The organism is Streptomyces sp. NBC_00483, assembly GCF_036013745.1.
GTDB lineage: Bacteria > Actinomycetota > Actinomycetes > Streptomycetales > Streptomycetaceae > Streptomyces.
Map to the genome: position 1 here is coordinate 7,920,271 of NZ_CP107880.1, position 57,018 is coordinate 7,977,288.

Sequence of the window (57,018 nt, forward strand, 5' to 3'; positions counted from 1 at the left end):
GCTTCTGCATGGCGAAGTAGGCGATGAGTACGGGAATCACGCCGATGATCAGGCCGGCGAAGACCATCGGCCACTGCGAGACGTACTGGCCGATGAACCCGAACAAGGCCACGGGGATGGTCTGGCGGCCCGATCCGCTGAGGTAGAGCAGCGGGGTGAGGAAGTCGTTCCACACGAAGATGACATTGAGGATGACCACGGTGCCGGTGATGGGGCGCATCAGCGGGAAGACCACGCTGAAGAAGGCACGAACCGGGCCGGCGCCGTCCATGCGGGCCGCTTCCTCGTAGCCGGGGTCCAGCGAGCGCAGGAAGCCGGTGTACATGAAGACGGAGAACGGCAGTTGGAGACCCGTGTAGAAGACGATCAGGGCCAGCGGATTGCCGAGGATGCCGAGGTCGCGCATGGTCTGGTAGAGCGGAATGAGGGCGAGCTGGAAAGGCAGCAGCAGACCTAGCATGAACACCGCGAACACTGACTTCGACCAGCGCCGAGTGGAGCGGGCGAGCGGATACGCCGCCATGGCCGCGAGCGCGACGATCAGGACGACACTCCCCGCGGTGACCATCAGGCTGTTGCCGATTGCCGGGCCCAGGCCCGCTCGCTGCCAGGCGTCTCCGAAGTTGGCAAAGGTGGGGCTGTTGGGCAGGGCGATGGGTGAGGAGTCGTCCCCTTCGGCGCGCAGGGCCATGGAGACGAGGACGTAGACCGGGAAGGCGAAGACCAACGCGACGGCGATCATGACCGCTTCGAGGCCGGCAGTGCGCCATGTATAGCGGTTCATGCGCTGTTCCTCTCCTGACGGCTGAGGTAGCGGTACTGCACCGAGCTGATGACGATCACGAAGACGGTGAGGATCACGGCGATAGCGGTGCTGTACGCGTATTGGTTGAACTGGAATGCCTGCTTGTAGATGACGGTGGACAGCGTGTCCGTAGCCCCGCCGGGTCCGCCCTGCGTCATCACCCAGACCTGGTCGAACAGCTTCAGGCCGCCGATGACCGACAGCATCAGATTGATGGTGATCGCCGGTGCGAGCATCGGGCGGACGACGTACCAGAAGCGGCGCACAGGACCGGCGCCGTCGATGGCGGCGGCCTCGTAGATCTCGCCGGGAATGCTCTGCAGGCCGGCCAGGAAGATCACCATCGAGTATCCGGAGAACTGCCAGATCACGACAGCGACCACCGACCACAGGGCGAGGTCGGGGTCGCCGAGCCAGTCCTGCTTCCAACCGTCCAGACCCACGGCACCCAGCAGGGAGTTGAGGGCGCCGTCGGGGGCGTAGAGGTACTTCCACAGGTAGGCGGTGACCACCGGCGTGATCACCGCGGGAGCGAAGAAGAACACTCGCAGGACGTTGCGCGATTTGATGCGGGAGTTCACGCCGAGCGCCAGCAGGAGACCGATCGTGTTCTGCACGATGGTGATCGCCACCGCGGCCAGCAGCGTGGTGACGACGGCGTCCCTGGCCGCGGTGTCGTCCAGCAGCTTGCGGAACTGGTCCAGGCCGACGAAGTGCTTGACCGGGCTGATGCCGTCCCAGTCGGTGAAGGCGAACCAGCCACCCTGCACGCTCGGCACGAGCACGGTGAAAGCGAAGAAGGCCAATGCAGGCAGCACGAACCACCAGGGCGCTCCTGACCGTGCGCGCGGGCCGCGGCCGCGTGGCGGCGGCTGCGGTGGCCGGTCGTGTTTCTGAGGGGAAGGTGTGGTCGCCACTGTGGCCATCTCGGCTCTCCATCAACTGGTCTCGCGGTCTGAACCGCCCGCAGCGCCGGAAGTTAACTCGTCTGAAACGCTTCAACGCTCGGCGAAAAAATAGGTTCGCCACCAGGGTGTGTCAAGGGGTGGAGAGCCTCTGGCCATGTCGGGCAGGGGGGAGCTGGCCCTTGGTGTGTGTACGGGTGGGCCCAGGGAGTTGGGGCCTGACCTGCTCGGTCGGCTCTTTCTTCGATGTGCCGGGTTCAATGAATTGAACCGTTTTATTGCAGCATTGAAACGCTGTTCCGCTTCATCGCGGCTCGAAGTACCGCTCAGGAGAGGCATCCTGGCCTGGGCCACGCGTTCGGTCCAGGGAGTCGCGCCCACGAGGGGCGCGGTCCGCGTCAGCTGGAATTGCGCTCGATCAGGCTCGGCGGGAAGACCAGGCGGCGGTGTTCGTGATCGGGCCGGTCCTCGTCGAGCAGCAAACGCGCCGCGGAGCTGCCCAGTTCGTAACCTCCGACGTGCACCGAGGTGAGAGGGATCCCAGAGGTGGCGGCCGAGTGGATGTCGTCGTAGCCCACGACGGCGAGCTCGTCCGGGACCCCGAGTTTGGCGCGGAAGGCGGTCTGCATGACACCGAGCGCGAGGAGGTCGTTGGCGCAGAAGACGGCGGAGACCTGCTTTCCCGCCGCGAGCAACTGCTCGCCCGCCCGGCGTCCGTTGTCGACGGTGAACGCGGCTGTCTCCACGACCTGCAGGGTGTCGGCGGGGCGGTCCGCGCGGGCCAGGGCCTGCCGGGATCCGGCGAGCCGGTCCTGTGACTGGCGCATGTGCAGTGGCCCGGTGACGAAGGCGATGCGTTCATGCCCACGGGCCAGGAGATGGGTGACGGCCGAGTCGGCTCCCGCGACGTCGTCGACGGCGACCGAGCACACATCGGGGTAGTTGTCCGAGCTGTCCAGAAGAACCACCCGGAGCCCACGGGCCCGCAGTTGGTCGACCCATTCCCGGCTGAGATCGGCAGGGGTGACCAGGACGCCCACCGCGTTGTTCTGGGCCAGGAGATTGAGGTAGCGCTCCTCCTTGTCGGGCAGGACGTCCGTGTTGCACAGGGTGACCGTGAGCCCCGCGGCGTGCAGGAAGTCCTCGGCGCCGCGGGCGATGTCGGTCAGGAACGGGTTGCGAACGTCGAACAGGACCAGTCCTACAGTGGTGCCCCGGGTGCCGGACAGCTGCCGGGCAGCCGCGTTCGGCACGTAGCCGAGGAGGGTGATCGCCTCCTCGACCCGTGTACGCGTAGGTGGGCTGACCTTCTCGGGTCGGTTGAGGACGTTGGAGACCGTGGCGATCGAGACGCCCGCCCGCAGCGCTACGTCCTTGATGCCGATGGTCGTCATGTCCTCTGCCCTTTCGTGTCGCCACCTGTCTGGGGCCTAAGAATTGTAACGCTTCAATTCAGTGCTGCAGAAGGCCGACCCCGGTGGCGTGGACCGGCTTGGCGAGTGGTTGCCCGGGTTGCCAGGTGCAGGTGAAACGGTGGCTGCCACTGCCGACCACCTGGAGCGGCAGTCCGGGTATGTCCACATGGGCTGTGGTGTTGGCGGGCACGAGGGCGTCGACGGTGAGGACATTGTCGGTCAGTTGCCAGGCGACCTCCGCCTCTCCGCAGGGCGTCAGGTGACGGGCCCGGGCGTGCGTCAGACCGCCGCCGGGACGCGGGGCGATGCGCAGTTCCCGGTAACCGGGGGCAGCAGGAGCGAGTCCCGCGACGGTGCGGTGCAGGAAGTCGGCGACGGCACCGAGCGCGTAGTGGTTGAAGGAGGTCATTTCCCCGGGGTTGACGCGGCCATCCGGGAGCATGCTGTCCCATCGTTCCCAGATGGTTGTCGCGCCTTGGGTGACCGGGTAGAGCCAGGAAGGGCAGGCCTGTTGCAACAGCAACGCGAAGGCGGTGTCGTGGTGTCCCGTATCGGCCAGCGCGTCGCACACCTCCGGGGTGCCGGCGAACCCGGTGGCGATTCGATACCCCTCCTCCGCCACGAGTTCGGCCAGCCGGTGACCGGCCGCGGTCGCCTCGTCCGCGTCGGGCAGCAGAGCGAACCGCAGGGCGAGAGCGTAGGCCGTCTGTGTGTCGGACGACAGCCGACCGCCAGGCTTCCCATAGGTGCGCCGGAAAGCGGCGCGGGCCCGGTCGGCGATACCCACGTAGTGCTCGTGATCGCCGCTCTCTCCCAACTCCGCCGCCATGTAGGCCAGTACACGCGCGGAGTGCGCGAAGTATGCCTGGGCGACGAGGTGTGGATCGGTGCGCGCCTGCCAGGGGCCCTCCGGCGGCGTGGCCGGATCGAGCCAGTCGCCGAGCTGCCGGCCCTGTCGCCACACCCCCTCTGCATCGCACTGCGAGGCCACCAGGTCGACCCAGGCGCGCGCGCTGGCGTACTGGGCGCGCAGCACGCCCCGGTCGCGGTACCGCTGGAAGAGGGTCCAGGGCACCAGCACGGCGGCGTCGCCCCATACGGCGGCCGCCCATGCCGGGGTCCAGAAGGGGGCCGGGATGGCTGGCACGATGAACGGGACGGTTCCGTCCTCGTACTGGTCGGCGGCCAGGTCGGCGAGCCAGGAGGTGAGCATGCCCGCGCAGTCGTACAGGAAGGACGCGGTAGGAGCGAAGACCTGGATGTCGCCGGTCCAGCCGAGCCGTTCGTCGCGCTGCGGGCAGTCGGTGGGCACGTCCACGAAGTTGCCGCGCATGCTCCACAGCACATTGTCGTGCAACCGGTCGAGCAGGGCGTCGCTGGAATTGAACCAACCGGTGCGGCGCATGTCGGTGTGCAGTACCTGGGCGGTGAGGTCCGCTTTGGTCAACTCGCCTGGCCACCCGGTGACTTCGACATAGCGGAAGCCATGGATGGTGAAGCGTGGCTCCCACTCCTCGACGCCGTCCCCCTTCAGGATGTAGGTGTCCGTGGCCTCCGCGTAACGCAGTGGGCGTGTGTAGAGCTCACCGTCCTGGACCACTTCGGCGTGGCGCAGGGTGACGACGGTCCCGGTGGCCCCGCTGACGCGGATGCGGACCCGGCCCGCGATGTTCTGTCCGAAGTCCACGATGGTGCGTCCGGACGGCGACGTGACGATGCTCTCCGGTGCGAGCGACTCCACTCGACGCACGGGCGGGCCGGGGGGAGCGACCAGGACGGCGGGGTCGAAGGGGACCGCGGTCACCGACTGCCAGGCCGAGTCGTCGAACCCGGGCTGCGACCAGCCGTGCCATTCGGCGCGGGCGTCGTAGCGTTCGCCGTCGTACAGGCTGGAGGACAGGATCGGGCCGTGGGCGCAGAGCCACGTCTCGTCGGTGCCAACAGTGAGCCGACTGCCGTCGGCGCACTCGATCTCGAGCTGAAGAACGAGCCCGGTGGCATCGCCGTAGATGTTCGTGCGGCCGCCGTGGATCCCGAAGCGACCGGCGAACCATCCCTCGCCCAGCCAGGCGCCGAGCGCGTTGGCGCCTATGGTCAGCAGGTGCGTGACGTCGTGCGTGGCGTAGCGCAGACGGTGGTGGTAACTGCTCCAGCCCGGCGCGAGCACCTCGTCGCCCACCCGCTCGCCGTTCACCTCCACCTCGTACAGGCCGTGGGCCGTGACATACAGGCGAGCCCGGACAGCCGCCGCGGGCAGGACGAACGACGTGCGCACTGCCGCAGGGCGCTGCAATTCGGGCGTCATCGGCCCGACCATGCGGGCCGTGACATCGGCAGGCGACAACAGGCCTGCCTCCACGGTCAGTTCGGGGCTCCACTCGGAGCTGCTTCCGTCCTCGCCCCAGACTCGAACCCGCACCGAACAGCGCTCGCGGGATGCCAATGGGGGCGCTTCGTCGGGCCAGGGCACGAGCACCGACTCGGCGCCGAGAGTACGGCCCGTGGTCCAGGTGGTCCCCAATTCCGGTTGCACCTGAATCTCGTAGGCGGCCTGGATCCAGTTTCCGGGGGCGGCGCTCACTGTCCAGGACAGCCGTGGTCTCGACGTTCCGATCCCCAGAGCCGGCGTTCGATGCTCACAGGTGGGAACGGCCAAGGTCACGGTGGAAGCGGCCGGGGACACGTCGAGCATGGGGCGACTCCTGTTGTCTGTTCACGATGGGCTGGGCGGCGACACGGCAGTGACCCGGTATGTGGCGCTGAACGGAAACCGCCCACATCTGCGGGGGGTAAAACGCTTCAATTCTTGGCGGAGTCACCGTAGGAACCTGCCTGTTGCTCCGTCAAGCGACGGCCTGGCCCGATCGTGATCGATGTGGCCTGTATGCCTGCACACCAAGCGCGCTCCCCATCTGCGCAGTTGTGTCTCTGTTGCGGTGCTCGCCATGCCGGTGCTCACGCCGATGGCGCTGCGGCTCCGGTGCGATCCTCGCGATGCCGTGTGCGAGAACTCTTGACACGGCTCGTATTGGTACCTAGCTTCTGCGATGCGCTTGAAGCGTTTCATTTCTGTTAACCGTCATACGGGCCTTGCAAGGCGCTGGGGCGTGCAGTCGGGGAGACCTGGGCTTGGCGTCCGACGAGCGGCGCGCTTGAGCCCTCCACGGCGGCGGCCTCACCCGCCACCGACGACGTCCACGCCCTCGATCCCGCCAGGGACCGGGCGGGCACGAGGACACCGCATACGCACCTCGGATCCAGCGGAAGGACAGCACATGGTTGCGCGCAGGTGGCTTGGGCCGACCCGCAGTTCGACACGGAGACTGAAGGGGATCGGAGCCTTGGCGGGTGGGCTGCTGCTCGTGGCAGCGCACCCGCAGCCCGCTCAGGTCCAGATTGCCAGGGATGCCGGGCCGACCGCGGCCGTGCAGATTGACACGGCGGTCACCGAGGCGGGCAAGAAGCCGCTGATGGGGTGGAGCAGCTGGAGCCTGGAGGCCTACGGCCCCTACAACCCTGACGGCGTGGCCAGTTGGCTGACGGAGAGCAACCTGCTCGCCCAGGCTGACGCCATGGCCGACAAGCTCAAGCCATACGGCTACGAATACGTCAACATGGACGGCGGCTGGTACACCTCGTTCGACGAACACGGCCGCCCGGTCCCCGACTCAGCGAAGTTCCCGCACGGGCTGAAGTACGTTGCTGACCACATCCACGCCAAGGGCCTGAAGTTCGGCATCTACTCCGAGATCGGCCTGCTCAAGGCGGCCTACGGAGACGGCACCGCGACCGTGGCCGGCGCTCCCGACTGTCACCTGAGCGACGTCGCCTATCCCGACTTGCGGCCCACGAGTGGGTTCACCGGACATGCCTACAAGATCAACTTTGGTACGCCGTGCGGTCAGGCCTACATCGACTCGATCGTGGCCCAGTACGCCGAGTGGGGTGTGGACTTCCTCAAGCTGGATGCCGTGGGCCCTGGTAGCTACAGGAGCGGTGACAACTACGACAACCGGCAGGACGTCGCCGCATGGTCGAAGGCTCTGACGGAGTCCGGACGGTCCATCCGGTTCGTGGTGTCCTGGTCGCTGAGCCCCCGCCACGTGGAGACGTGGCAGAAGTACACCAACGGCTGGCGCATCGACAACGATGTGGAATGTCACTGCAGCACGTTGGTGAAGTGGAACACGCGGCTGAAGGACCGGTGGAACGACGTCGTGCAGTGGATTCCGCACGCGGGTCCCGGGCACTGGAACGACCTGGATTCCATGAACGTGGGCAACGGCGCCATGGACGGTCTCAATGACGCGGAACGCCAGAGCGTGGCCACTCTATGGGCGATCGAGTCGGCGAACTTCTATATGGGCGACGACCTGACCAAGCTGGACGACCTCGGGTTGAAGCTGCTGACCAACAAGGAGGTCATCGCGGTCAACCAGGCGGGCAACCCTGCCAAACCGCTCAGCCAGACCACCCCGCAGCAGGTGTGGTACGCGCGCAACGCGGATGGCAGTTACACCGTGGCCCTGTTCAACCTCGGCGACAGCAGCGCTCCGGTCACCGCTCACTGGGACGACCTAGGCGTCTCCGGTGCCGCCTCGGTCCGCGATCTGTGGAGCCGCAAGGACATCGGCAAGTCCGCCGACAGCTTCAGTGCCACCCTGCCCGCCCATGGGTCGCGGCTGCTGCGCGTCACCCCTGATCTCCCGAAGGGCGTCACGCCCACCATGCCGGGCCATCTGCGCGCCACCGCCGCGAGTGACACGAGTGTCTCCCTGGCCTGGGATCCGTCCTGGCGGCGCGGCCATGGCGCAACGCCCCGCTACAGCGTCTATGTTGACGGTGCCAAGGCCGCCACTGTCACCGAGCCCGCTGCCACGGTCAAGGACCTCCGGCCCGGCGCCGCCCACCGCTTCACCGTGGTCGCCGAGGGGCCCGGACACGGACCCCGTTCGGCGCCGAGCAAGACTCTGACGCTCGTCACCCCGGGCGCGGGCGGCCCGACGACGTACGAGGCCGAGTCCCCCGGCAACACCCTCGCCGGGGGTGCGGCCGCCGTCTCCTGCGCGGGTTGCTCGGGTGGCAAGCGGGTCGGCAAGCTCGGCACCGGCGGAACGGTGACCTTCACCGGTGTCACCGCGCCGCGCGACGGCACGTACCTGATGAAGGTCGCCTTCCTCGACGGTGACTCCGGCCGGAAGGCCCTCGTCAAGGTCAACGGCTCCTCCTTCGAACTCCCCGTCGGCGGCAACAACGAGAGCGACTGGAACACCCCGAACACCATCACGGTCCCGGTCGAACTGCAGGCCGGCCAGAACACCGTCGAGTTCGGCAACCCCGGCGCGGCCGCCTACGACATCGACAACATCACCCTGTGAGCCCCGAGCTGCGGCGGGCGGTCCGCGCCCCGCGCCAGGGAGCCCGTCTGCGGCCGTGGTCCTGTGTCGAACGACGAACCGTCGGCCTGCGCCCTCGATTGCCCGCAACAGAAGAGCCCCCGCCACCATGCCTTGCCACTGCTCGTGGCAGCCAGTTCACTCGAAGTCGTGGCCAAGGTCTGGGCGACGGCCTCGCAGTGGCAGATCCCGTGCCTGGTCATCCACGGAACCGCCGACACCTCGACCCACCTCAGGTGCAGCCGCCGACTGGCGGAGCTCTTGCGCAGCGAAGGCAGCACCCATCTGCCGATCAAGGACGGACGGCACGAACTCCTTCACGACGACGATGCCGCCCTCGTCCTCCGGCACGTATTCACCTTTGTGGACCGGTGCCTGGACACCTGAAGTCGTCGCGAGCTGTGCAGTGATCAGCCGGCGGGCGTGGGCCCAAGGCCAGGTAGCTGCTTGGCTACCCGGCCTTGAGCCCACGCCCGCCGGTATCTGTACGGGCCTGTTCGTCGGCTACGCAGACACCTTGGTGGCGGTGGTCGGGTCGGCCGGGTCGGTGAGGTCGCGGTCGACCGTCTCGGGAGAAAGGCGTACGGCGATCAGGCTGATCAGACCCATGACCATCATGTAGACGGCGACCGGGACCCAGGAGCCGGAGAACGCGGAGATGAGTCCCGTGCAGATGAGGGGTGCGACGCCGCCGCCGAGGACGGAGGAGAATTCGCGGCCCAGGGTGACCCCGGCGTAGCGGTAGCGGGCGCCGAACATTTCGGGGAAGTAGCTCATCTGGACGCCGACGGCTCCGTGTGCGGCGAACACGAACCCGAGGATGATCACGACGGTGATGGCGACGGTGGAGCCGGTGTTGAGGGCGATGAAGCTGGGCGCGGGCAGGACGACCAGGGCGCTCATGATGGCGGTGCTGACCGGTCGGCGGCCGAACCGGTCGGAGAGCCGGCCCGTGCAGAGGGCGGCGACGCCACCGCACAGTGCGCCGATGAGTAGTACTTGCGGTACGAGTTCGGAGTCCACGCCGACGGCGGTGATCAGGTAGGAGGCCATGAACACCTGGTAGGTGTACGACTGGGCGCTGACGCCGAGGCTCATGAACATCACCAGGAGCAGTGGACGGCGGCCGCCCCGCAGTACCTCGCCAACGGGGGAGACGGGCTTGGCCTGCTGCGCCTTGAGTTCCTGGAAGACGGGGCTCTCGTTCAGCCCGCGGCGGATGAGGAGCGCGCCGACGGTGACGAAGATGCTGCTCGCGAAGACCAGCCGCCAGCCCCATGTCATGAGGTCGTCGTGGGGCAGGAGTTGGACCAGGGCCCAGGCCCCTGCTCCGAGCGCGGTGCCGAGGGCGGCGCCGGTCATCACCATGGCGGCGAGGGTGCCGCGTCGGCCCGTGCGTGCTGTTTCGGTGAGCAGGGTGGAGCCGCCGGACTGTTCCGCGCCGGCGCCGAAGCCCTGGGCCATCCTGCACAGCACCAGCAGGGCGGGCGCGAGGATGCCGGCCTGGGAGTAGGTGGGCAGCAGGCCGATGGCGAGGGTGGATCCGCCCATCAGCAACAGGGTGGCGACCAGGACCCACTTGCGGCCGAGGCGGTCGCCGTAGCGGGAGAAGAACAGGCCGCCGAGCGGGCGGGCCGCGAAGCCGACGGCGTAGGTGCCGAAGCTCGCGAGGATGCCGACGGCCGGGGACGCTCCGGCGAAGAACAGGTCGCTGAAGACCAGCGCCGAGGCGGTGCCGTAGATGACGAAGTCGTACTGTTCCAGGGCCGTTCCGACCAGGCCGGCGAGGGCGGCCCGGCGCACGGTGCGGGGGTCCGCGGGCGGCTGCCCGGTCGTGGGCACGGCGGTTGCGGTGGACTCCATCGTCCATGCCTCCTTGGATGGGTCGGGCTTCGGTGGAGTTACGCGGTACGGGGTGGGCCTGCGGTCAGTGAGCAGCCGCCGTGTCGCCGGGGCGGATGACGACCTTCAGGTGGGTGGGGTCGGTGGCCGGTGCGCGCAGCGCGTCGGCGGCGCGGTCCAGGGGGAAGCGGCCGGTGAGGACGGCGGCCAGGTCGACGCGGCCCTCTGCGGCGAGTGCGATCGCGGCCGGGAAGGCGTGTGCGTAGCGGAAGGCGCAGCTCAGGTCGATCTCGTTGCGCTGGAGCTGGGCGAGGGGGAGTCCGTCGACCGTGGGGGCTGCCTGGCCGACGACGGTGGCGCGGGCCCCGGGGCGCAGGGTGTGCAGGCCCTGCCAGAGCGCGGCCGGGTGGGCCGAGCACTCCAACAGTCGGTCCACGTCCGTGAGTTCGAGCTTCTCGCGGGCGGTGTTGACGGTGTGGGTGGCGCCCAGTTTGCGAGCCTGGGCGAGGCGGGCGTCGTTGACGTCGGTGACGGTGATCTCGACGGCGCCGGCGGCGCGGGCGACCTGGGCGCACAGGATGCCGATGGGGCCCGCCCCGGTGATCAGGACCCGGTCGCCGAAGGTCACCTCGGCGCGGCGTACGGCGTGCACGGCGACGGCCAACGGCTCGATGAGCGCGCCGAGTTCGAGTGGGATCGTGTCGGGGAGCGGGTGTACGGCGCGGCTCGGAGTCACCAGGTGGGTGGAGATGGTGCCGTGGGTGGGTGGTGAGCCGAAGCAGGTGCCGGTCGGGCAGAGGTTGTAGCGCCCCGAGCGGCAGGTGGCGCAGGTGCCGCAGCCGATGGCGGGTTCGACGGCGACCCGGGTGCCGGGGGCGACGGTGGCCGCATCGCCGGTGGCGAGGACGGTGCCCGAGGCTTCGTGGCCGAGGGCGGTGGGCTGTCGCAGCACGTTGCTGCCGTTGCGGCCGGAGGCGAAGTAGTGCATGTCGGAGCCGCAGACGCCGACCGCGTCGACCGCGATCAGGACGTCGTCCGGGCCGAGCGGACGCAGCGGCAGCTCCTCGATCCGCAGGTCCTCGGCGGCGTGCAGTACGGCGGCACGGGCCGTCGTGGGCAGAGCTGTGCCAGGTGTATTGGCTGTCATGGATTCACGTCCCGACGAGAAGGGGGGGCGAACGCCCTTGGGGATGAGGGAAGTTCAGGCGGACTCTGCGGCTTCGGCCGCCGCCGCGCGCGGCCCGCGGGTCTGCAGAAGGTCGACGAACTCGCCGACCCGGGCTGCGAACGCGGGGTACTGCGGAAGCTCGTCACCGAGCAGCCCGTCGTCGAGGACGGCGGTGGCGAACGATGTGCCGTCGGCGGTCTTGGCCCGCAGCGCGGCCAGCCGTTCGCGGGCCGGGTCCACCATGGCGGCCGCGTGCTCGCCCGGGTCGAAGCCCGCGGACGGGGCCAGGCAGCACAGGTAGGCGGCGACGGTGAGGGCGAGATGGTGCGGCATCCGGCCGGAGCGCAGGTGGAGCAGTGCCGGGTCCGGGATGCGCTGGCGCAGCTTCACCGATCCGTCCGAGCCAACCTGCCGGGTGCGGTGTCCGAGCGCCGAGTTGGCCCAGCGGGTGAACAGCTGTTTCACGTACGCGTCCAGGTCGACGCCGTCGGGAACGGTCAGGCTCGGCAGGTACTCGTCCCACAGCACCGCACGCGCCGCCTCCGTCACGAAGGGCTGTGCGCTCGATTCCGGGATGGTGTCGCGGCCGTCGAGGGCCCCCAGGTAGGCGATGAGCGAGTGGGTGCCGTTGAGCAGCCGGACCTTGAGCAGCTCGTACGGGGTCACGTCGTCGGTGAACAGCGCCCCGCCCGCCTCCCACGCGGGACGCGCCGCGGCGAAGTGGTCCTGCAGCACCCACATGCTGAACGGCTCGGCGGGCACCGGGACTTCGTCGTGCAGGCCGAGCGCCCCGGCGACGGCGGTGCGCTCCGCGTCCGTGGTGGCGGGCACGATGCGGTCGACCATGGTGTCGGGGAAGGTGACGTTCCCGGCGGCGAGCCAGGCAGCCACCTCCTCGCCCTCCCCGGCGGGCAGTTGGGCGATGAACTCCTCGACGAGACGGCGGGTGTGGTGGCCGTTGCCGACGAGGTTGTCGCAGCTGAGGACGGTGACCGGGGCACCGTGCCCGGCGGCCCGCTCCTGCAGAGCGCGCACGATACGCCCCAGGGTGGTCACCGGTGCGGTGCGGTTGCCGCTCAGGTCGGCCCGGACACCTGGGTGGTCCAGGTCGAGGCCGCCGGTGCGGGGCGAGAAGGTGTAGCCGTGCTCGGTCACCGTCAGGGAGATCACGCGGGTGCCGGGCGCGGCGAGTGCCTGCTGTACGTGCTCGGGCTCGCGCGCGGCGACCAGAACGCCGGTGTGCACGGCGGGGACCGTGCAGCGCAGACCGTCGGGGGAGACCTCGGCGACGGTGTAGCGCAGGTCCTGGGCGCGCAGCGCGTCGGCGACGCCGGTGGAGCGGCCGGCCACCCCGACGATGCCCCAGGGGCCCGCCTCCTGGGCGAGCGCGGCGGCGGTGTAGACGGCCTGGTGGGCGCGGTGGAAGTTGCCGAGTCCGAGGTGCACGATGCCGGTGTCGGCCGCGGTCAGGGTGCGGCTGTGCAGCAGCGCGCTGGACGGCGCGGCGGCCGCGGACAGGCGGGGTGTGCGGGCGGGGGCGGTGGTCATGAGGGGGTGTGTCCTTGCGCAGGGGTGCGGCCGGCGGCGTATGTCTGGCGTGTCCGGGCCATCGGGGCGGGCCGGGTCACCAGTCGGTCATGGAGCCGTCGCGCCGGCGGGCGACGGGCAGGTATGCCGCCTGGTACGGGTGACGGGCGGCGAGTTCCTCGTCCACCTCGATGCCGAGTCCGGGGGCTTCGCCGGGGTGCAGGTGACCGTCCGCGTACGACCAGGAGTGCTGGAACACCTCGTGCACCAGCGGGTCGTAGCCCATGTACTCCTGGATGGCGAAGTTGGGTGTGGCCAGGCCGACATGGAGCGAGGCGGCGAGCGCGACGGGGGAGACGTCCGAGGGGCCGTGCGGGCCGAGCTTGATCTGCCAGACGTCGGCGAGCGCGGCGATGCGGCGCAGGTGGCTGATGCCTCCGGCGTGGGTGACACAGCAGCGTACGAAGTCGATGAGCTGCTCGGTGATCAGGCCCTGGCACTCCCAGAGTGTGTTGAACACCTCGCCGATGGCCAGTGGAACGGTGGTCTTCGCCCGGATCGGGCGCAGCACTTCCTGGTTCTCGGCGGGGGTGACGTCCTCCAGCCAGAACAGGTCGACGTCCTCCAGCGAACGGCCAAGGCGTGCCGCCTGGTTGGGCGTGAGGCGGTGGTGGGCGTCGTGCAGCAGCTTGATGTCGTCGCCGACGTGCGAGCGGGCCGCCGCGAGCGCCTTGGGGGCGTGGCGCAGATAGGCGTCGGTGTCCCAGGTCTCCTCGAACGGGGCGAGGCCGCGTCCGGCGGGCTCGTACCCGGCGCCGTCCTTGCTGACGCCGTAGACGACGTCCAGGCCGGGGACCCCGGTCTGTGCCCGGACGGCCTGGAAGCCCTCGGCCAGCCGGGCGTCGATGGAGTCGAGGAGCTGGGGGACGTCCCAGCCGGTGGCATGGGTGTAGGACAGGATCCGGTCGCGGACGGCACCACCGAGGAGCTGGTAGACCGGCAGGCCGACGGACTTGCCCTTGATATCCCACAGCGCCAGGTCGACCGCGCCGATGGAGGTCATGGTGACCGGGCCGCGCCGCCAGTACACGCCCCGGTACAGGTACTGCCACATGTCCTCGATACGGGCCGGGTCGCGCCCGATGAGCAGCGGCGCCACGTGGTCGCGGAGGTAGGCAGCGACGGCCAGTTCACGGCCGTTGAGGGTGGCGTCGCCCCAGCCGACGAGCCCCTGCTCGGTGGTTATCTTGAGGGTGACGAAGTTGCGGGTCGGGCTGGTGACCAGGACGTCGGCGGCGACGATGCGGTCGGGCTTGCTCATCAGGGGTGCTCCACGATGTTGGTGAGTTCCCCGCCCGTGGCCAACTGCCGGATGTTGGCGGCGATTTCGGCTGCGCGGGCGGCGAAGGTGTGACGTGTCAGTCCGCTGGAGTGCGGCGTCATCAGGACGTTGGACAGGGTGTGGAAGGGGTGGCGGCTGGGCTGCTGCCGTGCGCCGGGAGCGGCCGGGTAGGAGTACCAGACGTCCAGCGCGGCCCCACCCAGGCGGCCGGAGCGCAGCGCCTCGTACAGCGCGTCCTCGTCGACGACCGGCCCGCGTCCGACATTGATCAGGACCGACTCGGGGTGCAGCCGGGCGAGTTCGGCCGCGCCGAGCATCCCCCGGGTGGCGTCGCTGAGCGGTGCGGCGACGACCACGACGTCACTGCGGTCGAGCAGATGCGGCAGATCGTCGACGGAGCCGGACCACTCCAGACCCTGGGCGATCGCGTCCACCTCGCCGCGCCGGGTGACGGCGATCCCGCGCGCCCCGAAGGCCCGCAGCACCTGCCAGGCACGGGCGCCGATGTGTCCGAACCCGACGAAGCCGACGGTCGCTCCGGCGAGGGTGGGCTGCCATCCGGCCTCCTGCGGGGCGTACACGGGGCTGAGCCAGTGGCCCTCGCGCAGGGCGGCGTCCTGACGGAGCAGGCCGCGCCGCAGCAGGACGGCGGAGGCGGCCACGTACTCCGCCATGGAGTCCTCGTGGTGGTACGTGCACGCCACCCGGGTGCCGGGCGACAGCGCGGAACGGTCGATGCCGTCCGTGCCCGCGCCCGGGGCGTGCACCAGCCGCAGGCGTTGCCCGGCGCGGGCGATGGCAGCCGTGCACGCACCGGACACCAGGACGTCGGCCTCGACGACTGCCTTCTCGACCGCCTCCGGGTCGCTCGGCTCGCACCACACCACCGTGCTGTCCGCCGGGAGTTGGCGTTCGAACTCGGTGCGCAGCATCTGCAGATTGGCGTCGGCCACGACGACGCGTATGCCGTGCCCGCTCATGCGCGGGCCGCCGTGAGCGCGGGGGCGGTGGCCGGTACGGGACCGGTGGAGCCGCGGACGTGGAGCTGGGTGGCGAGGCGCAGCGTGCTCGGCCGTGCGGGCCCGGTGTCGGACAGTGCGGCGGAGATCCGCTCCACGGCGCTCGCCCCGGCGCGCGCCATGGGAACCGAGACGCTGGTCAGCGCCGGGTGGGAGACCTCGGCGAAGGGAATGTCGTCGAAGCCGACGACGCTGAGGTCCTCGGGAACCCGGACGCCGAGCGTGCGGGCGCCGGTGAGGATGCCGAGCGCCACCAGGTCGTTGTGGGCGAGCACGGCGCTGGCGCCGGAGGCGAGCACACTGGCCGCGGCAGCGGTGCCGCCGGCGACGGTTTCCGACTGGCGCCCCAGCACGTCGAGTTCGAGGCCGGCTTCGGACGCCAACTCACGGGCCAGCGCTACTCGATGCGTGTTCGACCAGGACCGCTCCGACCCCTGAACGTAGGCGATCTTGCGGTGACCGAGGGCCGCCAGGTACTCCACGGTCTGGCGCAGCCCCTCACTCGCGTCGGCCAACACGCAATCGGCCTCCTCCGCCTCCCGGTTGACCAGAACCAGCGGCGTGTCACCGCACAGCCCGATCACCTCGTCGGCCTCGAGACGTGGCGAGCAGACGACAAGCCCGGCGGCGCGCCGGCGCAGCGTCCCGATCAGCTCGCGCTCGCGTTCGGGCTCGAAGTCCGTGTCGGCCAGGACGATGGTCAGCCGGCGGTGCCAGCCCTCGCGCTGCGCACTCTTGACGAAGGAACCAAAGACAGGGTTCGCCACGTCAGGCACGATCACGGCGATCGTGTCCTCCGTCTCGGCCCGGCCCCCGGCACCGCCCACGCGGCCGGGCGGTGTCTCGTACCCGAGCTCCCGAGCGGCTTCGACAACTTTGCGCAAGGTTTCCGGCCCCAGCCGGTCCGGGTCGTTGAACGCGCGGGACGCCGTGGACAGCGCGACACCAGCGCGCTTGGCCACGTCCGTCAGTGTGGGGGCCACCTTGCCTCCTGACGAGAAACGTGTTGCCGCAGGGCCTCCGGCGACAGGCGCGAAGGGCGGCATGCCTCATGTTCGGCAAGGTTGCGCAATGTTGTCAATGGTTTGCCGCGAGGTTTCGGTGGCTCGACGCGTGTGTAGCGCAATGGGGCTGGGCTCGCGGGTCCGGCATCGCGACGCCGCATTCCATCCGTGCGGTCCTGGTGGCCCGGGGAGTGCTATGGGTCCTCGTCGGATGCGCCTTGGAATCGCACAATGTCCGAGCATGCGTCGTGGCGTCCCCTCCTTGTTCACAAGCGCAGCAGCACGACAAGACGTTGATCCTGTTTGCTCATCGGGACCAGGGCTGTGATGCGCACTCGGATTTCCTTGCCTCCGTGGAAGGGCAGACAGAATCGGCGTTCGTCACCGTCGGGGTGGGCCTGTGCCTGATGTGTGGCCCAGAGGTCTCGCGCTTCGTCGTTTCCTTCCAGGATCTCGTCGCGGAGTCGGAGCAGTTCCGGCGTGTCGGGATGCATGGCAATGGCGAACCGGATCTGCGCCAGGAAGGGAATCGCCCAATCTTCTCGCCAGTTGACGAGCTGGTCGCGCGCTTCCGGGTAGAGAAAGGCGAAGCGCATCAGGTTTCGCTCGTAGGGCAGCCAAGGGAACCAGTCCTCTTGGGGCTGGTTGTGGGCGATGATGTCCCACCAGAGGTTCGATACGTAGGCAGGGTGGGGGAGCAGTGAGTCCAGCACTGCCTGCAGATGTACGTCGGCCTGCTGGCCGAGGTGGGCGTCCGATGGCGGAGGGGTGTGTCCCAGTGCCAGTTGATACAGCACGACTCGCTCGGCTTCCTCGAGCCTGAGCGTCATGGCCAGGCGCTGAACGAACTGCTCGGACACCGGGCGCGGACTGCCACCCTCCAGCTGGCGGTACCAAGAACTGGCGACACCCGTGAGAGAGGCCACCTCATCCTGGGTCAAGCCGTCCTTCAATCGTCTGCGTGTGGAATCGATGCCTGGAATGCGGCGGTAGTCGAGCCGCTTTCTCCAATGGCGGAGCAGTGGCCCCAGCTCGGGAGTCACTGCGTGCTTCCCTGTATGGGCTGCATCACTCACGTGTACACCGCACCCGCCTTCCAAACGAGTAAGTTAGTGGCATATGTCCATTATCTTCAGGGGTTGGCATATGCAGGCCGTGACATTCCGGTAGCGGGTCACGTATCGCCGGAATGGGTGGCGGTAGAGGCGCTACTGCTGGTGGCGGAAGTTCCTGTGCAGCATTGCTTGTGCAAAAGCAGTGTGAGTAAAGGGAGCTGACCGGCCATGTCCATGTTGTGGCGAACAGCCAGAAACGATTCGCTGCGCGGCCGGCCTGAGGGACCGGACTCGGACACTCGCACCGGGAGGACGCTCTCCGACCGGCGGCAGCGTGATGAGGGTCGTGCCGGAGTCCGTGACCTGGAACGTCGGATTCGTCAGCTGCTGCGATCACTCGATGTCCGCCCGCCGTTGAGCGTGCCCGACCTGTGTGCGGCGCTCACCCGCCGACGCGAGCGGCCAATCGAGCTGCGGGCGTTTCCGCTGCCGAGTGATGGTCCGCTTGGCGCCTGGCTCGAGATGGCGACGGCCGATGTGATCGTGTTCCAGCAGGGGACGACCTCGCATCACCAGGACCACATCGTGCTGCACGAACTCGGACACATCCTGGCTGACCACCCGGGGCCGCCCGGGACCGCCGTGTGGGAGTCGCTTCTTCCCGGACTCAAGGCTGACGCGATCCGGCGGGCGCTCCACCGATGCTCGTACGACACCAAAGAGGAGCAGGAGGCCGAACTCGTCGCGACGATCGTGGGGGAGTGGGCGACGATCCTCGACCGCGTCCCACCCGGCCAGCAGAGTGATGATCCCTCGGTGCGGCGTGTGCAGGCCGCCCTTGGGGACCATCAGGGATGGCTGTAGATGGCCGCCCTGTTTCTGGTCGGGCTCGCTGCCGCCGTCGGCTGGAAGTTCTACCAGCTGGCCAAAGCCCCGCAGGACAGATCTCTGCGCTCGGTAACCCTGTGTCTGGCGTGCGCTGCGATGTCGTACCCCTTCGCCATGCCGGGCGGTGCGACCGGATTCGACACAGTGGCTGGACACGGCGCAGCCAAAGTCGTGCAGAACGTGCTGCTCCTTGCCACTGTGTACTTCCTGATGTGCTTCTACCTGTACGCGTCCGCAGACGGAGACAGCGGTCGACGCCGAGCCCGCGTCGAGGGACTGGTCGTTGCCGTGGTGGCTGTGGCCGTCATCGTTGCCGCCGCGACCGTGCCGCACCAGGCACTGGCCGGCAGCTTCTCCACCACAGACATGACCATCGCGCAGGTCGCCTTCTTCTACCTGGTCACCGGCCTGTATTTGATGTACGCGCTGACCGCCGCCGCGCTCTGGACGCGCCGCTACGCCCGGCTGTCGACGAAGCCACACTCGACCGGCCTGTGGACGGCCGGGGTAGGCATGTTCGGCATGGCGGTCGCCTGCGCGATTCGGGCCGTCATCGTCGGGATCAGATGGCGTGGCGGGGGAGTCCCTGGCCCGGTGCTGGCTGCGGTCGCTCTGCTCCTCGTGGTTTCGACCCTGCTGTTCGTCTTCGGAATCACGTACCCCGGAGTGCGTGCACGGGTCTCCCTGTGCCGCCTTTGGGTGCGGCACCGACGCGAACATGCGCGTCTCGAACCGCTGTGGACGTTGATGGCGGAGGCTGCCCCGCACGCCGTACTCACCACTCAATCGTCTTCCAAGAGGGATCGGTGGCGCGCTCGTGGCGTCCACAGGCGGCACCACCGCCGCATCGTCGAATGCCGTGATGGGCTCGTCGAGATCAGCCCGTACCTCGAACCGGCTGTGGAGAGCGAAAGTCAATTGCTCGCGCACGATTCAGAACGCCTGACCGCACAACGGCTTCGAGGGGCCGTACATGCTCACTTGAATGGGGTGGTCAGGCCCGCGCCTGCTCCGCCCCTGACCGCCATGCCGAGACAACGCAGCCGCGAGGCCGACATCCAAGAGCTCCTCGCCTTGTCCGACGCCCTGCGCTCCGCCAGCTGAACTGCCCCCCACCAGCGAAAGGGAACTTCCGCATGCTCATCACCGCCGCCCACGTCCTGGCCGGAGCCGACCAACAGGTCATCCCCGACGGGGCAGTTCTCGTACGGGACGGCGTCATCGCCTGCGTCGGCCCGCGCGAAGAGGTCGAACGCCATGCCCGGCCCGACGAGCCCCGACTCGCCTACCCCGCCGGGACCGTCCTGCCCGGGCTGATCGACGCCCACGTCCATCTCTGTTTCGACGCGGGACCCGATCCGGTCGCCACGCTCCAGGAGCAGGACGACGAGGTGCTGTTCGCCGACATGAAGACTCACGCCGAGCAGCTGCTGAGCATCGGAGTCACGACTGCGCGCGACCTCGGCGACCGGAATGGCCTCGCCGTGCGCCTGGCGGAGGCGGTAAGTGAGGGCCAGGCCGTCGGCCCGCGTATCGTCTCGGCGGCCACGCCCGTCACACCGCCCGGAGGCCACTGTTGGTTCCTCGGCGGCGAAGTCTCCGGAACCGACGAAGTACGTGCCCTCGTGCAGCGCAACATCGACGCCGGTGCCAAGGTCATCAAGGTGATGGAGACCGGGGGAGGACTCACCAAGGGTGGCGCCAAGAGCTGGGAATCCCAGTTCTCCCACGAGGAGTTGGCGGCCCTCGTCGACGCCGCGCACACCGCCGGTCTTCCGGTCGCCGCGCACGCCCACGGTGTCGAAGGCATCACCGCCGCGGTCGAGGCCGGCGTCGACACCATCGAGCACTGCACCTGGATGACACCCGACGGCTTCGACGTCCGCGAGGACGTGCTCGCCCAGATCGTCGAGAAGAACATCTACGTGTGCCCGGCGGTCAGCCCGCACTGGCCGATGCTGCCCAAGTTCTTCGGTGCCGAGCGCGCTGAGGCCATGTTCGACGCCGTACGCCAGATGGCCAACGCCGGTGCACGTCTGATCGCGGGAACGGACGCGGGCGTGCAGCGAGCGGGCTTCGACGGGCTGTCCACCAGCCTCACCTTCTACGAGCACCTGGGCCTGCCCAAGGAGCGCATCCTCGCGATGGCCACCACGGAAGCCGCCCGCGCCCTGGGCGTCGGTGACGAGACCGGTCAGCTCACCACCGGCTACAGCGCGGATCTCCTCGTCGTTGACGGCAACCCGCTTGCGGACCTCGGCGCGCTGAAGTCCGTCGAGACCGTCATCGCGGCGGGAAGGCACTACGAGGTTGGCGCCAACGCCTGACCGAGAGAGTGCAGTTACTCAGTGCCCGGGGCCGTCGGTCCCGGGCACTTCTCGTTCGGCCATCTCCCCGACCATCTGGTTGAGGAAGGCCAGCAGCTCGTCCGACATGCCCTCAGGGCCGAGTCCTCGAGTGGCGACCCGTCCGACTGCACCCGTGCGTACAGCGGCCAGAAGCCGGAGGCCTTCGACAACCTGCCGGGCGACCCTGTCGTCGGTCTGGAAGTAGAGCGGGGACACACCAAACAGCTCGGCGAGCCCGTCGGCGACGATCGGGGGCAGTTCCTCGTCGTCCCCGGTTCTCAGGGCCAGGACGCCGCCTTCCGTGATGACCTGTGCGCCCGCGTGTTCGTTGACCGCCCGAGCGATCTCCGTATCCGACGGTGGGGCCTGGGTGCCGGGATACGAGTGCTCCAGCAGATACGTGATCTTCTCGGCCACGGTCCGAGGCATGGCCGAGGTGCTCTCCGGGGCCGGCGCCTCGTTGCCGAAGGACCGCTCCTGTGCCGCGAGGAGCTCGTCCACGGTCACGCCGTAGGCCTTCGCCAGGGGCTCGTGGAACTTCTCGTTCAGTCGGCGCTTGCCGCGCTCGGCGTTGGCGACCGGTCCGGAGCTCTTCGTCCCGATCAGCTCTCTGCTCTGGTACTGGCTGTAGCCGGCGTCGCAGCGAAGATCGGCGAGGTCGGGAAGGTCGCCCGCTCTTCGCGGGAAGAGCTCGTCGAGAGGCAGGCCGAAGAACTTCGCCAGGACGGGCAACTTCTCGCCGTCAGGTGTCGAGGAGCCCAGTTCCCAGCTGGCCACTGTGGAGTCGCCTACGCCGACCGCTTCGCCCAGCTCGCTCTGGGTGATGTTCCGGGCGCGGCGCAGGGCGCGCACCCGGTCACGGTCGAAGTGGCGAGGGGCCATCTGGAGGCTCTCCCGAAGCTGGTTCTCTAAATCACGGAAACTTCAGTATGTTGATTCGGCGTCCAAACCGGGATAGGTTCAGTTTGGCGAACCGAGGTGTTCAACCTACACCCTTCGCTGTCCTCCTGCCCAGGTCGAGCCGGGTCGCGCGCCGAGCGTGGCGTCCCGTTCCAGGGCGGGTGAGGGCTGGCTGCGGGATGGGCGCATCTTCCCGGATGGGGCGTAAGCGTCGAGTTGGCGTCGAAGTGGATGAGTGACAGCGATCCGCTGGAGCTTCCGAGGCGCCACGCATATGTTGCTGGTCCCTCGGCGGAGAGCGCTGAGACAGTCCAACGCGAAGGAGCTGAGCTGGAGTTACCCAGACGCCCACGACGGCGCCCCGGCCAGGGGAAATGAAACCGGCGCCCAGAAGTTCGCACCTTCCGGACGCCGAGGCCACCGCCCCACAGGGGCGACGGATTCATAACCAGAGCGGGTCGGCTGACCTTTTCGACGAGAACGGCCGCCCCACTCCACCTACGAGTGAGGAATTCTCGCATGCCCGAGCACCGCCCAGGAAGGGCACTCGCGGCCGACGCGCCCGAGCGCACACCCGTACCCACCACCGCCCGCAGGCTCCGTCTGTCCCGGCTCCTGGCGGAGATGATCCCCGGTGCCCGCACGCTCCGCGTCACTCTTCGCGAACCGGCCAGGGCCTGGCCGAGCCCGCACGCGAGCGCATACGACGAAATCGGTCGACGCCTCCCGCTGAACCCGCCCCAAGCACGTACCGCAGCGCGATGGATCATCCGCGCCTGCCCCGAGGTGGACTGGCGTCAGGAGCACGACCTCGACCTGAGTACCGGCAGGCTCCTGCGCGTCACGGAAGCACGGAACGCTGCGGTCGGTGGTCGCTGACCATGGCCCGCATCCGCACCATCAAGCCCGAGGCCTTCGCCTCCGAATCCCTGGCCTCCGTCTCCCTGAGCGCTGAACGCACCTTCTTCGGCCTCCTCACCCAGGTCGACGACCGCGGCCGCATCCGCGACCAGCCCGCCGTCATCGCCGGAGCGTTGTGGTCCCTGCGCCCGGACCACGGCCCCATGGGCGTCGAGGACGACCTCATCCAGCTGGCCTCCGCGAACCTGATCTGCCGGTACCCGGGGAATGACGGCAAGGCGTACCTGCACGTCGTCACCTGGTCCAAGCACCAGAGGATCAACCGCCCCAGCGGCATACGCACGCCTGACTGCCCAAGCCATGACGCGCCGCCCGCTGATCTGAACGACGCACGCGCGACTCAAGGAGTGCTCACGGAGAACTCGGTGAGCACGCACGACGCACACACCAACGACTCGCTACCCACGAGGAGTTGCGACACGTCCCGCGAAGGTGCAGGTCAACTGCCCACTGCTGAGGACTCAGTGAATCCTCACGGAGTAGTCGATGAGCCCCCGGTGAGCACTCACGCTCCGGATCTAGGACCTAGGAACCTGGATCTAGGAACTACTTCCCCCACGGGGGACGCCAGCGTCCCCGCACCAGCCACTGCCTCGGCCCGGCAACTCATCGCCGAGTACACCGCGGCGTGCGCCCACCGTCCGCCTCGCGACGTGCTCGGACACCTCGGCCGCGAAGCAGCCAAGCTCCTTGCCGAAGGCATCCACCCCGACCACATCCGGGCTGGACTCACCCGCCACCGCGCCAAGGGCCTGCACCCCAGCACCCTGCCGAGCCTGGTGCACGAGGCCATGAACGCCCCGAACGTGGGCTTGGCCCGGCCGGAATCCAGGCCTACCGTCCCGGCCCATCGGCCCTGGGCCAACCCGACCGACCCTGCCGCCGCCTACGCCGAGGAGCTGTGATGCGCGACCACGACGCCCAGCCCGTCGGCGGCCTCGCACGACGCCTCACCAACATCCTCACCGCCAAGGGCATCGACCCGGCCGCCGTCCCCGACGAACGCCCGGAGCCGATTCCAGCCCTCCAAGCAGCCGACTCCCGCATCCCGCCCCGCTACCGCAACGCCCTCGCCGACCACCCCGCCGTCACCTCCTGGGTACGGGAAGTCGCACACACCGGCCGCCCGGGGCCCGGCGGCGCCCCGGGTATCGCCCAGGGCCGCTCCCTCCTGATCGCAGGAACCACCGGAACGGGCAAGACCCACCAGGCGTACGGCGCGATCCGCTCGCTGCTCATCGCCGGGGTCCGGCTCCGCTGGAAGGCGGTCACCGCCGCCGACCTGTACGCGGAGATCCGCCCGCGCCCCGGCCACGACGGCGAACGCGAATTCATGGACCTCGCCCGCTGCCCACTCCTGTTCGTCGACGACCTCGGCGCCGCCAAGAACAGCGAATGGACCGAGGAAATCACGATGCGGCTGATCAACCGCCGCTACAACGAGATGCTCCCCACCCTCATCACCACCAACCTCGGCATGGCCGACCTGCGCGCCCACATCGGCGACCGCGTCGCGTCCCGCCTCACCGAGATGACCGACAAGGTCATCCTCGACGGCCCCGACCGCAGACGGGCCCTGGCCGCCGAGCGCCTGAGCGCCGCAGCCGGCCGCTGAATTCACCCGCGAACACTGCCGGTTCGCCTCCCACACGCACCAACCCCGGGGCCCTCGCCTGCCCACGTCTGCCTCGGGGCCGAACGGAGCCCCCCCCATGCACACCACCGAGCCCCGCACCCTCCGCCTCCTCGGTGACCAGTCCTGGCACGAACACGCCGCCTGCCACCCGACGAGCCACCACGAGGTCGACCTCGACCTGTTCTTTCCCGAGCCCGACGAGATGGATCGCATCTACGAGGCCAAGTCCCTGTGCGCCCAGTGCCCGGTACGCCGCACCTGCCTCGACGCCGCGCTCGAGAACGGCGACCGCGAAGGCATCCGTGGCGGCATGACTGAAGAGGAACGCGAACCCCTGCACAGCAAGTTGGAACACCGCCTCGACTACGAACGCGTCAACGCCACCCTGGCCGGCCGCGACATCCATCTCACCAAGAGCGAACGCCGAGCCGTCGTACGCGCCGCCTACCAGTCCGGCGTCACACCCGAACGCCTCGCCTGGCTCCTCAAGATCACCGAGGAGCACGCGGACAAGCTGTACCGCCGCACACGCCGGGAAATCCGAAACCGGACAGTGGAAGAGACCCAACTCGGCGACCCGGCAGAGGCCGAGGGCGAGACACACCGGGCGGCCGTGATCCACCTGGCGAATCGCCACGACGACCTCGGGGCGGCAGCGTGACCGACACCGATTCCATCCACGCGCGCATCACGAGCTGGGACCGCGCCGCGATCGTCGCCCTCGGCGCCGCCGGATGCGCCCTCTCGTACGACGCCCTGCAGCAGATGGCCACGGCCATCCACATCCGCGGAATCCTGACGTTCGTCTTCCCTCTCGTCATCGACGGATTCATCGCCTACGGAGTCCGGGCCCTGCTGGTCCTCCGCGCGGCCCCGCTCGCCGCCCGCTGCTACGTGTGGTTCCTCTTCGGCACCGCAACGGCCGCCAGTATCTGGGCCAACGCCCTGCACGCTGTACGCCTCAACCAGCAGGCTTCCGAAGGCGCAGGTCTCCGGCTCGGTGACGTCACCGTCGGCGTCCTGTCCACCCTGGCCCCGCTCGCCCTGGCCGGAGCCGTGCACCTCTACATCCTCATCGCGCGCCGAGTCGCCGAGGCAGAGGTGTCCGGGCCCCCGGACGGCTTGAGTGTCCGGACACGGTGGGCGGCTGCTATCCGCGAGGACGCAGCATCCGCCACCCCGGCCCCGATCGCTGTCGAACGGTCACCCGCGGACACCGGCCGCCCGTCGGTCCCCCGCGGCCCGGACACCAAGGAGCCTGCGACGACGGACAAGCCGTCCGGACACCTGCAGGACAAGCAGACCGAACCAGAGCCGGAACACGGCGGTCGCACGGCCGACCTGGCCGGACAGCCGGCCATCAGATCTCGCCCGGTCACGCCCACACCCCCGGAAACGTCGCCGGTGACCGCCCCGGAGGCCGGACACACCAACCAGCCCAACCGCCATGACCGGAAGGGCACGGCGGTCACCGACGAACACCTGCTGTCCATCGCCCGCCCCGCGGTCACCAAGGCCGGACGCCTCACCCGCAAGGTCGTCGGGGACGCCATCCGCAGCCACGACCTCGGGCTCGGAAATGACCGCCTGACCGAACTGATGCGGCTCCTACGCCAGGAAGCCGAACTGCGGGACACCACCCCGACCGCCTAACCGAACTTCCTTGCCTCCGGTGCGTTTTGGACACGCCATCGCACCGCAACCCCGACACACTTCGCCCCATTCCCCGAACCGGGAGACACCCATGCGCACCACGCCGGCCACCCACGCCGAAGCCAACGCGTGGATCACCGTGCTCACCAAATACGGGCACCTCCACCGCGCCGAACCTGGCCCCGACGGCGCCTGGACAGTGCAACGCACGCCCACCAGCAGGCCCCATACGCTCCACCACCCCGTCCTCGTAATCGACTTCATAGCCGACGTCCTGCACGACGTACGCCGCACCGCCTCTGGACTGCCTCGATGACACCTGGCGAGAGCCCCTGCGCACTACCTGACCCGAGCGGAGCACGCTGCCCGGAACGAAGCCGAGCAAGCTGTACCTTCCGAAACTCCTCCGCAGCCACGGGCCGCGGAGGAGTTTCGGAAGGGCTTGCCCCCGCCCCAGGGGAGGCGGGGGAGGTTCGGCACCAGGGGGTGCCGGCCACGGAGGCTGCGACCGAGGGCGGATCGCAGCCGGGTGGAGAAGATGACGAACGCGCCACCGTGCGTACACGCCCACGCCTGCGTCAGAGCGTGCACCGCGACCAAGTCCGCAGCGTCCGCCTGACGCGCGACGAACTCGACATCGTCCACCGCGCAGCCGACGAGGCCGGCCTGAAGGTCGCAGGATTCATCGCCGACGCCGCGGTCGCGGTCGCACGAGCCCAAGGAGGCCCGAAAACCTGGCTGTTGGACCAGCGCGGCCGAGTCGAGGAGCTGATGACGGCCAGCGCTCAGCTCGCCCGCGTCGGCAACAACCTCAACCAAGTGGCCCGTGTCCTGAACTCCGGCGGTCACGCCGAGTACGCGGACGACGCAGTCGCCCGAGTCCTGCGCGCGGCGGCCCGAGTCGAGGCCGCGGCAATCGAACTGGCCCGGCGGTAGCCAGCCGTGGTCCCCGACATCTCCACCGGAGGCCGTACGCACGGCCTCCTCGCCTACCTCTACGGCCCTGGCCGTCGCGACGAACACATCGATCCGCACCTCGTGACGGCTTGGATGCCGGAACTCGCGCCCGACCCGGGACGGGACCGGGCGGCCACGCTGAAGCAACTAGCCGACGCGCTGGACCTTCCGGTCCTAGCGGTTCGCGAGGACCGTCGCCCGGCCCGGCACGTCTGGCACTGCCCCGTCCGCACGGCCCCCGGGGACCGATACCTCACCGACTCCGAGTGGTCCGAAGTCGCCCGCCGCATCGTCCACGCGACCGGAATCGCCGAGTACGGCGACGACAAGTCCTGCCGATGGGTGGCCGTACGGCACGCCGACGACCACATCCACATCGTCGCCACCCTCAAACGCGAAGACGGCCGCAGCCCACGACGGCACCAGGACGGGATCCGCGCCCAGGCCGAATGCCGCAAGATCGAAAGGGAATGGGGTCTGCAGATCCTCAATGAGGGCGATGGCACCGCGGCCCAACGACCCACCAGCGCCGAACGCGCGAAGGCCGAACGCACTGGCCGCCCCGAACCAGCCCGTGAAACCCTTCGTGAACGCGTCCGCCAGGCCCTGGCCGGCGCGGCTGACGAAGGGGAGTTCTTCCACCGCCTCACCGAGGCCGGCCTCCGCCTCGAAGTCCGACGCGCTCCCTCTGGCGATGCCCTCGGGTACAAGGTGGCGTTGCCGGGCGACCGCAACCGTGCGGGACAGCCGATCTGGTTCCCCGGCTCCCGCCTCGCGCCCGACCTCTCGTTGCCGCAGATCCGCCGACGGCTTCAGGGCAGTGCGCCCGAAGACAATTTGTCTTCGACGAAGGACCTCGCCGACCGACCAGCACACGCCCGCCGTGCTGCCATGAGTGCCGTTGAGCAGGCGGTTACCCAGATCGCCGGTCAAGATGACGCCAGCGGCGCGGCACAGTTGGTCGGAGTCGGTACCGTCCTGGACGCCGTCGCCCAGACGGCCTCCACTTCATCGCGCGAGGAACTCGCCAAAGCCGCCCGTGCCTTCGAACGAGTAACCCGCTCCCACGTCCGCGCCGAACATGCGGACCATCGAGCTCTGCGTGTAGCCGCACGTGGCATCACCCAGGCGGGCAATGCCCTAGGAAAGGGCGAAGACGGTGGCGCCACCGCGATGCTCCTGTCCACCCTGGTCCTTGCCACCATCGCCGCGATCCGTTGGCACTCGGCCCGAGGCCACGCTCAGCAGGCAGCCGCCGCCCGTCAGGCCGTCGAACACGTCCGCGCTGCCTACCGAACCGCCGCCGCCACCCCCATGGCTGCGATGCACGCACATGAGCGTCGGCTCTCCATGCCTCAACGAGACCGCTATGCACACGCCATCGCGGACGCCCTACCCGAGCGCGCTGGCTCCGACCACGGCGAGCCCGGCTGGGACGCCCTCGTCGCCACTCTGGGCGAGGCCGAGGAAGCCGGATATCACGCGGAGGCCCTTCTCCGACAAGCCGTCGAATGGCGCGAGTTGGTCACGGCGGACAGTGTCCCCGATGTACTCGTCTGGCGCCTGCGCCGCATCGCCCACTTGCCCGCCACGCCAGGCCTGCCCCCTACACCGGCGACGCACATGACACCACCGGGGCCGCCCCAATTCACCGAAGCTCAGACACAGGCCACCACCACGCAGCACCCCAAAACGGACCATGCACGCCGTCCCCGGGCTCGGCACTGACACCACTGCAAAGGGCTGGACTGCGCCGACCGAAAGCTGTTACGGCTGGTCAACAAGAGAACGAGGAGAACAAGGCCCATGGTTAGCGAAGATGTCCAGATACCCAGACCGCTTGCGTCGACCGCTGATGGATATGAGGACCCGCTGCTGCGCCTGCAGCAGGAGACGCAGCTCGGTGACGGCGTCATCCGACTGCGTGCCACCACCCACCCGGAGGGAATCCGTGTCACGGGCATTCCGGTGATGTGCCCGAACTGCGGCGCACGCCGTGACTGGATGGTCATCTGTGACCGCAGCATCATCCGGATTCGCTGCCGTTGTGCCCACGAGTGGGTCGAGCCCGAACTGAACCGTGCGGACTACGAATCCATGATCGACGCTGGAGGTCGTGACCACCCGAGCCTTGAGGCCGCCGCCCAGTCCATGGGCTACGACGGTGCCCTCGCCGGCACGTATTTCAGTACGCCCCGCTCGGAGTAGTACCTGGAGGGCCGTGAGGGAACCGACGTTCGTGCCGCACGCATAAGCTGACTCTCCACGGCTCCAGCGATCACATCAGGCGTGCACCGGCGCCCAGCCGGGAGTGCGCACGTCGCGAGGATCTGTCCACACCAGGGCACCGTCCACGAGCCCGGGGGCATTGGGTCGACCGATGAACGGCCCGGTGCCCGCCCTCAGCGCTTCGACGACCTACTCCAAGAGTCCTGGCAAGGTCAGCCCGTTGCAGGACTCGCCATGCATGCCCGGCTCCTCATCCATGCACCAGTGGCCGGTCAGGCCGGTGCCGCAGTCGATGAAGTCTCCGCTCCACGGCTCGCCGACCTCGTCGGCAGTGAACGGCACGCACAACGAGCCCCATTCAGGAACCTCTTCGGTGAGGAGAGGGCGACGTCCATCGGCAGCAGCCCCAGCCCGTTGAGGAACGCGCCCGCGTCGCTGTCGCTGACACCGTCGTTCAGCGACCACAGCCCGCGCAGCGCGGCTTGCAAGGAGAAACCCAGTTGCTGTTCGGCCTGCGCCATTTGCTCGACGGAGGCACCCGGGCGCAGCGACGCATGCGACCTCGGCGCACGGTCACGCAGCCAGTCCCCGACCCATGCCCTGGTAGCCGCGCAGGACGGTGTGGACGGACGTCGAGGAAGCGTCACCTCCCGGGCGGCGGGCAGCCGGTCGCCGGGGGTTCAGGGCGCCGTCGGCCAGTGCCCGTCGCACGGCGGTGGCGATCTGCTCCGAAAGTGGGAGGGCGGAGCTGGCGTCGATACGGATCAGCATCTCAGTGGTCCCGACGAACGTCCCGGGCCAGCAGGTCGCCGAGCAGCCCGGCCGCCGTCGCGGCGTCGTCAACGGCCACGACGAACTGCTTGCCGTCGTCCAGCTCCAGCCACACCGCCTGCCCGGATCGCAGCGCAAGTCCGCGCCTGCCGTTGGCGATCCTGTATTCCCGGCCTCCGAGATCCGGCAACGGCCGGACTTTGTCGGCCCACGCTTTGTCGATCCGCTGAAGCGGGAGGTGGGTCCGGGGCCTGCGAAGCAGCGGCGGCCGGATGGCAGCCCGCCCTCTCGGACACTCACTTGGGCGCCAGCCATCACCGCGACCCTCGCCGACGGCCCATGGAGCCAGAGGCTGTGGGCCGATCTGTGCCATCGGGGTGCTCCCGACGCGTCAGCACGTGCGCCCCGAAAATAGCGGCGGCGGTCAATCCCGCGGCGACGGGCAGGTGCCACAACGGCATCCGCGCCTCGTCAGCGGTGGAGGCGTCGGCGTTCACCAGCGCCAGCATCGTGAACAGGTACCCCAGGGAGACGGCCGCAGCCGCAGAAGTGGCATAGAGCGTTCGTAGGGCGAGCGATCCTCGTACCGCGCTCCGGGACACCCCCAGGCCGAGTCCGAGCAAGGTCATTTCGGAGATCAGTAGCAGCTCCGCTGGGGAGGAGGACCGGTTGACGTTCCCCGCCTCGTCGAAGTGGACGGCCATGGGGTCTGGCAGGTTCGGCCACGACACGATGAACACCACAGCCACCACCAATGCGGCTACCAGGCAGGGGAGTCCGGCGTACCACCGCAGCGGGTCCGGCTGCTGAGTGCGGGAAGTCCGGTCGGGATGATCCATTCCGCCCCTCGGTGTGCATTGTTCGCATAGCACTCGAGCAATTGAACGATAGTGCAGGCGCCTGGGTAGGGAGTGCCCCAGGACGACAGCAGATGCGGCTGGCTGATCTACACCTGCCGCCTCTGCTGAAACTACGCGGCTGAGTCGCCTTCGCAACCGACGAACCCCGCCTCCCGAGGGGAGGATCGTCGCGACGCTGCTGAACTCACCGCGCTCGCCGATCACCTCACTGCCCACGGCATGGTTCTGGAAATGTTCGCCGGCCGCCTTCCCGGCATCTACGCCACCGACGGCATGCTCCACACCGTGCTGCGGCGTCGCGCGGGCGGCGAGGCCGTCGAGCAGGTTCAGCCCGACTTGATCACCACCGCTGGTCAGCGCAATCGTCGACGTTGAGCCCCGCCGGGCCGTCGCAGTCGGCCGGCCACCACCGGGCATCCGCAGCGATTGCAAGGCGTGGAAGCAATCCGGCGCCGAAGCCACCGTTGGGACGTGGCGCGTGCTGGGTGGCGCCCGCATATCACGCAATCTCCGGTCACCGGAAGCTGCGGATCCTCTGGACTCTTGAGCTCGGCCGCACGGAATCCGACTGCGGCTGCTTCCTCATTCCCTCAGCCCATCACAGAGGTCATTTCCGCATGCACACTGCCCGACTCGCTGCTTCCGTCGCTATTCTCGGCGCACTGGCGGCCCCTGTCGTCTCGGCTACGAGCGCGACAGCGGCACCGTCCCACGCCTCGGTCTCGCCTTCTCCTGGCGGCGATTGCGACCGCCGTGGTCCGTGGACGGTCCTCACGAAGGCTGTGACGATCCGTTCTCACGCGACCAGCAAGTCCACCGCACGCGGTGTGCTCTACAAGGGGCACAAGTTCAGCGTCCACAAGACCCACGGCAACTGGCACTACATAACGGACAAGTCCACCGGCGTCACGGGTTGGGTGTCCGGGGCGTACGTTTACCGAGAGGTCTACATGTGCCTGCACTAACAAATGCGCTGCTGTTCACGGTTCTCGCCGTGGGGTTCCCGACTGGTCCGTGGCATCCCGCCCATCCGCTCCCGTCGTGGCCCACGGCGTAGGCGCCCCGGGTAGCTGCACGGTGACAAGGGCTATGACTACCGCCACCTGCGCCGATGGCTCGCTTCCCGTGGCATTCGGCATCGCCTGGCCCGCAAAGGCATCGAGTCATCTCGGCACCTGGGCCGACACCGCTGGGTCGTGGAGCTGGCTTTGTAGGTGAGTTTGGAGGCCAGCAGTGGGTGGGTTCTGACTCCAGTGCCGTCAGCGGCGGGGTGGTGTCGGTGAGTTTTGACTCCGCCGGAGGGCTTGCGGTGGGAGTATCGGGGTGCATCAGCTAGCGCTGGGTGGTTCAAGTGCCCTTTTCGAAGGTCGAGTTGTACGCGGCGATACGCCATGACTCTCGGGTCGAAGGGCTGTCCAGCAGGGCTTTGTCGGCGAAGTACGGGGTGGGGCGCCGGACAGTCGCGATGGCCCTGGAGTCGGTGTGGCCGGCGCCGCGCAAACAGCTTCCGGCCCGGGTCTCGCGCCTGGATGCGTTCAAGGCGACGATCGACCAGATCCTGCGCGATGACCTGGATGCGCCGCGCAAACAGCGGCACACGATCAAGCGGGTCTTCGACCGGCTGATCGACGAGTACGACGCCCGGGGCGTGACCTACTCGATGGTCCGCGACTACATCGCACAGCGGAAGCCTGAGATCCGCATCGAGGAGGGCCGGGGGCCGCCGCAGGCGTTCGTGCCGCAGACCCATCGCCCCGGTGACGAGGCGGAGGTCGACTTCGGGGACGTCTGGATCCAGTTGAACGGCGTGCCGACCAAGGTGTTCCTGTTCTCGCTGCGTCTTTCGTTCAGCGGGAAGGCCGTGCACGAGATCTTCGCTTCGTGTGGACAGGAAGCGTTCCTGGAAGGCCACGTCCACGCGCTGCACGTGCTGGGAGGGGTGCCGCGCGGCAAGGTCCGCTACGACAATCTGCGCGCCGCGGTCAGCCAGGTGCTGGGACACACCCGGGGCAGGGTGGAAAGCGACCGGTGGACGGCCTTCCGCTCGCACTTCTCGATCAACAGTTTCTACTGCAACCCGGCATCGAGGGTGCCCACGAGAAGGGCGGCGTCGAGGGGCAGATCGGCTGGTTCCGGAGGAACCACCTGGTCCCCGTCCCGAAGGTCGCCTCGCTCGCCGAACTGAACGCGATGGTCGAGCACTGGGACCAGCAGGACGACGCCCGCCGGATCATGCAGCGGGCGCTGACCATCGGTGAGATGTTCGCCGTCGAGCGACCGCTGCTGGTCCCGCTGCCGGAGGAGGACTTCGAGACCGGACTGGTCTCCTCGCTGCGGGTGAACCGCTACGGACAGGTCAGCGTCAGGACGAACCACTACTCGGTGCCGGTGCGGCTGATCGGCCGGATGGTGCGGGTCGTGCTGCACGCCTCGGAGCTCGTGGTCTACGACGCGCACAAGGAAGTCGCCCGCCACGAGCGGCTGATCGCGAAGGGCGGCTCCCGCCTGGATCTGGACCACTACCTGGAGGCCCTGGTCCGCAAACCGGGTGTACTGCCCGGCGCGACCGCGCTGGATCAGGCCAGGTCGGCGGGCAAATTCACCCCGGTCCACGACGCCTGGTGGCAGGCGGCCTGCAAGGCCCACGGCGACGCCGAGGGCACCCGCGCCTTGATCGCGGTCCTGTTGCTGCACCGGCACATGGTCCACGAGCACGTGGTGGCCGGCATCGCGACCGCGCTGCGGGCCGGCGCGCTGACCGCCGACGCGGTCGCCCTGGAGGCCCGCAAGTGGGGCGAGGCCGACCAAGGCGCCGAACAGCCCACCGGCCAGGACAGCGCGCCGCGTCACCGGGTGGATGGCGGGGCGACGGTGACCTCGCTGACCGAGCGGCGCCTGGCCGCGCTGCCGCCCGATCCCAGGCCGCTGCCGTCGGTGGCCGCCTACGACCAGCTGCTGCGATTCCGCCAGCGCCCCGCCGACGGCCAGGCATGACCGAAGGAAGAGGCACCGTGACCGCCAAGCGCAACCGCGGACTGACCGAACAGGCCGCCGACACCGCAGTTGACCAGGCATGCCGGATGCTCCGGCTGCCCACCATCCGAAACCAGTACCCCGACCTGGCCGAAGCCGCGGTCCGGGACCAGATGACCTATCGCGGGTTCCTGGCCGAGCTGCTGCTGGCCGAGCGTGACGACAGGGCCCGCCGGCGCTCGGAGCGCCGGATCAAGGCGGCCGGCTTCCCACGCGAGAAGTCGATCCGGCAGTTCGACTTCGACGCCAACCCCGCCATCGACCCGGCAACGATCCACACCCTCGCCCAGTGCGACTGGGTCAAGAGGGGCCTGCCGCTCTGCTTGATCGGCGACAGCGGAACCGGCAAGTCCCACCTGCTCATCGCGCTGGGCACCAAGGCCGCGATGCACGAGTACCGGGTGAAATACGTCCTGGCCACCAAGCTCGTCAACGAGCTCGTGGAGGCCGCAGACGAGAAACTGCTGGCAAGACCATCGCCCGCTACGGCCGCGTCGACCTTCTCTGCATCGACGAGCTGGGCTACATGGAACTCGACCGGCGAGGCGCGGAACTGCTGTTCCAGGTTCTGACGGAGCGGGAGGAGAAGAACAGCGTGGCCATCGCCTCGAACGAATCCTTCGGAGGCTGGACCAAGACGTTCACCGACCCGAGGCTCTGCGCGGCCATCGTGGACCGGCTGACGTTCGGCGGGAACATCATCGAGACCGGCACCGACTCCTACCGGCTGGCAGCCACCCGGGCCCGCGCGGAGCAACAGGCCGCAGCACTGTCGGCTGCCAGCTGACACCCGCACCCTGCATCTCTCCGGCCCCGCGACCTCTCACGGTCACGGGGCCGATGCGTTGGCCGGCGCCGCACAAGGTGGAGTCACTTCTCACCTACCGAACGAGATCCTCCGGCCGCCAGGTGGAGTCAGAACTCGCCTACAAACGGAGTCAACGAACACCTGTCGGCGTACACGTCGAAGTGCGCAGGCGGGTACACGCGAACATGCTCACCGCATCGCACACGATCACAGCCCCCGAGGCCCCGTTGGCGAGCGGCCGGGCCGCCGTACTACGGCTCCGGCGGTATGGCTGGCCTGGGAAGATCGAGAACGCGGGCGAGGGCGACTATGACGGGAGCGCAGTGGGCTGGCAGGTGTTCGGAGGCCCAGTCGGCTGCCAGTGCGAGGAAGTCGGTCAGGTCGCGCTCGGCGCCAGCGAGCAGGTGGCGGAGCTCGGTGTCGGACAGTTCGATCAGCGGGCTGTCGCTCTGTTCGGCGTTGACGGTGAGCCGGATTCTGTCGCCCACGCGCTCCGCAACCGGTGAAACGGGCTCGTGACCGAAGCCGAGCAGGGTGCCGTCGTCAACGAACTGGTGCCAGTCGCGCCAGTCCTCCAAGCCGTCGCAGCAGCCGGGTGCGAAGGTGACGCCTGTGGAACTGTCGGTGACCCGCAGGCCGCCGGCTGCGAAGAGGCACTCCAAGGTCAGCAGTCCGTCAAGGAACGAGCTGAGCGCGTCGGCCGGACGAGGCGGGCGGTCGCCATCGGGTGCGATGTCATTGCAGCCCGCGATGCGCATCACCGCCGTCCCGACCTCGGCGGGTGAGAGATCACCGCTGAGAGGCAGGAAGCTGAACGGCTCGATCTCGGCGATGGGCCAGAGGTCAAAGCCGTCAGGGGTGTAGATCTCCAGGACGGGCTGCACGACGATCACCCGGCGAAGTGTTCCGCATCCCCCGCCCGAAGCGCCTCCCCACTTCGCCGGGCCCCTCGTCGCGGCCAAGCTGAGCACCTTCGGTTGTACCATCCTGAGCAGATACGGGTGTACGCCGACAACACCTACAAAGCCACCGCATCAAGTCCGAACAAGCCGGCCATCTCCTGGCAGGTCAACGGCCCTTGATGGGGACGACGCCGGTCCGCGAGGACCTGCAGGATGCGCTGATAGTCCACCGACAGCACCGACCAGCTCAGTCCCTCGCGCCAGACCGGCACCTGCGACTTCGGCTTCGCCGCCGCCGACGCAACAACCTCCGTCTGCTCGGCCTGCCCGGGAGCTTCCCGTTCGTCGGCCGGGGCCAGTACCTCGCCCACCTGCGAGCGGGCGATGGCCCACTCCTTCCAGTCCCGCTCGGCCACGGCCAACTCGGCCTGCACGCGGTCGACTTCCTCGCGCAGTTCATCCACCCGACGGCGGGCAGCGAGCTCACGCTGTTCCAGCAGCCCCGCAAGCGACGGCATCTACGGCCTCCCCAGAAGCGATGACCCGGCAGGCCACCACTCCCACGACACCGCCGCCCCTATGCCTGACCAGCTAAAACACCGCCATCAGGTTCGGAACGACAACAGCCACTTAGCCGCTCTAGGGGCTCAGCGCCTTCTCCGACCAGGAGGTCCCGGTAGACCGAAGGCCGGGACAGCATCCGCGATGCGCTGCGACGCTCCCAGACATGCACCGGTACCGTTGCAGGTCCACAGCTGGATCGCGGTTCGGTCCGTCCTGCGGGAAGACGCCACGTCGTTCACTTGCCTGCGGTGCCGGTCATCAGACCGGTAGGGCTGGGCTACTGGCTGCTGTTGGTAGTGACCTGCCACTTTTGGCCCTGGGAGCCGTCGCACTTCATGGTCAGGGCTGCGCCGCCACTGCCGTCAAGACACTGGTGCGACGTGATGTAGAGAGCGCTGCGGATGGTAACGGTGCCGTCACCGTTGTCCCCCAGGTACCACCGCTGCCACGACTCCCCATTGGCGCCGCACTTTCCACGCAGCACCTTGCCGGGCAAGCCTCGACCTTCCCTTTCCCTGTCTGTTTCGAGTTTCAGGCACTTGCCGGTCGCGCCGCCCATGATCTCCACGGACCCATATTGCGATTGACGGAGTGTCCAGCGCTGGCTCGGGTCGCCGGTGTTGGTTGTGATCACGGCACCCCTGGAATAGGAGTCCTCGGTGAGGACCTGGTTGCGGCTGTTCTGTCTGCTGATTGTCACCACTGAGTCGGCTGCGGCAGAGGATTCCGCATGGGCAACGGCAACGTCGGCGACGCTAAGTCCGCCCCCACTCATGGCGATCGCCACCAAGGACGTGATGAGTCGGTTCATGCTTGTTCTTCTCTCTGTTGTGGAACGAACGGATGAGGTCTACATGCGACCGTCCCACCGTGGCCGGTGCCCCATTCTCCCCGGAGCCGCCAATTCACCCTCCAGCGCGCCAAAACCCCCTGTATGGATGCCCCCCACGGTGTCCGGGAGGTGCTGATCAGGTCACCCGTGCGGCAGAACATTCCCGCCATCACGCTCCAGACGGGTTGGTCCCGCTCACCTGCAACGGAATCCAGCGGCTGTTCACGGGAGTGTAAATCTAACGGCGGATCCGATGATCAAGGAGACGCCTGATGAGCGAGACCATCGTCGAGAACGAGGCCGGCCAGGAGCCGGCCGACGCGTTGGTCGGCGCCGCACAAAGTGGAGTCACTTCTCACCTACCAAACGAGATCCTCCGGCCGCCAAGTGGAGTCAGAACCCACCTACAAACGGAGTCAACGAACACCTACAAAGCCATGGAGCGGACCGTGTCCTGGCTGTCCGGCTGCCGACGCCTGCACCGCCGCTACGAACGCAAGCCGGAACACTTCCTCGCCTTCACCGCCATCGCCGCAACCCTCATATGTCACCGCAGACTGGCCAAGTGAAATGGCATCTCAACCGATCAACTCATCCGATGCGTAGACCCGTTCAAAACGGGCCGAGCACGCGGGCGGACGAGAACAGCAAGTCAATTCGTGTGTAGGACTTGGAGCGCGAGCCGCTTCGCTCGCGCTTGGCTGGCGTGCCGGTGCGGTAGAGGCTGGTTCTCTTCAGCGGCGCCCGCGACTCCGGCGAGAACGCTGTTTGGCGAGACGCTGAGCGCCGAGAGAGACCGTGATGGTGAACACGGCAATGCCGAGCATCCAGACAGCTGCCTGCCCACGTGACCATCCCGCCTGCCACGGGTACATCATCGCAACGACTATGGCTGTCATGGAGAGCCCCCACAAAAGCACGCGGGTCAGACGGTTCACGAATTCAGCTCCTCTCCACCGAGGGCGTGCCCAGCTTGGCCCCGGGCACGCCCTCGACAAGTCAGCGGAAAGCCGGGATGAACGGTGAAAGAAGGCCGCCCCCGACTCCGGACATCACGGCCGACTCGGGGTCAACGCCGAGTGCAGCGGCAGTTCCGCCAGCGGCTGCCCCGCCCCACAGACCTGCTGTGACCGCTCCGGCTGCGGCACAGGCAAGGCCCGCTGTCGCTCCGCAAGCCGCGCCGACGGTAACAGCTGCTGCACCGATTGCGGCTGTGGTGACAACTCCCACTGTGAAGGATTTCCAGTCGAGCAATCCGGTGGGGTCGATGCGGTTGACGGGGTCGCCTTCGGCGTAGAGGTAGGGGTTCTTTTCCTGGCCGGAAGGGTCGGGTTGGGTGAAACGGCCGATGTTGGGGTCGTAATAGCGGGCGCCCAAGTGGTAGAGGCCGGTGGGGTCTTGGTGGCCGCCGGCGAACTGGTAGGGCTGCGTGATCTGTTCGGTGGTGGAGCGGGTGACGCCGCGGGGGCTGTAGGCGTAGGTGTTCACCTTGGTGCCGGTCTCGTCGGCGAGCGCTACCACGGAGCCGAGGGCGTCGGTGAGGTAGTAATACGCCTTCCCGTTGCGGGTCATGGAATTCAAAGTGCCCTCCGGTTCGCGGACAAATCCCGTGTCCACACCGGCAGTTGTCTCCGCGGCCAGGCCAATGGGGCCGGGGTGGTAGTAGGTGTTGCCGAGACGGTGGCGTTCGCTGGAGTCGGTGGAACCGTAGTCGGCCGGGTAGGTGGTGCCGCCGACGGTGAGCGAGGTCAGCTGGGAGAAGTCCGACCACTTCTCGGCGCTGCGGGTGCCTTCAGTGGTGGAGGCGCCGGCGAGTTCGTTACCGGCCTTGTCGTAGTCCCAGTTGGTGGTCGAGCCGTTCTTCGAGGTGAGCTGGGAGGCGTCGTTGTACGTGTAGGTGGTGCCACGCGGACAGCCCTGCTCGACACCCTGAGAAGTGAGGTTCCCGGCGCCGTCGTAGCAGTACTGCCAGGAGGAGTTCGGCGTGGTGCCCTTATCCTCCTTGGCGTAGGAGAAGCGGCCGGCGCCGTCGTAGCTGTAGGTCGTCTTCATCCCCGACACCGCGTCGGTGGAGGTGCGGATCTTTGCGCCGTCCTTCGCCGTGGAGCCGGAGACGTAGGAGTAGGTGTAGGCGAGGGAGGTCAGGGTGCCCTTGGGGCTGGTGGTCTTGATGGTCTTGGGGCGGCTGGAGTTGTCCGGGGTGACGGTCTGGACGGTGCCGCCGGGGTAGGTGGTCTTGGTGCGGACGTCGTTGTTGTTGTAGTCGTACGACGTCAAGCGGCCCGCGGGGTCCTTGAGGGATTTGAGATTGTTGGCCGCGTCCCAGGTGTAGTCGATGGTGCCGCCGGGGTCGGTGTATGTGTCGACGTTTCCGGCCGGGGTGTAGGCGAGGACGGTCTGGGAGCCGTCTTGCAGCGTGCGCACCGTCTCGCGGGACAGCGGGTCGAAGTCGTACTTGATCGTGCCGATGTCGTCGGTGCGCGTCTTGAGGTTGCCGTCGCCGTCGTAGGTGTAGTGCACGGTGGTGTTGGTGGTGGATACCTCGGTGATCCGGTCGCGGTGGTCGTAGGTGTAGACCGTCTCGATGCCGCGCCCGTCGAGGGCTGTCTCGGGCCGGCCGAGGCTGTCGTAGGTGTACGTGGTCGCGCCGAGCGGGGCGGGCGGGGTGACCTTGTCGAGGTTGCCCTTGGTGTCGTAGTGGAACGAAGTGACCTTGCTGCGGGCGTCCTTGACCGTGCACCGCTGGCCCTCGAAGCCGCCGCAGGTGGGGGTGGCCTTGTTGTGGGTGAAGGTCGTCGTGCCGCCTCCGGTCCCGGTGACGGCCACCGTCGCGGTGTTGCCGGCGGTGTCGTAGGTGTAGTCGGTCTTCTCGCCGTCCGGGGTGGTCATGCTGCCCGGCAGGTCGGCTCCCGCGATGGTCTGATAGCCGCTTACCGCGCTGGTGGCGCCCGTGGGCAGCTTCGCCGAGGTCGGGTTGTTGCGGCCGTCCCAGCCATACGTGGTCACGTTGCCGGGAGTGGTCCCCACCCCCATGGCATCGGTAGCCGTCTTGAGGTTGTTGTTCGCGTCGTAGCTGCGCGAACGGGAGTGGTCCAGGGGGTCGGTGACCTTGGAGACCTTGCCCTGCCCATCGTGTTCATAGGTGGTGGCGTGCTCTTCGGGGTCGGTCACCGTGGTGGTGCCCGCCGTGTTCGGATCACTCGCCGAGTAGCCGTACCGATAAGTGGGGCCGGTGTGGGCGGAACCGTTGAAGTCGGTGGCCCGCAGCATCGAGGTGACCCGGTTCTGCGCGTCGTAGGTGAACGCGGTGACCCGCCCCTCCGGCGTCGTGATCTTTGTCAGGCGGTGGGAGGAGTCGTAGTCGAAGACGGTCGACTTGCCCTCGGTGTCCGTGGTCTTCGCCAGGTCACCGGCCGGGTTGAGGTCGAAGACTGCGGTGCGACCGGTGTGGTCCTTGGCCTGCCACTGTGAGGCGTCCGTCTTGACAAGGTCGATCGAGCGATCGGTGCGGGTCTCGGTGAGCTTGAAGCCCTTGTGTTCGGCCGTCTCGTCGTGCTGGGTGACCGTGACGGTGCTGCCGCTGCGGTCGGAGACCTTGGTCAGCGTGCCCGAGGCGTTATAGGTGTCCTTCACCCCGGACTTGCGGTCGCTGAGCGTGTAGGTGCCGTCCGTGTTCTTCTTCAGGTCCTTGGAGTAGCCCGTCGGCGTCTTGTACGTGCTGTCGGTGTTCTGCGTGAAGGCCAGTGAATCGCCGGTGGCGTCGTAGACGACCACCCGTCCGGCGCCGATCTGGGCGTAGCGCTCGTACTCCTGCCACCACCGCTGGGACACCTTTCCCCAGGGCGCGTCCAGGGTGTTGTAGGTGCGGGCCAGCCGCAGCGGGCGGCCCAGGCCGGCGACCTCGAAAGTCGGTGGCGGCGAGCATCAGGTTCCCGGTGGAGTAGTCGATCCGGGCCACCAGTGAGTCGGTGATGCGAAAGTCGGAGATCTCGTGCCAGGGCACATCTCCCTGGCCCTCGGGCACGTAGTCCTCTGCCTCGGCCGCCGCTGCTTTCGCCTCGGCGGCCGTTGGGGCCGGCTCGGTGGCGCGCTTCTTCTGCGCGGCCCGCCAGGCGCGGCGCTCGGCCGACAGGTCCGCTTCCGCAACTGGCTTCGCCGGCCGGGTGGAGCCCACCCTGACCGACGGGACCTTCGCCTTCGGCTCGTCCTTGCCCCATACCGACTGAGAGGAGCCGGTCGGCTCGGGAGCAGCGAGGGCCGGGAGCGCACCGGCCCCCAGGGCGAGGGTGGCCAGCACGGCCACCACAGTGGGTCTGACACGTCTCCGGGCGCGCGAAAGTGACATCTTCCCCCCACGGGCAGACAGCATCAGTGACCCCGATGGTCACCGGAAGGGAACAGAATCCACATGGAACCCGCAAGGATGAAAGCTGGTGACCCGAAATTTCGATCGCATGCCGATCGAAATCGGACAATGATTGCGAGCTCCACTGCGGTGCAAAGCCCAGGCAGTGAAGGCCTGTTCGGGTATTTGTGCCGAACGTGCAGGTGGCGGCATGACGAGAAACGGTGGCCGGAACAGAGCCTTCCGTGCCTGCCGAAATCGTGTGAGTGATCGCCTAGTGCTCCTGGGGTCGAAGGCGTGTTGCCTGCCGGGCACTAGATAGGGGCGTTGGCTGCTCGAATCGCCGGTTCCCTTTCCCTGCCGACGGTCTGTCATGGCAATTTCCCAACAACCTATATCGACTGTGGCGGGTCGAAGACAGCGGTGCGAGCGGCGAGGGCCAAGGCACTTTGAACTCCGTCGGATAGGCCCAGACGGTTCCAGTGGAAGATCACGTTATACGCGAGCGTTCTGCGAATGCTGCGCTCCAAGGTGTTGCAGGCATGTGCCGTCTGGAGGGCGCGACCCGCGGCTTCGAACGCGGCCGCCCAATCCGCGATTGGGTGGAGGGGCTTCCCCGGACCGAAGAGGGGGCCGTCGCTGGAGAGGCCGCTGAGGAGTAGTGGTCGCACCGTTTCGGCGAGCGCGGTGACCTGGTCCGAAAGGTCCGCGACGTTGCGGTACTCCTCGTTGATGACGAGGTCCCAGACGTCGCCCTGCTCGCCCCACTCCAACCCCGCGGCACTCATCATGACTGTGGGCAAGAGGACGGAGAGCTCGCGGCGGCCGAGCGGTAGTTCGGGGAGCGTGGATAGGGAGAGAACGTGGCGGCTGTCGGCGGCGAAGAGTAGATGGGCGTTCATCATGCCGATGGGGCCACCGAATGCGGCGGTCTCCGGCTCGTATGTGCCTGAGTGCCAACCGCGCAGATGTCCTGCGCTGGTCAAGTCATCGAGTCTCGCGCCGAGTTCGTCACGAGTGTGATTCTCGGCGCTGGTTTGCATGCGCAGCCGCCAGTACGGGTGTTTGCGGATGAACCACCACCGGGAGCATGTTCCTCCGTTCTCCGTGTCGAGTAGCAGCGGCACGAGGTGTTCAGCGGCGGTGTGGTCGGCGTCGTGCCAGTTGGGGAACTCTACGTACACCTGGAGCCAGTTGGGGTGGTACTGATGGCGGAAGGTGGCGTCCGTCCCGGCGGCCACGAAGGTGTCCACCGCGTCGGAGAGGCTTACGGGGTGCATGTTGATCCGGCGGGCGACGTCGTCCGTTGGCTGGCCGGCGAGCACCTCCAGGACGGCCTTGGCGACCTCGCCGGTGATGCGGGGGTAGGTGGTGGGGATCAGTCGATGAGGAGGCATGCGTCCCATCCGGTGGTCAGCGCCGTGGCGGTGCTGAGGGTGGTGAGGGCGAGGGCACACCCCGCGTCGCCTTCGAGAAACCCAGTGCCAGCCTGCGTGCCTGGGCGGGCGCTGGCTAGCAGGAGCTTCCCGAGAGCGGGCAGGAGCCGGTGGAGGCGTGGGGTCAGACTGTCGTGCGCGGCCCGGAACGTGGTCTGGTAGAGGCCCGCCGAGCCGTGGCACAGGCTTGTGTCGGTGATCGTGTCGAGCTGGACGGGATCGCTGAGGCAGTGGAACAGGGCGTCTTCGTAGGCGGATTGCAATGCGCTGTCGTGCAGGGCGATCCCGGCCAGTTGACCGGCGCGGGCGATGCTGGGGGTGCCGTAGCACCAGCTGGGTCGGCCGGGGCCGCGCTGATGGGGGCGGCCTGCCTCGACGTCGGCGAGCGTGATGTGTTCGGGCCACCATGGGCCCGCCTCGTTGTCCTGCCGCCAGGTGTCGAGGTGGTCGCAGATGGTGCGGATGGCCTGTTCGTGCCCGGGTACCGCGTGCCCTCGGCGTAGTGCCTGGGCGAGTAGCAGGAGAGGTCCTGTGATGCCGTGGGCCGCACCGAAGTTGCCGTGGCCGCCGGGCAGCGCGTGCTCGCGCCACGGGTCGTGGTCGACCCACCAGCCGGGGGTGTGTTCGTCGAGCGGCTTGGTCAGCGCGACGAGGTAGTCGAGAACGCGCTCCATGGCGTTGCTCTTCGGGTCGGTGCGCAGGAGGTAGGCGCCGATCCCGGTGAGGCCGATGAAGGTGTCGTACTCGGCGAATGTGGCCGGTCGGCGTCGGGCGATGCGTGCGGCGGCGGTATCGGCTCGTCGATGGGTCAGGGCGAGGACGTGACAGTGCAGCGTGTCACGGGCCCCTTGGTAAAGGGGTGTTCTGTCCTGCGGGACGTTTTGGAGGGCGAACGCGACGGCGGTCGCGCCGAGGTACAAGCCGGTGGTGTCCTCGGCGCTGAGGTCGTCAGCTGTGGCCTGTTGAAGCCACTGGTGTGCGTTCCCCCACCTGGCCAGGCCCCGGGCGGCGTACTCGCTGTGGAACAGTGCGGTCCCGGCCGCTCCCGACGCGAGAGACTGCCCAGCCCAACGCGAGTCGATGGCCGGTGCTGAAGGCTGTTCGAGATGACCCGCGAACTCCGCAAGCACATCATGGACGCGGGCGAGCGGGGCACTCACCGCACGGCCTCCAGAGGCAGGTAGCGAAGCGCCACGGTGCGGGCCAGGTGCAGCACGGCCTCTTCCTCCGTCGGGTCTGCGCCGAGTGCGCGGACGTGGTGTTGGTGCAGGAGTGTCCGCAGGATCGAGCCGGGGGCGCGCCCCTCGTCCAGGAGAGCGTGTCGGTAGGCGGCGATGGCTTTGGCGCGCGTCTCCCAGGCCTCGGTGAGTCGTTCGCTGTCGGGGAGCGGATGTCCGTCGTAGAGCCGGATTGCTTGGCGGCGCAGTTCGCGGTCGGGTCGGCCGTGGGCGGGGGCGTGGTCGATGAGCCAGGCGAGGCCTGCTTCTCGGAATCCGTGCAGGCGGGTGGCGAGGTCGACCAGGCTGACCGTGGTGAGCATCGTGAGGTCGACGTCGTGCTGGTCGGCGTACCGGATCTGTTCGATGGCCAGGTGGGAGTCGGTGGCGAAGAGTTGGTGCACGGACTCGGTGGCGGCCGGCGAGGACCCGTAGCGCCCGTGGTGCGGCTGGTACGTCTCCAGAGTGAGGCGGGAGAGAAGGCCGGTGTCGTGCAGCTCGTTCGCCCACTTGTTCACCGTGAGTGCTGTCGCTGCCCAGCCGTCGGGGGACGTGGGAAGCATCAGATCCAGGAACTGGCCGTCTTCGGGCCTGGTCAGGTCACGATGCCGTGTGAACCATCCCGCATGCGCATGGTGGTCGAGCCGGTCCCAGAGTAGGGGAAGCCAGGTCGTGAGGATCTCATCGAACCGGCGGGGGTGTCCGTACAGGTTGGCGCGCAGTATGTCGCCCGCGCCGGGGAGTTGGAGCCGGGCAGGGCCCGCCAAGTGTGCGGGCGGCATCGGGTCCGTGGGCGGTGCCGGTGTCTCACGGTGAAAGGCGACCACTATCTCGTGGGCGCGCCCGATCCAGCCGTATGCGTCGATGCCCGGGCTTTCACGGAGCTCCAGTTCGCCCAGCTTGTTGAGGGCAGAGCGCAGTAGACACCGGTGGGCGGTCTGATCGAGGCACAGGGAGAGGCGTTGGTCGTACTCGCTCATGGACACCCTGTCGGGAACGCGCAGCGCTCGGCGCCACTGGGCGAACCGATCGTCCCACTGCTCCTGCGTGGCGCCGTGTCCTGGCAGTTCGCTGCTGGCCAGGCGCCAGCGAGCAGGGCTGAGGATCGTACGGCCATAGCGCACCCGGGGCAGATACGGCAGATGGGCCGCTGCCCCGAAGTCGAACTCGCCGTAGGCGGCGCGGCGAGCGCCGCCGATCTCGGCGAGGAAGCGCGCCAGGGGCGGCGTCTGAATGCCGGCCTCCAGGGCGTGCGGCACTCGGACGTCGACAGGACGGCCGGTAGGGCGGTGCACGAGGAACAGATGTCGTGCGCTCGCGGTCACCACGAGATCTTCTAGGCGGATCGTCGCGCCTGTGTCGGGTGGGTGCTCGCCGAGCGGGATCACGCGGGGGAGGAGTTGCCCGGTTCGGGCGACGTTCTCGTTGCGGCGGCGTCGGGGCCCGAACGACAGCTGGGCCGTGATGGCGTGTGGGCGCGTCGTGAACGAGTCGGCGATCTGCTCCTGCACATCAGCCGGCAGCGTGTGGATCGAGCGGCCCAACATGCTGCTGGCGGGCCGGGGGACACCCACGACTGCGAGGCGGAAATCACCGTCGGCCAAGGCCCGAGACGAAGGGGCGTGGACCTCGATGGCCAGTTCACTGCGGTCGCTGTAGGCCTTGTCATCAGTTGCTGCGGCTTGGGCGAGTTCGGTGACCTTGGAGTCGTCCAGTACGAGTTCGGTGTGGCCGTCCAGCTCGGCACGCTGAAGCAGACGCAGCAGCAGCCGGTCCCGGTCGGTGACTTTGGCCGGCGCCTTGCGCCGCTCGGACCCGATGTACTGCGCGGGCCAGCCCAGTCCGCTGTCTTTGACCAGGTCGAGTACGGGTACTGCGGCGCCGGGCCCGTATCGCTCGCGAAAGCGCCAGTGCCAGTCTCGCCAGTGGTCATGGCCGTGGGGCAGCGGACTGACCTGGTGCAGCACGGCAACGGCCTTCTTGGCCTCCGTGATGACGTCGCCGGGTATCTGCACGTCACAGTCCAGGGCGGTGTCAACGACCAAGGGCAGCGGAGAGACGTCGGAATGTTGGTGCATGCGGTGGGTGAGTGTGCCCAGGTCTGTGTCGGCGGCCGAGGCGGTGTGACCAACGAGCGCGCCACGTAGCTCGTCCAAGTCCGTTGCCTGGTCTGTGAGGTTGGATCCTGCGAGTTCTCGGCACACGTGGTCGAGCGGATCGTGAACGGTCATCGGTGGGCCCAGGTTGGTGATCAGCAGGTTGTGCGCGACGAGGTCACGCAGTAGCGCGTCGAGCTTTCCTCCTGCTCCGGACGGGAACATCGCGGCCAGGTGCTGTCGCAGAGCGCGGTATGTGATCGGCGTGGCTGCCGCCTGCAGGGCGGCTTCCACGGGGCGCGTCAGGCGCAGGGACATTTCCTCGGGCGCCATGAGCCGGTCGTGGCCGTCCGCGGGTACGCCGGGTGCTGCGAGGCGCTTCCCGCGTGGGTGTGCGCCGTTGTTGGCGACCAGGGACAACTTCTCCAGGACGGCCGGATTCTCCTCCAGCGTCCGGACGACGTGGCTGATCCACTCTCCGTCGGCGCGCAAGAAGACGGAGTGGGCGTCGCCCCATCGCACGATGGGCCTCGAGCCGACCGTCACGGGTGCCGTCCCGGCGAACAGAGCGAAGGGCGTGGGGCGGTGCTGCCACCGCAGCAGGTAGGAGGTGACGGAGAGGGCGGCGCGGCGGATCTGCCGGGGCCGGACCTGAGCGCCCTGGACCATGGAGTCGATGGTGCAGGTGAGCACAGGGCTGGCGGCGAACAACGCGTTGCGCACGTCCTGGTGAGCGAAGAGCTGAGCGAGCCACCGTCGTGTGCTGGCCGGGTCGTCCAGGTCGAAGGCCTGGGCAGGGGCGGCGAGGGTGGGTGCGGTGGTGGAGCGGAGCACTGCGGCCCCTGTCCACTGGTAGGTGACGTCGAAGGTCATGGTTCCTTCCTGTCGCTCACAGGGGGAGGGGCACGAGCGGACGCGGGGGCGCCGAGGAATTGCGGCGCCCCCGCTGGGCAAGCCGGTTTTGTTGTCGACTACGTCACTCGGGGTCGCGGAGCAGGGAGTTGCACGAGCTGGCGCCGTTCGTGCAGGTGTTGCCGCAGCCGTCGCTGGTGGTGCACATCAGCCGGCCGATCGGGTGGGTGGCAAGGACGACCTGCACGTTCAAGGGCGCGAAGTCGTCCTCCTCCTCGACCAGCGAGGGCATCGGCTTGGCGAGTACGGCCGTGGTGCTCATGTTGATCACTCTCTTCCGTGAGTGGAGTCGTGCAGAACGACCTGGCGGCGCGGAGTCAGGCCGCGGGCCAGGAGAGGGAGATCCGGCTGTGCGTCTTGTCGATGACCCGGTCGCCGGCGATCTGGTCATCGGTGGCGTCTGCCGGATAGACCCGGATGATCGGGTCGGGACCGCCGCGACGGAGGGTGGCCCAGTCACGCAGACTCGCGGTGAGTTCGTCGGCGAGTTGCTGTGCATGTTGGCCAAGTGCGTGGACGCCGTATTCGACGTCCGAGTCCCCGGCCGGGCGGACGACGAGGTAGGCGAAGGAGTCGTCGGAGACGGCGGCGAGTGAGAAGCGGGGGTTGGTGGGAGCTACGACGCCAGTGCTCTTCTCTTCGTCGAGGCTCATGGTGCAGAAGCCGGGCATCGTGATCGCGAGGTGCATCTGGAGCGTGGCGATCGGCTCGCTGCGGCCGATCGTCACTCCCGTCCAGGTCTCGATACGTGGTGTGGTTACGGCGTTGTCGAGTTGTCCCGGTTCGATCGGCAGTCCGTCGTCGAAGCGCAGGGCGACCTCCTCGGTACCGGCCACGAGCAGGAGCTGCTCCTGGTGCTCGGTGGCACCCTGCATCGGGACGAAGCCACAGAGCTTGGCCGACTCGGACTCCAGGTGACCGTCGTTCAGAACGAAGGACACCGAGCGGGTCAGGCCCCGCATGCGCAGCGGGACGACGAGTCGGCCCTTCGGGTTGAGTTGGTGTGTCCAGGCCGGCGGGATGTCCCAAGCTCCGACGGTGACGAGGATGACGTCGGCGATGCCTAGGCCCGGGATGGGCTCGGCCGCATCCGCGGTGACCACACGCACCCGGTCGTATCCGTTCTCGGAGAGGAGACGTTCGGCACGCGCGGTGACGTCCGGATCGATGTCGACGGTAGTTACCGACCCCTCAGGGCCGACGAGTTCGGCGAGGTAGGCCGCATTCATGCCGCCCGAGCCGATCTCCAGGACGGTCATTCCCGGCTTGACCTGAGCCTGCTCCAGCATGAAGTCCTGAACCTGCGGGGCGGACACGCTGCTGGTCTGCACGCCGTGTTCGGACGTCTTGGTGACCACGGCGCTCCACGGGTCGTAGACCTCGGCCAGCGGGGTGCCGGCCGGGGTGAAGCGTTCTCGCGGCACCTTGCGCATTACGGCCTCGACCTCGGGTGACGTGATCCAGCCCTCGTCACGCAACTGGTCGATCATCTTGTTGCGCTGGCGGGTGGCTTCGCCGGTGTCGCTCGTCGCGTCTGTCATGGGAGGAAGCAGTCCTTCGTCAGTGGAACGTGTGAGTGGGGGCGTCGTGGCCTCTGGGAGGCCCGGCGCGTATTCGGAACGCCGCACCAGGTAAACGGCTGCGGCCGGTCTGGGCGTCTTGTCGGGTGGCAGCGAACTGGCCTGCGGGGCGGGCGACCGCAGAGCGGGTGCCGTACGGCGGCCTCCCGGGGCTTGGCTGCCAGCGCCGAGAATTGGACGAGTGAGTGCGCATCACGTGTCATCTCCCATCTCGTCGAGGAGCGCGCTGATCGCGACGGCGAAGCGCCTGACGTACGACAGGGCATGCTCGAGTGCAGGTTGCTCGTCATGAAGAGTTCGCAGGCCCGCGATCTGAGCGGTGGGGCAGAACACCGTCCGGTACGGAGCAATGTGGATCAGCTGGCGGCCTGCACTGCGCAAGGTGTTGGAGATCTGGAGCAACTGGTCCGGAGTGAAGTCCGTGGCTGCGTCCAGGACTTCGTTGAGGGCGTCGTAGATCGCATCGCTGATGACCTCGTCCGCGAGCGAACGGGCGAGTGCGTTGATGATCCGGTGTAAATCCGGCTCGCGGGGCGGCAGTGGAGGGCGGCTCGGCCAGCAGGTCCTGGAGGCGGAGGGCATCACGATTCCCCTTCGAGGAGGATCGTGCACCAGGTCGTTGTGCCGCCGTCGCTGGTACCCCAGCGGTCGGTCAGGAGAGCGACGAGGTAGAGGCCGCGCCCGGACTCTTCGTCGTCAGCGGGCGTGTGCAGAACAGCTGGTCGCGGGTTGCCGTCCGTGACCTCGATACGCAGTTCGGTCTCCGACAGCCGGACGCGTAGAGCCGTCTCTCGGCCGCCGTGTTCGATGGCGTTGGTGACCAGTTCGGAGACGATGAGGACGGCGTTCTCGGCGACTGACTCGGGGACATCCCACAGACGCAGAGTGGCAGTAGCGATCCGTCGGCAACGGCCGACGAAGACAGGCTCAGGTGCGAACGCCAGCTCAATGGCACGGTGGGCGTACGGGGGAGTGGTCACGGGGGCGATGGCTGTTGCAGCGATCATTGGCTGCCTCCCCGGCTGGTATGGCAAGAGAGGCTGCGGCATCTGCTGACGCTGCGCCGCGTCGTGTACCCCGCCACGCTGATCACTGTGTGCGTTGGCGCGACGGCCGGCGAACACCATGCGGCGAGGACTCGGACATGACGCTCAGGATGCGGCACCTCATCAGACGCCATGTGCTGGGTGCGGCACTGACACCCCTTGCTGACATGCTGGGTGTCATGGTGACTCTCGATGGAAAGCCCGTGTCTGTAACGGACTTGCTTCCTCTGGCCCTGACGAACGTCGGTCACTTCACGTCCATGCGCGTCGACACCGACGGCATCCGCGGCCTGAGCCTGCACATGGAGCGCCTGGCTCGGGACTGCAAGGTCGTGTGGGATGCCGAGTTGGACACGGGCCGCGTCCTCAACTACGTCCGCCAGGTCCTTGAGGGCGAGGCGCGTCCCTGCACCATCCGTGTCACCATCTACGACCCCAAGGTCGACCTGGGGCACCCCCTGGCCGCTCAGGAGCCGCACATCCTGGTGACGGTGCGCGGTGCCGGCACGTCGCCCCCGGAGCCACTGTGCGCCAAGAGTGTCGTCTACGAGCGCGACTTGCCCGAGGTCAAGCATGTCGGCCTCTTCGGTGCCCTGTACGCGCGAGGCGCCGCGCAGCGTACGGACTTCGACGACGCTCTGTTCGTCGGGCGGGACGGGCGAGTCTCCGAGGGCGGTACCTGGAACGTCGGATTCGTCGATCACCAGGGCGCCGTGGTGTGGCCGCAGGCGCCTGTACTGCCAGGCGTGACCATGGCGCTGCTGCAGCGGCACACCGAGCACCGCATTGACGTCGTGACGCTCAATCAGGCGACGGGCATGGCAGCGGCGTTCGCGACGAACACGTCGATCGGCGTACGGCCTTTGGTGGCGATCGACGACACCACATTCCCTGTCGACCACCCGGTGCTGCGTCACCTGCAGCTCACGTACCGGGCGATCCCCGGCGAGAGCCTGTAGCAGCCGGCGATGACGAGAAGCGGCTTCGGGTCCTGCTTCGCCGTGCGGGCGTGAGCTGCGCACCATGGCGACGTTGGCGGGTCGGCCATGGGAGGAGTTCATGTGGGGGCTCCTGCTCGTCGAGGTGCTGCGCGGACGGCGGCGAGGTCGCGTCCTGCGCCTTACCTCATAGCCAACTAGGCGACGCGCAGCTTGAGTTAGGGGATGCGGCACGGCATTCTGGTGCGCCCCCTAGGGGCTTTTGACTCCCCGTTTACCTGACGGTGCGTACGCGACGGAGCTACGGTGCGGTCATGGACGCCACGCGCAACATCGTCCTTGAGGCGTGGATGGACGAGCACGGCTTCAGCTCCAACAGCCTTGCCAACGCGGTGAATCTGGCCCTGGAACGCCTCACCGGGCGGCTTGGAAAGTGTGACGGACGCCAGGTCAGGGACTGGCGGTCCGGGCGAGTCAGGTGGCCCAACACCGCTACGCGTAAGGCTCTGGAGGACGTGACGGGCCGGCACGCGATGGAACTAGGGTTCATGCCACGGGGTCGGCCTTCGTCCACGGTGACCCCACGGCAGGAGGACGAGGACCCCATGCACCGTCGCACCCTGGTCGCCGGCACGCTCTCGGCGGCCGTGGCCGCCGCCGCGCCAGGCCCCAGCTCTACCCGCAGGATCGGCATGAGCGACGTCGAGAGCCTGCAGGAGAAGTTCTCGGCTGTGATCGCCAGTGACCACAACCGAGGCGGGCAACGCGACATCGAACAGCGCGCGGCGCGTCTGGCCGACGAGGCCCTGAACCTCCAGAACTCCGGCTCGGCCACCCAGCGCGTGCGCTCGACCCTCTACGCCGCTGCCGCGTCGTTCCGTTCCTCGGCGATGTGGGCGGCGATTGACGGTCGACGCTTCCAGGACGCGATTGCGCACATGCGTGAGGCGCAGACGCTCGCGGAGCTGTCGGGGGATCAGGCGATCAAGTTCCGTATCTGGTCGCACGCGGGCAGCCTGTACCGGCACCTGGGCCGACCTGCCGACGCACGCGCCGCCAACGACGTCGCGCGCAGCCTCCACATCACCCGCCGTGACCCAATGTTCGCCTCGCTGGGCATAGCCCGGCAGATGGCCATTCAGGGGGTGGCCCACGAACACGGAAATCTGCGCCGTACATTCGCCCAGGCCCAAGAAGCCATGGCGCGCGCATCCGAGGACCGCCGTCCTGTCTGGCTCACGGCCTTCTATGACGATGCAGAGCTGCACTCGCTCGCGCTGAGCGCCTACCTCGCTGCCGGAGACTGGCCCACGGCCGAGTTCCATGCGCACCGCTGCCTGGCTGCCCTTCGACCGCACATGCGCCGGTCCCGCGCCATCGCAACGAGCCGCCTGGCACACGCCCAACTCGCCCAGGGTGATGTCGACGCTGCTACGCACACCGCGATGAGCGTGCCGGCCGAAGCCGCTACCCAACACGCCCGGGTTTCCCGCATGCTTCAAGAGTTCAGTGCTGCCTTGCGTGCCACCGCGCCGGGCAGTGCCAGCGCCGACAACTGGACAGAGCACACCGCTGCATGGAGGCCTTCAGCATGACTTCGGCACCCGCCATCGAACTCCGTACGTTCACCGATCTGGACGCCGCACGTGGCGACCTGCTCGACGTGTACGCAGAGGTACGTGCCCCGCTGTTGCACCTGCCGAACTATGCGGTCACGTCCTTCGGGGAACGTCTGGACCGCCACGGCTCCGAGCCGGGCTTCAAGGCCGTGCTGGCCTACGAGGACGCGCAGCCTGTGGGCTACGCCTACGGCAACCAGATCGAAGACGGAGACCGCTATTGGCAGCGCACTAGCCCGCCTCCCAGCGAGAAGTACACGGCTCAGGCCGCGATCGCGCTGAAGGAGATCGGCGTTAGTCCGGGATGGCGCGGGACGGGGGTAGCACGCCGCATCCACGATGCGCTCCTCGCCGGCCGGGACGAGCCGTACGTCACGCTCATGGTCAACGAGGCGGCGGGGGACGGGAAGGTGCATGCCCTGTACCGGGCGTGGGGGTACGAGGACATCGGCCACAGCCAGCCTTCACCAGCATCACCGAGGCTCACGGTCATGATCCGTCCCACCCGATAGGCGAGGCGCAACGCCCCTGGCGGTCAGACGCACGGTGATCTACACGTCGACGTGCGCGTCGCACGGGCCCAAGTCGTCACGTCGCTCCCCATGCCGGTAACTGAGCGTTTCAGCTGGCCCGTGTGCGTCGTCGAGCTGCTCACTCTGGGTCTGGATCAGCACGGCCGGCTGGCCGGGCGACGTCGGCGCGCGCGGTCTGTACGGCGCACCATGCACTGGCTTTGTCGAGGTCGAGCTCGGAGGCGCTCTGCATGAACGTGTGTCCCTGCGCGCGGAGTTCAGTGTCGCGGGCGACGGTGTCCATGCTGCGCTCGCGTTCATGGGCAAGCCAAGCTCGAACTCGACGCCAACCGCTACCGCGAAGCCGAGGCCGCGTTCGACGGGGCGCGTACCGGCCTCCAGGTCGAAGCAGTCAAGTTCCTCCGCGAGACCGACGAGCGCGGCGCACAGGCCGAGGCGGCGCGCATCACCGGATGGACCCGCGAACACCTGCGCAGGCTCGCCAAAAGTGGCGGGGAGTAGTGCGTGAGCGCTGAAGAGGAGACCCGACTGCTACGCCAGCGACAGCTCCAGGCGCTCTTCCACCTGTGTGGGCCCGAACGTGTCGGCGTACCAGGCTTCCTGCGCGGGAAGGTCGGCAACGGAGAGGCTGACGTGGTGAAAACGGGCAGCGGACATGACGACTCCCATGGTTAATGCCGTTTACCTGGTAAGCGATGTTAACCTATCGGCATGGCTCCTCCCGTTACCCGACGCCCCGTCGGCCACCACCATGGCGACCTCCGCAACTCCCTCCTGCGGGCGTCCTTGGAGCTGGTCGGTGAGCGAGGTCCGCACGGCTTTACCCTGGCCGAGGCGAGCCGCCGGGCCGGAGTGAGCGTCGCGGCGCCGTACAAGCACTTCGCCGACCGGGACGCGCTGCTGGCGGAACTCGCCACGCAGGGCTACCGCGAGCAGCGCAGTCGCTTCGCCGCGGCCGTGGAGGGCATCGAGGGCCCCGTCGAACAACTGGCGTCCTTCGCTGCGGCATACGTCAGATTCGCCTCCGAGGAACCTGCCCTGTTCGACGTGACCTTCAATGCGGGACTCGACAAGTCCAGGTTCACCGAACTCGCCACGGCGGGCGACAAGGTGGCCCGCCTCCTGTTGCCGGTGGCCCGACAGCTCGCCTCAGACCCGGACGCCGCGTTCGACCTGCTGCTCAGGATCGCCGCTGCCGCGCACGGCCTGGCAGTTTTCCTGCGACAGGGCCTGTTCGGTGTGGGAACCGCGGTCCTCTCGGACGCCGAGGAGAAGGCAGCCCGCTCGGCGCGGGCAATTGCGCAACAGGCGCCCCCTGGCGCGCAGCTACAGGACGAAGAAGGGCCACGTTCGTGAGACTGGCCCACCGGGACACAGAGCAAGACACAAGCTGACGTCACAGGTCAGAGCATCGCAATGGGACACGGCCAGTGAGATCCCACAGGCGTTCATACGAGGAATCCGGATGCCGGTGGGGATGACTTGGATGCCGACGGCGGCCAGGATCTTGTCGAGGAGAGCGGGCCTGGGAGCGCAGACCGCAGGTACGGTCTACCGGCGAGGCCGCGCACGCGGCCTGCGCGTCGTCACCCGCTATTTCCCGCCGACCTTTTTGAGGTCGACCGTCGGGTCGGCGAGTTCGGCGAGTCCGATCCGGGCGCCGCGCACGATGAGGCGTTTCGCGGCCCTGAGTGTTTTCCCGCCGTCGATCGCCGCGCAACCGACGAGGGCGCCGTCTCCGTCCACCCTGAATGCGACCAGCTGTCGTTCGGACTGGCGGAGCACGGTCGAGCCGGGTGCCGACATGGAGCCCACCGCCTCGACGTGTACGCCGTAGCGGTCGGTCCAGAACCAGGACGGGGGGCGCTCGGGGGTCTCCTGGCCGAGGATCGAGCATGCGGCCGCGGTGCCGCTGAGTACGGCGGCTTCCCAGTGTTCGCTGCAGCGGCGCAGGGTCCCGTCGGCCGACCGGATCCGCACGCCGTCGCCCGCCGCCCATACGCCGGGGTTCGAGGTGCGGCTGGCCGCGTCGATCTCGATTCCCGCATCCACCGCGAGCCCTGCCGAGCCCGCCAGTGAAGTGTCGGGGACGATACCGATGGCGGTCAGGACCAGGTCTGCGGCCACTCGTTCGAGACGGCCCTGACGCTCGACGTCCACGAGCAGTGCGCCCGCGTCGGCGACGATCCGTTGGGGCACGCCCCGGAGCGTCTCGACGCCGTGCGCGGCGTGCATCCCGTGCAGCTTCTCGGCCAACTCCTCGCCGACAGCGGGCACCAGCGGTATGGGCACCGGGTCCACGAGTGTCACCTGCGCGCCCGCCTTCGTCGCGGTGGAGGCGACCTCCGCGCCGATCAGCCCGGCGCCGACGATGAGCAGGCGGACGCCGGGGCGCAGGTACTCCCGCAGCGTGTCCGCGTCCGCGAGGTCCCGCAGCGACACGACGCCGGGCAGGTCGCCGCCGGGCACCGGAAGCCTTCGGGCCCGCCCACCGGTGGCGAGGACGACGGCGTCCGTCTCCAACCCGGAACCGCTCGCCAGCATGACGGAGCCGGAGCCGACGGCGATCTTCGCGGCGCTGTCCTCGATGACCTCGACGTCGTTGTCGGCGTACCACTCCGGCGGCGCGAGGTGCAGGGAAGCGGCCTCGGCCGCCCCGGATAGGTACGACTTGGAGAGCGGCGGACGGTCGTACGGCAGGCCTTGCGGGTCGACGATCCGCAGGGTGCCTTCGAATCCCCGGGAGCGCAGCTCGCGGGCGGCGGTGAACCCGGCGAGCCCGCCCCCGACGACGGTGACCGAGCGGACCGGATCGGCGGTGGACACGAAACCTCCTGGCTGGAAAGGGAGTTGGTTGCGCGGCGAGGGCTCACAGCATGGAGCTGCCGCCGTTGACACTGATCGTCTGTCCGGTGATGTACGACGCCTCCTCCGAGGCCACGAAGGCGACGGCGGCGGCGACCTCGGCGACCGTGCCCGGCCGCTTCATCGGGATGGTGGCGCGCATCTGGTCCATGAACACGGCCCAGTCCGCGCGCTCCGCCTCCGGAGAGGCGGCGATGCGCGCGTCGGCCTCAGGGGTGGTGATCCACGCGGGCGCGACGACGTTCACGGTGATGCCCTGCTCGGCGTACTCACGGGCGAGCCCGGTGGCTACGGCGTGGACGCCGCCCTTCGCGGCGTTGTAGATCGCGTGCCGGAACAGGCCGTTGCGGACGGACTCGGCGCCGACGTTCACGATCCGGCCGTACCCGGCGGCGGACATCGCGGGGAGCGCCTCGAGCGTGCAGTACAGCGTGGTCCAGAGATTGCGGTCGACGGTCGCCCGCAGGGTCTCCTCGGTGTGGTCGGGAGTGGGCCGGATGACCCCGCCGCCCGCACAGTTGACCAGCACATCGAGCCGTCCGAAGCGCTCCGTCGCGGCGCCCATGAGAGCCGCGGCGTCCTCGCGCCTGCTGAGGTCGCCGAGCATCGTGTGCACCCGGCCCGGCGCCTCGGCGGCCAGCTCGGCCCCGAGGCACTCGAGCCGCTCACGGTCGAAGTCGCCCAGTACCACCGCCGCGCCGTCGGCCGCGAGCCTGGACGCGATCCCGAACCCGATGGGACTGGCGCCGCCGGTGACGACGGCGACCCGGCCGGCGAAACGCTCCGCGCTCATGCGGACACCTCGGCGGGGGCGACGTACACGCGGCCGTCCTCGACGATCGTCGAGTACCGCTTGAGGTCCACCGTTGCCGGGAAGCACAGGGCCTTCCCGTCACGCACGTCGAACCGGGCATTGTGCAGGGTGCAGGTGATCTCGAACCCGTCGAGGTCACCTTCCTCACCCAGCGACCACTTCTCGTGGGTGCACGTGTCGGCGGTGGCGTAGAACTCGTCCCCGACCCGGTAGAGCGCGACGGGCAGGCCACCCAACTCCACCGTCATCGTGTCGCCGTCGTCGAGATCGTCGACCTCGCACGCGAAGCTCCGTTCCGCCATGGTCGCCTCCTGGCCCATCGTGTCTGCTCCTGTGGTGGTGACCGTCCTCAAAGGACGAACGAGATCTTGCCTTGGGGGTCGAGCCGGTCATGCGCGAGAACGCTCTTCTTGCGGCGGATGAGGAAGCCCTCCGCGGCGGGCACCAGCTCGTAGTAGTGCCGGCCGGCGTACTGGTCGAACTTGCCCGCCTTCATGCGCGAAACGAGGAAGTTGGCCTCGACGAGCAGCGACTGCTCGAGCCGGTCGGTGAGCCGGACGTTGCCGATGATCCGGCTGGTCTGCGAGTGCGGGAACTCGGCGTGGGCCTCGGGCTTCTTCAGCCGGATGATCCGTTGCTCCAGCATGGTGCGCCGGTCGTGGATCAGCGACCAGGTCAGTCCGGGGTCCGAGTCCGGGACATCAGTCGCCGGGATCTCGTAGGTGCAGTCGAGGGTGAACAGCTCCACCCACTCCTCGAGGCGCCAGTCGTCGAGCAACGCCGCCTCGGCGTACAGGAACTGCTCGACCTCGGCCAGGGTGACACCGGAGACGGGTC

The 57,018-nt window shown here is 68.4% G+C and carries 49 protein-coding genes and 6 pseudogenes (2 of these 55 cut by a window edge); 24 read left to right on the forward strand and 31 right to left on the reverse strand.

The window, feature by feature from the left end:
* From OHA73_RS35295 to OHA73_RS35310, 4 genes are all read right to left on the reverse strand, one after another.
* On the reverse strand, positions 1-784 hold the 5' portion of the coding sequence (locus OHA73_RS35295; protein WP_327657118.1) for a carbohydrate ABC transporter permease. The gene continues 38 nt to the left of window position 1, outside the view; only the first 784 of its 822 coding nucleotides appear in the window; it begins with the start codon at positions 782-784; its stop codon lies off the left edge, out of view.
* A complete protein-coding gene (locus OHA73_RS35300) occupies positions 781-1,623 on the reverse strand; it encodes a carbohydrate ABC transporter permease (RefSeq protein ID WP_327657119.1) in 843 nt (280 codons plus the stop codon). Before OHA73_RS35300 ends, OHA73_RS35295 begins: the two co-directional genes overlap by 4 nt.
* A gap of 485 nt (positions 1,624-2,108) precedes the next feature.
* Complete coding sequence (locus OHA73_RS35305) at positions 2,109-3,104, reverse strand: LacI family DNA-binding transcriptional regulator (RefSeq protein ID WP_327657120.1); 996 nt, start codon at positions 3,102-3,104, stop codon at positions 2,109-2,111.
* A gap of 58 nt (positions 3,105-3,162) precedes the next feature.
* Positions 3,163-5,817, reverse strand: coding sequence for a family 78 glycoside hydrolase catalytic domain (locus OHA73_RS35310; RefSeq protein ID WP_443063162.1), 2,655 nt, complete (start codon positions 5,815-5,817; stop codon positions 3,163-3,165).
* Between the two features lie 670 nt (positions 5,818-6,487).
* Here OHA73_RS35310 and OHA73_RS35315 point away from each other — a divergent pair.
* Together OHA73_RS35315 and OHA73_RS35320 are read left to right on the forward strand one after the other, a co-directional pair.
* A complete protein-coding gene (locus OHA73_RS35315; RefSeq protein ID WP_327657122.1) occupies positions 6,488-8,503 on the forward strand; it encodes a fibronectin type III domain-containing protein in 2,016 nt (671 codons plus the stop codon).
* 63 nt (positions 8,504-8,566) lie between these two features.
* Positions 8,567-8,908, forward strand: coding sequence for an alpha/beta hydrolase (locus tag OHA73_RS35320; RefSeq protein WP_327657123.1), 342 nt, complete (start codon positions 8,567-8,569; stop codon positions 8,906-8,908).
* A 117-nt stretch (positions 8,909-9,025) separates the two neighbouring features.
* Here the strand turns inward: OHA73_RS35320 and OHA73_RS35325 are convergent, their stop codons facing one another.
* The 7 genes from OHA73_RS35325 to OHA73_RS35355 form a co-directional block, all read right to left on the reverse strand.
* Positions 9,026-10,384, reverse strand: a complete 1,359-nt coding sequence (locus OHA73_RS35325; RefSeq protein WP_327657124.1) for an MFS transporter — start codon at positions 10,382-10,384, stop codon at positions 9,026-9,028.
* Between the two features lie 64 nt (positions 10,385-10,448).
* On the reverse strand, positions 10,449-11,510 hold the full coding sequence (locus OHA73_RS35330; RefSeq protein WP_327657125.1) for an NAD(P)-dependent alcohol dehydrogenase: 1,062 nt from the start codon (positions 11,508-11,510) through the stop codon (positions 10,449-10,451).
* Between the two features lie 54 nt (positions 11,511-11,564).
* Positions 11,565-13,079, reverse strand: a complete 1,515-nt coding sequence (locus OHA73_RS35335) for a mannitol dehydrogenase family protein (protein ID WP_327657126.1) — start codon at positions 13,077-13,079, stop codon at positions 11,565-11,567.
* A 76-nt stretch (positions 13,080-13,155) separates the two neighbouring features.
* Positions 13,156-14,379 (reverse strand): D-mannonate dehydratase ManD, encoded by a 1,224-nt coding sequence (manD, locus tag OHA73_RS35340; protein WP_327657127.1) that lies wholly within the window; start codon positions 14,377-14,379, stop codon positions 13,156-13,158.
* Entirely contained in the window at positions 14,379-15,380 is a 1,002-nt protein-coding gene (locus tag OHA73_RS35345; RefSeq protein WP_327657128.1) for a 2-hydroxyacid dehydrogenase, read from the reverse strand. Before OHA73_RS35345 ends, manD begins: the two co-directional genes overlap by 1 nt.
* Complete coding sequence (locus tag OHA73_RS35350) at positions 15,377-16,402, reverse strand: LacI family DNA-binding transcriptional regulator (protein WP_327657129.1); 1,026 nt, start codon at positions 16,400-16,402, stop codon at positions 15,377-15,379. Before OHA73_RS35350 ends, OHA73_RS35345 begins: the two co-directional genes overlap by 4 nt.
* 287 nt (positions 16,403-16,689) lie before the next feature.
* Positions 16,690-17,466 (reverse strand): helix-turn-helix transcriptional regulator, encoded by a 777-nt coding sequence (locus OHA73_RS35355; RefSeq protein ID WP_327657130.1) that lies wholly within the window; start codon positions 17,464-17,466, stop codon positions 16,690-16,692.
* 240 nt (positions 17,467-17,706) lie between these two features.
* On the opposite strand from OHA73_RS35355, the gene OHA73_RS35360 reads away from it, so the two are divergent.
* From OHA73_RS35360 to OHA73_RS35370, 3 genes are read left to right on the forward strand one after another with little or no spacing between them, the layout of a single operon-like run.
* Entirely contained in the window at positions 17,707-18,342 is a 636-nt protein-coding gene (locus tag OHA73_RS35360) for a hypothetical protein (RefSeq protein ID WP_327657131.1), read from the forward strand.
* Positions 18,343-19,470, forward strand: coding sequence for an MAB_1171c family putative transporter (locus OHA73_RS35365; RefSeq protein ID WP_327657132.1), 1,128 nt, complete (start codon positions 18,343-18,345; stop codon positions 19,468-19,470). It begins immediately after the preceding gene.
* A gap of 32 nt (positions 19,471-19,502) precedes the next feature.
* Positions 19,503-20,693, forward strand: a complete 1,191-nt coding sequence (locus tag OHA73_RS35370) for an amidohydrolase family protein (RefSeq protein WP_327657133.1) — start codon at positions 19,503-19,505, stop codon at positions 20,691-20,693.
* A gap of 18 nt (positions 20,694-20,711) precedes the next feature.
* Here OHA73_RS35370 and OHA73_RS35375 read toward each other — a convergent pair whose 3' ends face one another.
* Positions 20,712-21,596, reverse strand: a complete 885-nt coding sequence (locus OHA73_RS35375) for a helix-turn-helix transcriptional regulator (protein ID WP_327657134.1) — start codon at positions 21,594-21,596, stop codon at positions 20,712-20,714.
* 537 nt (positions 21,597-22,133) lie between these two features.
* Here OHA73_RS35375 and OHA73_RS35380 point away from each other — a divergent pair.
* From OHA73_RS35380 to OHA73_RS35420, 9 genes are all read left to right on the forward strand, one after another.
* A complete protein-coding gene (locus OHA73_RS35380) occupies positions 22,134-22,493 on the forward strand; it encodes a hypothetical protein (RefSeq protein WP_327657135.1) in 360 nt (119 codons plus the stop codon).
* 2 nt (positions 22,494-22,495) lie between these two features.
* Complete coding sequence (locus tag OHA73_RS35385) at positions 22,496-23,440, forward strand: hypothetical protein (protein ID WP_327657136.1); 945 nt, start codon at positions 22,496-22,498, stop codon at positions 23,438-23,440.
* Entirely contained in the window at positions 23,440-24,150 is a 711-nt protein-coding gene (locus tag OHA73_RS35390; RefSeq protein WP_327657137.1) for an ATP-binding protein, read from the forward strand. The genes OHA73_RS35385 and OHA73_RS35390 overlap by 1 nt, the downstream gene beginning before the upstream one ends.
* A 97-nt stretch (positions 24,151-24,247) precedes the next feature.
* The gene (locus OHA73_RS35395) at positions 24,248-24,832 is read left to right on the forward strand and encodes a WhiB family transcriptional regulator (RefSeq protein ID WP_327657138.1); all 585 of its coding nucleotides are present in this window, start codon (positions 24,248-24,250) and stop codon (positions 24,830-24,832) included.
* Entirely contained in the window at positions 24,829-25,824 is a 996-nt protein-coding gene (locus tag OHA73_RS35400; protein WP_327657139.1) for a DUF2637 domain-containing protein, read from the forward strand. Before OHA73_RS35395 ends, OHA73_RS35400 begins: the two co-directional genes overlap by 4 nt.
* Before the next feature lie 91 nt (positions 25,825-25,915).
* Positions 25,916-26,140 carry a hypothetical protein gene (locus tag OHA73_RS35405; RefSeq protein ID WP_327657140.1) on the forward strand — a complete coding sequence of 75 codons (225 nt, stop codon included), beginning with the start codon at positions 25,916-25,918 and terminating at the stop codon, positions 26,138-26,140.
* 239 nt (positions 26,141-26,379) lie between these two features.
* Complete coding sequence (locus OHA73_RS35410) at positions 26,380-26,760, forward strand: plasmid mobilization protein (protein WP_327657141.1); 381 nt, start codon at positions 26,380-26,382, stop codon at positions 26,758-26,760.
* A gap of 6 nt (positions 26,761-26,766) precedes the next feature.
* On the forward strand, positions 26,767-28,509 hold the full coding sequence (locus OHA73_RS35415) for a relaxase/mobilization nuclease domain-containing protein (protein WP_327657142.1): 1,743 nt from the start codon (positions 26,767-26,769) through the stop codon (positions 28,507-28,509).
* A gap of 78 nt (positions 28,510-28,587) precedes the next feature.
* Positions 28,588-28,989, forward strand: coding sequence for a hypothetical protein (locus tag OHA73_RS35420; protein WP_327657143.1), 402 nt, complete (start codon positions 28,588-28,590; stop codon positions 28,987-28,989).
* Positions 28,990-29,282: 293 nt separating this feature from the next.
* On the opposite strand, the gene OHA73_RS35425 is transcribed toward OHA73_RS35420, so the two are convergent.
* The 3 genes from OHA73_RS35425 to OHA73_RS35435 form a co-directional block, all read right to left on the reverse strand.
* Complete coding sequence (locus tag OHA73_RS35425; RefSeq protein ID WP_327657144.1) at positions 29,283-29,531, reverse strand: hypothetical protein; 249 nt, start codon at positions 29,529-29,531, stop codon at positions 29,283-29,285.
* 251 nt (positions 29,532-29,782) lie between these two features.
* Positions 29,783-29,971 (reverse strand): hypothetical protein, encoded by a 189-nt coding sequence (locus OHA73_RS35430; RefSeq protein ID WP_327657145.1) that lies wholly within the window; start codon positions 29,969-29,971, stop codon positions 29,783-29,785.
* Positions 29,972-30,095: 124 nt separating this feature from the next.
* Positions 30,096-30,620: a DUF1648 domain-containing protein gene (locus OHA73_RS35435; RefSeq protein ID WP_327657146.1), complete on the reverse strand. Its 525-nt coding sequence runs from the start codon at positions 30,618-30,620 to the stop codon at positions 30,096-30,098.
* A 240-nt stretch (positions 30,621-30,860) separates the two neighbouring features.
* On the opposite strand from OHA73_RS35435, the gene OHA73_RS35440 reads away from it, so the two are divergent.
* The 5 genes and pseudogenes from OHA73_RS35440 (at position 30,861) to istB (ending at position 34,461) form a co-directional block, all read left to right on the forward strand.
* Positions 30,861-31,016, forward strand: a complete 156-nt coding sequence (locus OHA73_RS35440) for a hypothetical protein (RefSeq protein WP_327657147.1) — start codon at positions 30,861-30,863, stop codon at positions 31,014-31,016.
* Between the two features lie 242 nt (positions 31,017-31,258).
* A complete protein-coding gene (locus OHA73_RS45830; protein ID WP_443063163.1) occupies positions 31,259-31,606 on the forward strand; it encodes an SH3 domain-containing protein in 348 nt (115 codons plus the stop codon).
* A gap of 54 nt (positions 31,607-31,660) precedes the next feature.
* Positions 31,661-31,843: pseudogene (locus tag OHA73_RS35450) on the forward strand (IS5/IS1182 family transposase); the annotation flags it as partial.
* Positions 31,844-31,992: 149 nt separating this feature from the next.
* A pseudogene (gene istA, locus OHA73_RS35455) lies at positions 31,993-33,635 on the forward strand (IS21 family transposase).
* 17 nt (positions 33,636-33,652) lie between these two features.
* Positions 33,653-34,461 (forward strand): annotated as a pseudogene (istB, locus tag OHA73_RS35460) (IS21-like element helper ATPase IstB).
* Between the two features lie 272 nt (positions 34,462-34,733).
* Here istB and OHA73_RS35465 read toward each other — a convergent pair.
* The 3 genes and pseudogenes from OHA73_RS35465 to OHA73_RS35475 all read right to left on the reverse strand — a co-directional run bounded on the left by OHA73_RS35465 (position 34,734) and on the right by OHA73_RS35475 (position 36,759).
* Complete coding sequence (locus tag OHA73_RS35465) at positions 34,734-35,375, reverse strand: hypothetical protein (protein ID WP_327657149.1); 642 nt, start codon at positions 35,373-35,375, stop codon at positions 34,734-34,736.
* Between the two features lie 134 nt (positions 35,376-35,509).
* A pseudogene (locus OHA73_RS35470) lies at positions 35,510-35,902 on the reverse strand (hypothetical protein); the annotation flags it as partial.
* 323 nt (positions 35,903-36,225) lie between these two features.
* Positions 36,226-36,759: an RICIN domain-containing protein gene (locus OHA73_RS35475; protein WP_327657150.1), complete on the reverse strand. Its 534-nt coding sequence runs from the start codon at positions 36,757-36,759 to the stop codon at positions 36,226-36,228.
* A 458-nt stretch (positions 36,760-37,217) separates the two neighbouring features.
* Between OHA73_RS35475 and OHA73_RS35480 the strand changes: the two are divergent.
* Positions 37,218-37,349 (forward strand): annotated as a pseudogene (locus tag OHA73_RS35480) (IS5/IS1182 family transposase); the annotation flags it as partial.
* A 430-nt stretch (positions 37,350-37,779) separates the two neighbouring features.
* On the opposite strand, the pseudogene OHA73_RS35485 reads toward OHA73_RS35480, so the two are convergent.
* From OHA73_RS35485 to OHA73_RS35520, 8 genes and pseudogenes are all read right to left on the reverse strand, one after another.
* Positions 37,780-41,125, reverse strand: a pseudogene (locus OHA73_RS35485) (RHS repeat-associated core domain-containing protein).
* Positions 41,126-41,517: 392 nt separating this feature from the next.
* Entirely contained in the window at positions 41,518-42,531 is a 1,014-nt protein-coding gene (locus OHA73_RS35490) for a thiopeptide-type bacteriocin biosynthesis protein (protein WP_327657151.1), read from the reverse strand.
* Entirely contained in the window at positions 42,504-43,721 is a 1,218-nt protein-coding gene (locus OHA73_RS35495) for a lanthionine synthetase C family protein (RefSeq protein ID WP_327657152.1), read from the reverse strand. The genes OHA73_RS35490 and OHA73_RS35495 overlap by 28 nt, the downstream gene beginning before the upstream one ends.
* Positions 43,718-46,747 carry a lantibiotic dehydratase gene (locus OHA73_RS35500; protein WP_327657153.1) on the reverse strand — a complete coding sequence of 1,010 codons (3,030 nt, stop codon included), beginning with the start codon at positions 46,745-46,747 and terminating at the stop codon, positions 43,718-43,720. The genes OHA73_RS35495 and OHA73_RS35500 overlap by 4 nt, the downstream gene beginning before the upstream one ends.
* Before the next feature lie 103 nt (positions 46,748-46,850).
* Complete coding sequence (locus OHA73_RS35505) at positions 46,851-47,048, reverse strand: FxLD family lanthipeptide (protein ID WP_267071405.1); 198 nt, start codon at positions 47,046-47,048, stop codon at positions 46,851-46,853.
* A gap of 55 nt (positions 47,049-47,103) precedes the next feature.
* On the reverse strand, positions 47,104-48,327 hold the full coding sequence (fxlM, locus tag OHA73_RS35510; protein ID WP_327657154.1) for a methyltransferase, FxLD system: 1,224 nt from the start codon (positions 48,325-48,327) through the stop codon (positions 47,104-47,106).
* 231 nt (positions 48,328-48,558) lie between these two features.
* Complete coding sequence (locus tag OHA73_RS35515; protein ID WP_327657155.1) at positions 48,559-48,948, reverse strand: hypothetical protein; 390 nt, start codon at positions 48,946-48,948, stop codon at positions 48,559-48,561.
* Entirely contained in the window at positions 48,948-49,373 is a 426-nt protein-coding gene (locus OHA73_RS35520) for an ATP-binding protein (RefSeq protein ID WP_327657156.1), read from the reverse strand. Before OHA73_RS35520 ends, OHA73_RS35515 begins: the two co-directional genes overlap by 1 nt.
* Before the next feature lie 218 nt (positions 49,374-49,591).
* Here OHA73_RS35520 and OHA73_RS35525 point away from each other — a divergent pair, with 218 nt between their 5' ends.
* The 3 genes from OHA73_RS35525 to OHA73_RS35535 all read left to right on the forward strand — a co-directional run bounded on the left by OHA73_RS35525 (position 49,592) and on the right by OHA73_RS35535 (position 52,481).
* Entirely contained in the window at positions 49,592-50,371 is a 780-nt protein-coding gene (locus tag OHA73_RS35525) for an aminotransferase class IV family protein (protein ID WP_327657157.1), read from the forward strand.
* A 293-nt stretch (positions 50,372-50,664) separates the two neighbouring features.
* On the forward strand, positions 50,665-51,945 hold the full coding sequence (locus tag OHA73_RS35530) for an XRE family transcriptional regulator (RefSeq protein ID WP_327657158.1): 1,281 nt from the start codon (positions 50,665-50,667) through the stop codon (positions 51,943-51,945).
* Positions 51,942-52,481 carry a GNAT family N-acetyltransferase gene (locus OHA73_RS35535; protein WP_327657159.1) on the forward strand — a complete coding sequence of 180 codons (540 nt, stop codon included), beginning with the start codon at positions 51,942-51,944 and terminating at the stop codon, positions 52,479-52,481. The genes OHA73_RS35530 and OHA73_RS35535 overlap by 4 nt, the downstream gene beginning before the upstream one ends.
* Before the next feature lie 552 nt (positions 52,482-53,033).
* On the opposite strand, the gene OHA73_RS35540 is transcribed toward OHA73_RS35535, so the two are convergent.
* Positions 53,034-53,159, reverse strand: a complete 126-nt coding sequence (locus tag OHA73_RS35540; RefSeq protein WP_327657160.1) for a VOC family protein — start codon at positions 53,157-53,159, stop codon at positions 53,034-53,036.
* A 54-nt stretch (positions 53,160-53,213) separates the two neighbouring features.
* Between OHA73_RS35540 and OHA73_RS35545 the strand changes: the two genes are divergently transcribed.
* Complete coding sequence (locus tag OHA73_RS35545) at positions 53,214-53,858, forward strand: TetR/AcrR family transcriptional regulator (protein WP_327657161.1); 645 nt, start codon at positions 53,214-53,216, stop codon at positions 53,856-53,858.
* Between the two features lie 237 nt (positions 53,859-54,095).
* Here OHA73_RS35545 and OHA73_RS35550 read toward each other — a convergent pair whose 3' ends face one another.
* The 4 genes in view from OHA73_RS35550 to OHA73_RS35565 are tightly spaced (at most 47 nt apart) and all read right to left on the reverse strand, a layout consistent with a single transcriptional unit that may run on beyond the window.
* Entirely contained in the window at positions 54,096-55,328 is a 1,233-nt protein-coding gene (locus tag OHA73_RS35550; protein WP_327657162.1) for an NAD(P)/FAD-dependent oxidoreductase, read from the reverse strand.
* 43 nt (positions 55,329-55,371) lie between these two features.
* A complete protein-coding gene (locus tag OHA73_RS35555) occupies positions 55,372-56,160 on the reverse strand; it encodes an SDR family oxidoreductase (protein ID WP_327657163.1) in 789 nt (262 codons plus the stop codon).
* Positions 56,157-56,483 (reverse strand): non-heme iron oxygenase ferredoxin subunit, encoded by a 327-nt coding sequence (locus tag OHA73_RS35560; protein WP_327657164.1) that lies wholly within the window; start codon positions 56,481-56,483, stop codon positions 56,157-56,159. The genes OHA73_RS35555 and OHA73_RS35560 overlap by 4 nt, the downstream gene beginning before the upstream one ends.
* 47 nt (positions 56,484-56,530) lie before the next feature.
* On the reverse strand, positions 56,531-57,018 hold the 3' portion of the coding sequence (locus OHA73_RS35565) for an aromatic-ring-hydroxylating dioxygenase subunit beta (protein WP_327657165.1). Its footprint extends 37 nt past the window's final position; 488 of the gene's 525 nt are visible here — the last part of the coding sequence; the start codon falls outside the window, past its right edge; its stop codon occupies positions 56,531-56,533.

Bases quoted from the DNA above. Each gene is read 5' to 3' on its own strand.
- OHA73_RS35305 (WP_327657120.1), bottom strand. From the start codon at position 3,104: ATGACGACCATCGGCATCAAGGACGTAGCGCTGCGGGCGGGCGTCTCG.
- OHA73_RS35310 (WP_443063162.1), bottom strand. From the start codon at position 5,817: ATGCTCGACGTGTCCCCGGCCGCTTCCACCGTGACCTTGGCCGTTCCC.
- OHA73_RS35325 (WP_327657124.1), bottom strand. From the start codon at position 10,384: ATGGAGTCCACCGCAACCGCCGTGCCCACGACCGGGCAGCCGCCCGCG.
- OHA73_RS35330 (WP_327657125.1), bottom strand. From the start codon at position 11,510: ATGACAGCCAATACACCTGGCACAGCTCTGCCCACGACGGCCCGTGCC.
- OHA73_RS35335 (WP_327657126.1), bottom strand. From the start codon at position 13,079: ATGACCACCGCCCCCGCCCGCACACCCCGCCTGTCCGCGGCCGCCGCG.
- manD (WP_327657127.1), bottom strand. From the start codon at position 14,379: ATGAGCAAGCCCGACCGCATCGTCGCCGCCGACGTCCTGGTCACCAGC.
- OHA73_RS35345 (WP_327657128.1), bottom strand. From the start codon at position 15,380: ATGAGCGGGCACGGCATACGCGTCGTCGTGGCCGACGCCAATCTGCAG.
- OHA73_RS35360 (WP_327657131.1), top strand. From the start codon at position 17,707: ATGTCCATGTTGTGGCGAACAGCCAGAAACGATTCGCTGCGCGGCCGG.
- OHA73_RS35365 (WP_327657132.1), top strand. From the start codon at position 18,343: ATGGCCGCCCTGTTTCTGGTCGGGCTCGCTGCCGCCGTCGGCTGGAAG.
- OHA73_RS35370 (WP_327657133.1), top strand. From the start codon at position 19,503: ATGCTCATCACCGCCGCCCACGTCCTGGCCGGAGCCGACCAACAGGTC.
- OHA73_RS35375 (WP_327657134.1), bottom strand. From the start codon at position 21,596: ATGGCCCCTCGCCACTTCGACCGTGACCGGGTGCGCGCCCTGCGCCGC.
- OHA73_RS35380 (WP_327657135.1), top strand. From the start codon at position 22,134: ATGCCCGAGCACCGCCCAGGAAGGGCACTCGCGGCCGACGCGCCCGAG.
- OHA73_RS35385 (WP_327657136.1), top strand. From the start codon at position 22,496: ATGGCCCGCATCCGCACCATCAAGCCCGAGGCCTTCGCCTCCGAATCC.
- OHA73_RS35390 (WP_327657137.1), top strand. From the start codon at position 23,440: ATGCGCGACCACGACGCCCAGCCCGTCGGCGGCCTCGCACGACGCCTC.
- OHA73_RS35395 (WP_327657138.1), top strand. From the start codon at position 24,248: ATGCACACCACCGAGCCCCGCACCCTCCGCCTCCTCGGTGACCAGTCC.
- OHA73_RS35405 (WP_327657140.1), top strand. From the start codon at position 25,916: ATGCGCACCACGCCGGCCACCCACGCCGAAGCCAACGCGTGGATCACC.
- OHA73_RS35420 (WP_327657143.1), top strand. From the start codon at position 28,588: ATGGTTAGCGAAGATGTCCAGATACCCAGACCGCTTGCGTCGACCGCT.
- OHA73_RS35425 (WP_327657144.1), bottom strand. From the start codon at position 29,531: ATGGCGCAGGCCGAACAGCAACTGGGTTTCTCCTTGCAAGCCGCGCTG.
- OHA73_RS35435 (WP_327657146.1), bottom strand. From the start codon at position 30,620: ATGGATCATCCCGACCGGACTTCCCGCACTCAGCAGCCGGACCCGCTG.
- OHA73_RS35440 (WP_327657147.1), top strand. From the start codon at position 30,861: ATGGTTCTGGAAATGTTCGCCGGCCGCCTTCCCGGCATCTACGCCACC.
- OHA73_RS45830 (WP_443063163.1), top strand. From the start codon at position 31,259: ATGCACACTGCCCGACTCGCTGCTTCCGTCGCTATTCTCGGCGCACTG.
- OHA73_RS35475 (WP_327657150.1), bottom strand. From the start codon at position 36,759: ATGAACCGACTCATCACGTCCTTGGTGGCGATCGCCATGAGTGGGGGC.
- OHA73_RS35490 (WP_327657151.1), bottom strand. From the start codon at position 42,531: ATGGGACGCATGCCTCCTCATCGACTGATCCCCACCACCTACCCCCGC.
- OHA73_RS35500 (WP_327657153.1), bottom strand. From the start codon at position 46,747: ATGACCTTCGACGTCACCTACCAGTGGACAGGGGCCGCAGTGCTCCGC.
- OHA73_RS35505 (WP_267071405.1), bottom strand. From the start codon at position 47,048: ATGAGCACCACGGCCGTACTCGCCAAGCCGATGCCCTCGCTGGTCGAG.
- fxlM (WP_327657154.1), bottom strand. From the start codon at position 48,327: ATGACAGACGCGACGAGCGACACCGGCGAAGCCACCCGCCAGCGCAAC.
- OHA73_RS35515 (WP_327657155.1), bottom strand. From the start codon at position 48,948: ATGCCCTCCGCCTCCAGGACCTGCTGGCCGAGCCGCCCTCCACTGCCG.
- OHA73_RS35520 (WP_327657156.1), bottom strand. From the start codon at position 49,373: ATGATCGCTGCAACAGCCATCGCCCCCGTGACCACTCCCCCGTACGCC.
- OHA73_RS35525 (WP_327657157.1), top strand. From the start codon at position 49,592: ATGGTGACTCTCGATGGAAAGCCCGTGTCTGTAACGGACTTGCTTCCT.
- OHA73_RS35530 (WP_327657158.1), top strand. From the start codon at position 50,665: ATGGACGCCACGCGCAACATCGTCCTTGAGGCGTGGATGGACGAGCAC.
- OHA73_RS35535 (WP_327657159.1), top strand. From the start codon at position 51,942: ATGACTTCGGCACCCGCCATCGAACTCCGTACGTTCACCGATCTGGAC.
- OHA73_RS35540 (WP_327657160.1), bottom strand. From the start codon at position 53,159: ATGTCCGCTGCCCGTTTTCACCACGTCAGCCTCTCCGTTGCCGACCTT.
- OHA73_RS35545 (WP_327657161.1), top strand. From the start codon at position 53,214: ATGGCTCCTCCCGTTACCCGACGCCCCGTCGGCCACCACCATGGCGAC.
- OHA73_RS35555 (WP_327657163.1), bottom strand. From the start codon at position 56,160: ATGAGCGCGGAGCGTTTCGCCGGCCGGGTCGCCGTCGTCACCGGCGGC.
- OHA73_RS35560 (WP_327657164.1), bottom strand. From the start codon at position 56,483: ATGGCGGAACGGAGCTTCGCGTGCGAGGTCGACGATCTCGACGACGGC.